The sequence below is a fragment of the Streptomyces sp. GbtcB6 genome, from assembly GCF_019091475.1.
Taxonomy (GTDB): domain Bacteria; phylum Actinomycetota; class Actinomycetes; order Streptomycetales; family Streptomycetaceae; genus Streptomyces; species Streptomyces hyaluromycini.
Genome location: NZ_JAGXJL010000009.1, coordinates 112,499 through 169,772, shown reverse-complemented (window position 1 = coordinate 169,772; position 57,274 = coordinate 112,499). Strand labels below are relative to the sequence as shown.

The 57,274-nt window shown below is 71.3% G+C and carries 52 protein-coding genes (1 of these 52 only partly in view); 28 read left to right on the top strand and 24 right to left on the bottom strand.

The window, feature by feature from the left end; translation table 11 throughout:
* On the bottom strand, positions 1–82 hold the beginning of the coding sequence (locus KVT45_RS17675) for a helix-turn-helix domain-containing protein (RefSeq protein WP_217548510.1). 1,643 nt of this gene lie to the left of the window's left edge; the window shows 82 of its 1,725 coding nt (coding positions 1–82); the start codon lies at positions 80–82; its stop codon lies beyond the left edge, outside the window.
* A gap of 273 nt (positions 83–355) precedes the next feature.
* Here KVT45_RS17675 and KVT45_RS17670 point away from each other — a divergent pair, with 273 nt between their 5' ends.
* The 4 genes from KVT45_RS17670 to KVT45_RS17655 all read left to right on the top strand — a co-directional run bounded on the left by KVT45_RS17670 (position 356) and on the right by KVT45_RS17655 (position 5,146).
* A complete protein-coding gene (locus KVT45_RS17670; protein ID WP_217548508.1) occupies positions 356–1,270 on the top strand; it encodes a YceI family protein in 915 nt (304 codons plus the stop codon).
* 139 nt (positions 1,271–1,409) lie between these two features.
* Positions 1,410–1,859, top strand: coding sequence for a DUF302 domain-containing protein (locus tag KVT45_RS17665; RefSeq protein ID WP_217548506.1), 450 nt, complete (start codon positions 1,410–1,412; stop codon positions 1,857–1,859).
* Between the two features lie 163 nt (positions 1,860–2,022).
* Entirely contained in the window at positions 2,023–2,439 is a 417-nt protein-coding gene (locus KVT45_RS17660) for a nuclear transport factor 2 family protein (RefSeq protein WP_217548505.1), read from the top strand.
* 358 nt (positions 2,440–2,797) lie between these two features.
* Complete coding sequence (locus tag KVT45_RS17655; protein WP_254646929.1) at positions 2,798–5,146, top strand: nitrate- and nitrite sensing domain-containing protein; 2,349 nt, start codon at positions 2,798–2,800, stop codon at positions 5,144–5,146.
* Between the two features lie 18 nt (positions 5,147–5,164).
* Here the strand turns inward: KVT45_RS17655 and KVT45_RS17650 are convergent, their stop codons facing one another.
* Entirely contained in the window at positions 5,165–6,343 is a 1,179-nt protein-coding gene (locus tag KVT45_RS17650) for an AI-2E family transporter (protein ID WP_308310760.1), read from the bottom strand.
* Between the two features lie 86 nt (positions 6,344–6,429).
* A complete protein-coding gene (locus tag KVT45_RS17645) occupies positions 6,430–7,164 on the bottom strand; it encodes a serine hydrolase (protein ID WP_254646967.1) in 735 nt (244 codons plus the stop codon).
* Between the two features lie 358 nt (positions 7,165–7,522).
* Here KVT45_RS17645 and KVT45_RS17640 point away from each other — a divergent pair, with 358 nt between their 5' ends.
* A complete protein-coding gene (locus KVT45_RS17640; RefSeq protein ID WP_217548501.1) occupies positions 7,523–8,974 on the top strand; it encodes a cytosine permease in 1,452 nt (483 codons plus the stop codon).
* A 34-nt stretch (positions 8,975–9,008) separates the two neighbouring features.
* Here KVT45_RS17640 and KVT45_RS17635 read toward each other — a convergent pair whose 3' ends face one another.
* Positions 9,009–9,503, bottom strand: a complete 495-nt coding sequence (locus KVT45_RS17635) for a transglycosylase SLT domain-containing protein (RefSeq protein WP_217548696.1) — start codon at positions 9,501–9,503, stop codon at positions 9,009–9,011.
* Positions 9,504–9,901: 398 nt separating this feature from the next.
* On the opposite strand from KVT45_RS17635, the gene KVT45_RS17630 reads away from it, so the two are divergent.
* Positions 9,902–10,627, top strand: coding sequence for a response regulator transcription factor (locus KVT45_RS17630; RefSeq protein WP_217548499.1), 726 nt, complete (start codon positions 9,902–9,904; stop codon positions 10,625–10,627).
* Positions 10,624–12,123: an ATP-binding protein gene (locus KVT45_RS17625; protein ID WP_217548497.1), complete on the top strand. Its 1,500-nt coding sequence runs from the start codon at positions 10,624–10,626 to the stop codon at positions 12,121–12,123. Before KVT45_RS17630 ends, KVT45_RS17625 begins: the two co-directional genes overlap by 4 nt.
* Before the next feature lie 20 nt (positions 12,124–12,143).
* On the opposite strand, the gene KVT45_RS17620 is transcribed toward KVT45_RS17625, so the two are convergent.
* From KVT45_RS17620 to KVT45_RS17605, 4 genes are read right to left on the bottom strand one after another with little or no spacing between them, the layout of a single operon-like run.
* Positions 12,144–14,528: a bifunctional salicylyl-CoA 5-hydroxylase/oxidoreductase gene (locus KVT45_RS17620; RefSeq protein WP_217548496.1), complete on the bottom strand. Its 2,385-nt coding sequence runs from the start codon at positions 14,526–14,528 to the stop codon at positions 12,144–12,146.
* An 11-nt stretch (positions 14,529–14,539) separates the two neighbouring features.
* On the bottom strand, positions 14,540–16,192 hold the full coding sequence (locus KVT45_RS17615; RefSeq protein ID WP_217548494.1) for an AMP-binding protein: 1,653 nt from the start codon (positions 16,190–16,192) through the stop codon (positions 14,540–14,542).
* A 46-nt stretch (positions 16,193–16,238) separates the two neighbouring features.
* Complete coding sequence (locus KVT45_RS17610; RefSeq protein WP_217548492.1) at positions 16,239–17,156, bottom strand: acyl-CoA thioesterase II; 918 nt, start codon at positions 17,154–17,156, stop codon at positions 16,239–16,241.
* Positions 17,153–17,635, bottom strand: a complete 483-nt coding sequence (locus KVT45_RS17605) for a cupin domain-containing protein (protein WP_089102543.1) — start codon at positions 17,633–17,635, stop codon at positions 17,153–17,155. The genes KVT45_RS17610 and KVT45_RS17605 overlap by 4 nt, the downstream gene beginning before the upstream one ends.
* A gap of 140 nt (positions 17,636–17,775) precedes the next feature.
* On the opposite strand from KVT45_RS17605, the gene KVT45_RS17600 reads away from it, so the two are divergent.
* A complete protein-coding gene (locus KVT45_RS17600) occupies positions 17,776–18,189 on the top strand; it encodes a RidA family protein (RefSeq protein WP_217548491.1) in 414 nt (137 codons plus the stop codon).
* An 84-nt stretch (positions 18,190–18,273) separates the two neighbouring features.
* Here KVT45_RS17600 and KVT45_RS17595 read toward each other — a convergent pair whose 3' ends face one another.
* Entirely contained in the window at positions 18,274–19,128 is an 855-nt protein-coding gene (locus tag KVT45_RS17595) for a PaaX family transcriptional regulator C-terminal domain-containing protein (protein WP_217548489.1), read from the bottom strand.
* 364 nt (positions 19,129–19,492) lie between these two features.
* Between KVT45_RS17595 and KVT45_RS17590 the strand changes: the two genes are divergently transcribed.
* On the top strand, positions 19,493–20,098 hold the full coding sequence (locus KVT45_RS17590; RefSeq protein ID WP_217548487.1) for a GPP34 family phosphoprotein: 606 nt from the start codon (positions 19,493–19,495) through the stop codon (positions 20,096–20,098).
* An 83-nt stretch (positions 20,099–20,181) separates the two neighbouring features.
* On the opposite strand, the gene KVT45_RS17585 is transcribed toward KVT45_RS17590, so the two are convergent.
* The 5 genes from KVT45_RS17585 to KVT45_RS17565 are packed head-to-tail and all read right to left on the bottom strand — an operon-like array spanning position 20,182 to position 25,544.
* Positions 20,182–21,051 (bottom strand): carbohydrate ABC transporter permease, encoded by an 870-nt coding sequence (locus KVT45_RS17585; RefSeq protein ID WP_217548485.1) that lies wholly within the window; start codon positions 21,049–21,051, stop codon positions 20,182–20,184.
* A complete protein-coding gene (locus KVT45_RS17580; RefSeq protein WP_217548484.1) occupies positions 21,048–22,010 on the bottom strand; it encodes a carbohydrate ABC transporter permease in 963 nt (320 codons plus the stop codon). Before KVT45_RS17580 ends, KVT45_RS17585 begins: the two co-directional genes overlap by 4 nt.
* Positions 22,004–23,305: an ABC transporter substrate-binding protein gene (locus KVT45_RS17575; RefSeq protein ID WP_308310756.1), complete on the bottom strand. Its 1,302-nt coding sequence runs from the start codon at positions 23,303–23,305 to the stop codon at positions 22,004–22,006. The genes KVT45_RS17580 and KVT45_RS17575 overlap by 7 nt, the downstream gene beginning before the upstream one ends.
* Positions 23,302–24,291, bottom strand: coding sequence for a GNAT family N-acetyltransferase (locus KVT45_RS17570; RefSeq protein WP_217548482.1), 990 nt, complete (start codon positions 24,289–24,291; stop codon positions 23,302–23,304). Before KVT45_RS17570 ends, KVT45_RS17575 begins: the two co-directional genes overlap by 4 nt.
* Before the next feature lie 56 nt (positions 24,292–24,347).
* A complete protein-coding gene (locus KVT45_RS17565) occupies positions 24,348–25,544 on the bottom strand; it encodes an exo-beta-N-acetylmuramidase NamZ domain-containing protein (protein WP_217548480.1) in 1,197 nt (398 codons plus the stop codon).
* 220 nt (positions 25,545–25,764) lie between these two features.
* Here KVT45_RS17565 and KVT45_RS56355 point away from each other — a divergent pair, with 220 nt between their 5' ends.
* On the top strand, positions 25,765–28,218 hold the full coding sequence (locus tag KVT45_RS56355) for an FG-GAP-like repeat-containing protein (protein WP_254646928.1): 2,454 nt from the start codon (positions 25,765–25,767) through the stop codon (positions 28,216–28,218).
* Between the two features lie 18 nt (positions 28,219–28,236).
* Here KVT45_RS56355 and KVT45_RS17555 read toward each other — a convergent pair whose 3' ends face one another.
* Positions 28,237–29,466, bottom strand: a complete 1,230-nt coding sequence (locus KVT45_RS17555; RefSeq protein WP_217548478.1) for a hypothetical protein — start codon at positions 29,464–29,466, stop codon at positions 28,237–28,239.
* A 170-nt stretch (positions 29,467–29,636) separates the two neighbouring features.
* Between KVT45_RS17555 and KVT45_RS17550 the strand changes: the two genes are divergently transcribed.
* From KVT45_RS17550 to KVT45_RS17535, 4 genes are all read left to right on the top strand, one after another.
* Positions 29,637–29,825, top strand: a complete 189-nt coding sequence (locus KVT45_RS17550) for a hypothetical protein (RefSeq protein WP_217548476.1) — start codon at positions 29,637–29,639, stop codon at positions 29,823–29,825.
* A gap of 292 nt (positions 29,826–30,117) precedes the next feature.
* Positions 30,118–32,985, top strand: a complete 2,868-nt coding sequence (locus KVT45_RS17545; RefSeq protein WP_217548475.1) for an AAA family ATPase — start codon at positions 30,118–30,120, stop codon at positions 32,983–32,985.
* A gap of 120 nt (positions 32,986–33,105) precedes the next feature.
* Entirely contained in the window at positions 33,106–33,927 is an 822-nt protein-coding gene (locus KVT45_RS17540) for a class I SAM-dependent methyltransferase (RefSeq protein ID WP_254646927.1), read from the top strand.
* 80 nt (positions 33,928–34,007) lie between these two features.
* A complete protein-coding gene (locus KVT45_RS17535; RefSeq protein WP_217548473.1) occupies positions 34,008–35,408 on the top strand; it encodes an NAD(P)/FAD-dependent oxidoreductase in 1,401 nt (466 codons plus the stop codon).
* Here KVT45_RS17535 and KVT45_RS17530 read toward each other — a convergent pair.
* On the bottom strand, positions 35,398–35,985 hold the full coding sequence (locus KVT45_RS17530; protein ID WP_217548471.1) for an AAA family ATPase: 588 nt from the start codon (positions 35,983–35,985) through the stop codon (positions 35,398–35,400). The two genes, KVT45_RS17535 and KVT45_RS17530, sit on opposite strands and share 11 nt — an antisense overlap.
* Before the next feature lie 268 nt (positions 35,986–36,253).
* A complete protein-coding gene (locus KVT45_RS17525; RefSeq protein WP_217548470.1) occupies positions 36,254–36,922 on the bottom strand; it encodes a class I SAM-dependent methyltransferase in 669 nt (222 codons plus the stop codon).
* Between the two features lie 443 nt (positions 36,923–37,365).
* Between KVT45_RS17525 and KVT45_RS17520 the strand changes: the two genes are divergently transcribed.
* Positions 37,366–38,142 carry a hypothetical protein gene (locus KVT45_RS17520; protein WP_217548468.1) on the top strand — a complete coding sequence of 259 codons (777 nt, stop codon included), beginning with the start codon at positions 37,366–37,368 and terminating at the stop codon, positions 38,140–38,142.
* Positions 38,143–38,509: 367 nt separating this feature from the next.
* Positions 38,510–38,851, top strand: coding sequence for a hypothetical protein (locus KVT45_RS17515; RefSeq protein WP_254646926.1), 342 nt, complete (start codon positions 38,510–38,512; stop codon positions 38,849–38,851).
* Positions 38,852–39,051: 200 nt separating this feature from the next.
* Here KVT45_RS17515 and KVT45_RS17510 read toward each other — a convergent pair whose 3' ends face one another.
* Entirely contained in the window at positions 39,052–39,681 is a 630-nt protein-coding gene (locus KVT45_RS17510) for a LysE family translocator (RefSeq protein WP_217548466.1), read from the bottom strand.
* Positions 39,682–39,790: 109 nt separating this feature from the next.
* On the opposite strand from KVT45_RS17510, the gene KVT45_RS17505 reads away from it, so the two are divergent.
* The 5 genes from KVT45_RS17505 to KVT45_RS17485 all read left to right on the top strand — a co-directional run bounded on the left by KVT45_RS17505 (position 39,791) and on the right by KVT45_RS17485 (position 46,357).
* Positions 39,791–40,726 carry a LysR family transcriptional regulator gene (locus KVT45_RS17505; protein ID WP_217548465.1) on the top strand — a complete coding sequence of 312 codons (936 nt, stop codon included), beginning with the start codon at positions 39,791–39,793 and terminating at the stop codon, positions 40,724–40,726.
* A 169-nt stretch (positions 40,727–40,895) separates the two neighbouring features.
* Positions 40,896–42,341, top strand: a complete 1,446-nt coding sequence (locus KVT45_RS17500) for a glyceraldehyde-3-phosphate dehydrogenase (RefSeq protein ID WP_217548463.1) — start codon at positions 40,896–40,898, stop codon at positions 42,339–42,341.
* Positions 42,342–42,504: 163 nt separating this feature from the next.
* Positions 42,505–44,028 carry an alpha-N-arabinofuranosidase gene (locus KVT45_RS58100; protein WP_217548461.1) on the top strand — a complete coding sequence of 508 codons (1,524 nt, stop codon included), beginning with the start codon at positions 42,505–42,507 and terminating at the stop codon, positions 44,026–44,028.
* 17 nt (positions 44,029–44,045) lie between these two features.
* Positions 44,046–45,347, top strand: coding sequence for a glycoside hydrolase family 27 protein (locus KVT45_RS17490; RefSeq protein ID WP_254646925.1), 1,302 nt, complete (start codon positions 44,046–44,048; stop codon positions 45,345–45,347).
* Positions 45,348–45,349: 2 nt separating this feature from the next.
* The gene (locus KVT45_RS17485) at positions 45,350–46,357 is read left to right on the top strand and encodes a LacI family DNA-binding transcriptional regulator (protein ID WP_217548460.1); all 1,008 of its coding nucleotides are present in this window, start codon (positions 45,350–45,352) and stop codon (positions 46,355–46,357) included.
* A 20-nt stretch (positions 46,358–46,377) separates the two neighbouring features.
* Here the strand turns inward: KVT45_RS17485 and KVT45_RS17480 are convergent, their stop codons facing one another.
* From KVT45_RS17480 to KVT45_RS17470, 3 genes are all read right to left on the bottom strand, one after another.
* Positions 46,378–47,064, bottom strand: a complete 687-nt coding sequence (locus KVT45_RS17480) for a class F sortase (RefSeq protein ID WP_217548458.1) — start codon at positions 47,062–47,064, stop codon at positions 46,378–46,380.
* A 53-nt stretch (positions 47,065–47,117) separates the two neighbouring features.
* Complete coding sequence (locus KVT45_RS17475) at positions 47,118–47,600, bottom strand: hypothetical protein (RefSeq protein ID WP_217548456.1); 483 nt, start codon at positions 47,598–47,600, stop codon at positions 47,118–47,120.
* Positions 47,601–47,835: 235 nt separating this feature from the next.
* On the bottom strand, positions 47,836–49,224 hold the full coding sequence (locus KVT45_RS17470; RefSeq protein ID WP_217548454.1) for a glycoside hydrolase family 43 protein: 1,389 nt from the start codon (positions 49,222–49,224) through the stop codon (positions 47,836–47,838).
* A gap of 408 nt (positions 49,225–49,632) precedes the next feature.
* On the opposite strand from KVT45_RS17470, the gene KVT45_RS17465 reads away from it, so the two are divergent.
* A complete protein-coding gene (locus tag KVT45_RS17465) occupies positions 49,633–50,616 on the top strand; it encodes a hypothetical protein (RefSeq protein WP_217548452.1) in 984 nt (327 codons plus the stop codon).
* A gap of 83 nt (positions 50,617–50,699) precedes the next feature.
* On the opposite strand, the gene KVT45_RS56345 is transcribed toward KVT45_RS17465, so the two are convergent.
* A complete protein-coding gene (locus tag KVT45_RS56345; protein WP_254646924.1) occupies positions 50,700–51,017 on the bottom strand; it encodes a tRNA-dependent cyclodipeptide synthase in 318 nt (105 codons plus the stop codon).
* A 203-nt stretch (positions 51,018–51,220) separates the two neighbouring features.
* On the opposite strand from KVT45_RS56345, the gene KVT45_RS17455 reads away from it, so the two are divergent.
* From KVT45_RS17455 to KVT45_RS17435, 5 genes are all read left to right on the top strand, one after another.
* A complete protein-coding gene (locus tag KVT45_RS17455) occupies positions 51,221–51,376 on the top strand; it encodes a hypothetical protein (protein ID WP_217548451.1) in 156 nt (51 codons plus the stop codon).
* Positions 51,360–52,226, top strand: a complete 867-nt coding sequence (locus tag KVT45_RS17450) for a fructosamine kinase family protein (RefSeq protein WP_217548684.1) — start codon at positions 51,360–51,362, stop codon at positions 52,224–52,226. The genes KVT45_RS17455 and KVT45_RS17450 overlap by 17 nt, the downstream gene beginning before the upstream one ends.
* 165 nt (positions 52,227–52,391) lie before the next feature.
* Positions 52,392–52,583, top strand: a complete 192-nt coding sequence (gene tgmA, locus KVT45_RS17445; RefSeq protein WP_089102565.1) for a putative ATP-grasp-modified RiPP — start codon at positions 52,392–52,394, stop codon at positions 52,581–52,583.
* 15 nt (positions 52,584–52,598) lie between these two features.
* Positions 52,599–53,582: an ATP-grasp ribosomal peptide maturase gene (gene tgmB, locus KVT45_RS17440; protein WP_217548449.1), complete on the top strand. Its 984-nt coding sequence runs from the start codon at positions 52,599–52,601 to the stop codon at positions 53,580–53,582.
* 47 nt (positions 53,583–53,629) lie between these two features.
* Complete coding sequence (locus tag KVT45_RS17435; protein ID WP_217548447.1) at positions 53,630–54,517, top strand: Gfo/Idh/MocA family protein; 888 nt, start codon at positions 53,630–53,632, stop codon at positions 54,515–54,517.
* 116 nt (positions 54,518–54,633) lie between these two features.
* Here KVT45_RS17435 and KVT45_RS17430 read toward each other — a convergent pair whose 3' ends face one another.
* Complete coding sequence (locus KVT45_RS17430) at positions 54,634–54,954, bottom strand: hypothetical protein (protein ID WP_217548445.1); 321 nt, start codon at positions 54,952–54,954, stop codon at positions 54,634–54,636.
* A 44-nt stretch (positions 54,955–54,998) separates the two neighbouring features.
* Complete coding sequence (locus KVT45_RS17425; protein ID WP_217548443.1) at positions 54,999–55,907, bottom strand: GNAT family N-acetyltransferase; 909 nt, start codon at positions 55,905–55,907, stop codon at positions 54,999–55,001.
* A gap of 243 nt (positions 55,908–56,150) precedes the next feature.
* Between KVT45_RS17425 and KVT45_RS17420 the strand changes: the two genes are divergently transcribed.
* Positions 56,151–57,248 (top strand): PP2C family protein-serine/threonine phosphatase, encoded by a 1,098-nt coding sequence (locus KVT45_RS17420; protein ID WP_217548442.1) that lies wholly within the window; start codon positions 56,151–56,153, stop codon positions 57,246–57,248.
* Positions 57,249–57,274: the final 26 nt, after the last annotated feature.

The following is a 57,274-nucleotide window of genomic DNA, read 5'->3' as shown; positions in this document are numbered from 1 at the left end:
CGCGGGCCCGGCGCAGTTGGCCGAGCGCGGGCCGGGCCGAGGACTGCCTGCCGGCCGAGGGGGGATGCTCTGCGGTGGTCATGGCGCCCCTCACCGTACCGGGAACAGTTGAAGGAGCAACGACCGGCGTGCCCCACGGAGCTCCGGTGTACACCGCGTGTCTCGGATTGAGACACCCATGGCCGTCCGCACCGATTCATGATCTTGAACGGTCGGTTTCCGTCCTTTCCCCCTCCGGAGCGTTCCCCGTGCACACCGATGTCGTGACCGGCGACTGGGCCTGGCAGCCAGGTCACCACCGGGGCGGACGACGACGGTACCGCCCCCCGCGTACGCGACACGAAAGGTGAACAGCATGGCCCTCGGGCTGCTCAGGCGCCGGTGGTCCAAGGACGCCCCGGCCCGTTCGGTGGGACTCACCCTGCCCCTCCCGCCCGGTGCGGGCGGGGTCGCCCGGACCGTCCTGGACCCCGTCGACCAGCCGCTCGGCGGCGCCGACGTCACGGTCACCGCGCTGGACACCCACCAGGTGACGGCCCGGGGCACGACCGATCCCTTCGGCTTCTTCATGGCGGCCCTGCCGCCCGGGCGCTACAGCATGCTGACCGTCGCCGAGGGCCTGGACCCGCACCGGGAGACCGTCGAGATCGTCGCCGACAGCTGCCCGGCGCCCGCGCGCATCCGGCTGCAGCCGGCCCGGCAGCTGGCGTTGCCGCCGACCGGCGGCTGGGTCTTCGATCCGCCGCACACCGCGATCCGGTTCATCGCCAAGCATGTCGGCATGGCCCATGTCCACGGCCGTTTCGAGCGTTTCGACGGTGCGATCACCGTCGCCCCGGACATGAGCCAGTCGACGGTCCGGGTCCGCATCGACGCGTCGAGCATCAACACCGGGAACACGACCCGCGACAACCATCTCCGTTCCGGGGACTTCCTGGACGTCGAGCGGTACCCGTACATCGACTTCGCCAGCGCGCGCTTCGCCTACCGGGGAGGCAGCAAGTGGACGCTCCTCGGCACCCTGACGATGCACGGCGTCAGCCGTTCGGTCTCGCTCGACACCACCTACCTGGGCACGGTCAACGGCGGGTACGGCGAGGAACTGCGCTGCGCCGCGCTCGCCACGGCCGAGCTGCACCGGGAGGACTACACCCTCAACTGGCGGTCGATGCTGGCGCGCGGCATCGCGGTGGTGGGTCCGACGGTGCAGCTGGAACTGGACGTGCAGGCGATGTACCGCTCACCGGAGACGCCCACGCCGCCGGAGTGACGATGCACGCCGCCCTCGGGTGGACGGGTGCGGCCCGCCTCACCTGTTTGGGTGAAGACACCCGAGAGGTCGAGTCGTACGGTCTGGATGGACCGATGACCGGCGCCGTCGGCCTTTCGAGGAAAGGTGCCCAGGAGCCTTGGCCATTGAATATGTCCTTCGCACCGCCCTTGAGCGGCACATCATCAATACGCGACGGCACTTCACGGATGTCATCGGGGACATCCGCGCGGAAATCGACGCCCGGGAAACGACCGGCGGGCAGGTCGACCGGCTGGTCCTGGCCCGGTGCGGAGAAGTCGATCCGGACCGGGCCACCGCGCTCGCCCCCGGGGTGAGCCGTCTGGTCCGTCTGGTTCTCGACAAGCCTTCGACGACCGCGGAACTGGCCCGGACATTGCCGGATGTCGGCCTGTACTGTCCCGTGTCGATCCTCGTGCAGCAGATCACCGACGGCGGAACACGGCTGAGCTACGATTCCGTCGCCAGCGCCATAGCCGTTCACCAGGACGAAGCCGCCACAGCGGTCGCGCAGAGCTTCGACGCCGAGATCCTGGAAATGCTGCGCCGCATCGCAGACCGGGACTGAGTCCCGCTCCGGCGCGGGAGGGTGCAGGCGCCGCATCTGCTGGACGGCGCCGTCGACTTCCGGAAGGTCATTGTGTTCCGAGGGCCTCACGATCGCTGACCTGCCCGTCCCGTCATAGCGTGGAAGTGCACCGATCGGCCAAAAGCCCAACGGAGTGATCGCCATGAATGAGAGCCGGACCGAGCGGAACAAGGCCGTCGTCGTCGAATTCCTGACGGCTGCGTTCAGTTCCAAGGACTTCGCTTCACTGGACCGGTACGTGCACCCGGACTACATCCAGCACAACCCGTTCATCCCGCCGGCGAAGGCAGGACTGCGCGGATTCATCGCCGGACTGCCCGACGACACCCGTTACGAGCCGGGGGCGATCATCGCCGAGGGAGACCTGGTCATGGTCCACGGCCGATACTCCGGCGGCGCCGACAAACCCCTCCTCGGAGTCGACATCTTCCGTTTCGAGGACGGTCTGGTGGTGGAGCACTGGGACGTCCTGCAGAGCGAAGTCGCCGCGCAGGACACCGTGGCAGGCAATCCGATGTTCACCAACCCGCAGACCGGCCCGGCCGATCGCCCGGCCTGAAGCACACGTAGCCGAGTAATGCCGGACTTCGGCACGGCCCATCAGGCACCGCACGCCGACCCGGCCGTGGTCCAGGGCGCAGAAACCGGCTGTCCATGCCATCGTCCGCCGCGATGCGTTCGCCCACCAGGACAAGCCCTGCCCGTTCGCCCGACCGAACGGACCAGGGGGTACAGGCCCCCTCCCCCGTCATCCGTGCGTTGACCACCGATGGTTTTGATTGAGCTTTGTACCATTTCGGAGAAACCGCTTCACCCAAACGCCGGTCGATCCCGATCTCCGGGTGTTAGAACTTGGCAACTGAACGTCAGGCTGCGCACAGTCCTGCGCACCATCCCTGTTGTGAAAAGGGACGATCTTGTCCAAGTCCAGACCTCTGACCGGCAACTGGCGCGTCGCAAGACGCCTCCAGGCCATTCTGCTCATCCCCGTGCTCGTCGCCCTCGCCCTTGGCGGCGTCCGGGTGAAGAACTCGATCGGCACCCTGCAGGACGCCAACGACGCGGTGCGCGTGGCGGAGTTGGTGCAGGCGGCGAACGCCTACGCCAGTGACGCCATCAACGAGCGCGACGTGTCGGTCATCCCGCTCCTGCAGGGCAAGCGGGACGCGCCCGCCGTGGTGGCGGCCCGCAAGGTCACCGACGCCGACGCGAAGGCGTTCGACACGGCGGTGGCCCGGGTGCCGAAGACCGCGGGCCTCACCCGGCGGATCGAGCTGGTGCGGGCGGGCGAGAAGCTACTGCCCGCGGTGCGGGCCGACGCGTTCACGACCAAGGTGTCCGGGGTGCAGACGGAGGAGAGCTACCACGCCGTCCAGCACCCGCTCATGGAGATCTCGAACGAACTGGGCTTCGGCAGCAACAACCAGGCGAGCTTCGGGCGCACCCTCTACGCCATCTCCCTGACCCAGGCGGCCGAGTCCCTGGTGCGCTCCATCGGCACGCACCTGCTGGTCGAGGACCGCGACGCGCTCGCCGAGGGCGAACTCCAGACCCAGCTCGGCTCGTTCAGCTCCTACGTGTACCTGGAGCAGGTCGGCCTCCAGGAGTACGCGGGCGCCGGCACCGCCGGGGACATGACGCGGCTGCGGGCGGCGCTGGCGGACGCGCAGAAGAAGGGGACGCAGCAGACGGCCAAGGCCGCCGAGGAGGCCAAGGCGGCCGGGCAGGCCTTCGTGACACCGCCGGCCCTGACGGAGATGCTCAAGGCGATCGCCGCCGGGACGCCGACCGACCAGCTGGCCGCCCAGGGCATCACGCCCGAGTCCTTCTTCGCGGCGTCCGCGCTCTCCTTCGACGCCTACCGCAGTATCGAGGTCCATCTGACCGACACGGCCCTGGCCAGTGCCCGGAGCATCGCCGCCGACGCCAGACGGGCCGCGATCACCAACGGCTCCGTCGCGCTCGGCTCCGTACTCGTGGCCGTCCTGCTCGCGGCGTGGGTGGCCCGCTCGATGAGCCGGGGCATGCGCAGGCTCAGCGCCTCGGCGATCGAGATCGCCGAGCAGCGGCTGCCGGCGGTGATCACCCAGTTGTCGCAGGCCGTGCCCGGCCAGGTGGACACCAGGGTCACGCCGATCCCGATCACCACCACCGACGAGATCGGCGAGGTCGCCCGCGCCTTCGACCACGTGCACCGGGAGGCGGTCCGGCTGGCCGCCGAACAGGCCGTGCTGCGCGGCAACGTCAACACGATCTTCACCAACCTGTCCCGCCGCAACCAGTCGCTGATCGAGCGCCAGCTCGCCCTGATCACCGACCTGGAGGAGCGCGAGGCCGACCCCGAGCAGTTGTCGAACCTGTTCAGGCTGGACCACCTGGCCACGCGGGTGCGCCGCAACGGCGAGAACCTGCTGGTGCTCGGCGGCGAGCGCCCCACCCAGCAGTGGGACCATCCGCTCCCCCTGGTCGATGTCATCCGGGCGGCGGCCTCCGAGGTGGAGCAGTACGAGCGGATCGAGCTGGAGGGCATCCCGGAGGCCGAGATCCACGGCCGCGCCGTCACCGACCTGGTGCATCTGCTCGCCGAGCTCCTGGAGAACGCCACCTCGTTCTCCTCGCCGCGCTCGGCGGTCCGGGTCACGGCGACCCGGCTGCCTGACACCCGGATCATGGTCGAGATCCATGACAAGGGCATCGGTCTGGTGCCCGAGGACTTCGCGCTGATCAACCACAAGCTGGCCAATCCGCCGACCGCCGACGCCGACGTCTACCAGTACATGGGGCTGTTCGTGGTGGGCAGGCTCGCCGACCGGCACGGCATCCGGGTCCAGCTGCGGCCGGCCGCCGGGGAGTCCGGCACGACCTCCCTCGTCATGCTCCCCGGCACCATCACCTGGCGCAGCGGCACCGAGTCCGACGCCGACACGCTGGCCCTGGCGGCCTTCAAGGCACGCCCCACGCCCGGGCTGGCTGCCCTGCTCGCGGACGGGCCCGCCGACCCGTTCGGCGGGCACGAGGCGTGGGAAGACGTCCCACCTGCACCCGGCCCTGCCACGCCGTCCGGCTTCGCCGCGCCGTCCGGTGTGCCCGCCGCGGCCGGTGGTCCCGCCCCTGCCGGTGCTCCGGCCGCCGGTGGGCCCGCCGTCTTCAGTGGTCCCGCCGCACCGGACGTTCCGGCGCAGGCCGGACCACCCGCTTCGGCCGCGCCGTCCGGGCGTCCCCGGCGCGCGTCGAAGCGCGGCCGGCGCCCCGCCAAGGACCGCTGACCCGCCGGCACCGGCGGGTCAGGGCGGCGGCACCGGGCGCAGGGCCCGCACCACCGCCCAGAGGACCGAGATGAACGGCACGGCCACGACGGCGCCGATCACCCCCGCGACGATGCTGCCGGCGATGACCGACACGGCGACGACGAGGGGGTGCAGCCGCACCGCCCAGCTCATCACCAGCGGGTGCAGCACATGCCCCTCCAGCTGGCCGATGACGACGATGAGCACGAGGACGGCGGCGGCCGTGAGCGGACCGCGCCCGGCCAGCGCCACCACCGTGGCCACGCTGAGCGCGACCGGTGAACCCACCAGCGGGACGAACGCCGCGAAGAACTCCAGCAGGGTGAGCGGCAGCGCGAGCGGCACCCGCAGCACGAGCAGGGCGATGCCGACGAGGACGGCGTTGGCGGCGGCCACGATGATGATGCCGCGGGTGTAACCGGCGAAGGTCCGCCAGGCCGCGCGCCCCGCCCGGTCCCAGGCGCTCCGGGCGCCCGCGGGCAGCAGTTCGCGGCTGGTCCAGGCCCACAGCCGCTCGCCGGAGTGGATGAAGAACACCGAGGTGAAGAGTGCGAGCGCGCCGCCGGTGATCAGTTCGACGAGTGTCCCGAAGCCGCTCAGCGCCCTGCTCGCCAGGTTGGAGCGGTGGGACTGGATGTAGTTCACGATCTGCTGCTGGAGACGCGACAGGGCGCCCGGCCCGAGCCGGAAGGGCGGGCGCTGCAGCCAGACCTCGATGCGGTGGATGCCACCGCGGAACTCCTCGGCCAGCGTCGCCGACTCCTGCGCGACCGCGTTGCCCACCAGGGCCAGCAGCCCGAAGAAGAGGCAGATGCTGCCGACCAGGCTGACCGCCACGGAGAGCGGCCTGGGGAGCCACCGGGCCAGCAGGTCGGCGAGCGGACGCAGCACCGAGGTGATGACCAGGGCCAGGAACACGGCGACGGCGATCAGCTGGAAGCGGCCGAGGACGACGAAGACGCCGTAGACGACGATGCCGACCACGATGAGCCGCCAGGCGTAGGCGGCGGCGACCCGGAGGGCGGGGACGACGATCGCGCTGACGGAGGCGGCGGCGCGCGGGTCGCGGGCGCGTTCCGGGATCCGGATCGCGCGTGCGGTCCGGCTGTCCGGTGCCGCGCCCCGTGCCCGGCGCGCCCGGCCCCGCCCGGCCGCCGGCCCGCCCGCACCCGCCACCGTGCCTCCCGTCGCCGGCGTCCGTCGCCTTCAATGCACGTTAGGGGCATTCCGGGCGCCGGGTGGGGTGCAGTGGGCCAAGGGGGTCAGTGGGCCGTCGTGTCGGAGACGGCGGTGCGGACGGCCCGTTCCACCAGGTTCACGCCGTCGGCCATGGACGTGCTGCCGTTGGAGAGGACCGCGACGAGGTAGTGGTGTCCGCCGGTCGTGATGCGTCCGATGCTGTTGATGTCCCACAGGCCGGTGGTGGTGCGCATGAGCCAGCCGTTCTTCAGCGCCCATCCGGAGTCGGCGGCGGCCGAGACGCCCCAGGACTGGTCGGCGGCGATCTCGGTCATCAGGGTGCCGATACGGCTTCGGGACGCCGCGTCGAGGGGCGTGGGGCCGGTGCCGAAGATCGCGCGCAGCAGTCGTATCTGATCGGCCGCGGTGGTCCGGGTGAGCCCCCAGCGGCCGCCGGGACCGCCCTGGGTCGAGGTCAGTCCGAGCCGCCTGTTGGCCGACTCCAGGCCGGGGGCCTCGCCGATGGCCCGCCACAGGGCGCTGGCCGCGGTGTTGTCGCTGTCGCGGATCATCACCTCCGCCTCGGCACTCTCCCGTGCGGTGAGGGCACGCCGGTGGTCCCGCGCGTGGAGCAGCATGGCGGCGAGGATGTCGACCTTGACGATGCTCGCCGTGTCGTACGGCGTGTCGTCGCCGTAGACGGCGGGTTCCCGGCCCGTGCCGTCCAGGTCGAGGACGGCGGCGGTCACCCGCGCCTCGCCCTGGGCCGCCACGGCGGTGCGGAAGTCGACGGGGCCGGAACCGGTGCCGGCGGCCATGGCCGCCGGAGCGGCTCCGACGAGCAGGGCCACCGCCGCGGCCACGAGGGACAGGGTTCGCTTGTGCATGGCGGGAGCCTTCGCAGTTCGGATCGGAGGGAGACAGAACTGCGAACGTAGACAAAATGCCCGGCCCGCGACATGACCGCCGCCACGTCGCGACCGGTTCGGGGCCGTTTGTGAGCAGTCCAACAGAGCCGTTTGTGAGCAGGGCAACAGGACCGCCTGCGAGCGGCGCGACGGGGCCGAACGCGAGGTGACCCTTCCGGTGTACGGAACACGAATTCCGCATGCCTCATCCGCATCGGTCCGGGGGAAGAATGTGGTCAGAGTGACGGACTGGCCCCTGGGAGGTGCCATGAGCACATCGGCGGAACCGCGGGTGAGCGGTCTGGAAGTCCGGTCCATCGACTACGTGCCGCTGGACGAGCGGCACGGCAAGCTGTGGCATCTGGGCCCGCTGTGGTTCATGTCCAACGCGCAGATCGCCACCCTGGCCGTGGGGCTGATCAGCATCACGGAGGGCGGCAATCTGATCTGGTCGCTGCTGGCGATCGTCGCGGGCACCCTGATCGGCACGTTCTTCATGGCGTTCCACTCGGCGCAGGGGCCGCAGCTGGGACTGCCGCAGATGATCCAGTCCCGCCCGCAGTTCGGCTATGTCGGGGCGCTGCTGGTGTGGCTCTTCGCGTATGTGCAGTACGCGGGCTTCAACGTGTTCAACACCGTGCTGGCCGGTGAGGCCCTGGACACCACGATCCACGGCGGTGTGAAGCTCTGGGTGGTCGTGGTCACCATCGTCGCGCTGGTCGTGGCGCTGGTGGGGTACGACATCATCCACAAGGCCGAGCGGTTCCTGACCTACACGTTCCTGGTCATCTTCGGGATCTTCACCGTCGGCGTGCTGGTCACCCTGCACTACCCGGCGGGCTCCTTCGACCTCGGCGCGTTCAAGGTCACCCCGTTCCTGGCGCAGTTCGGCGTGGTCGCCGGCTACCAGATCAGCTGGGCCATCTACGTCTCGGACTACTCGCGCTACCTGCCGCCGGACGTCACCGTGCGCAAGACGTTCTACTGGACCTACTTCGGCTCGGCGCTCGGCGGTATCTGGCTGATGGTGCTCGGGACGCTGCTGGCCGCCTGGGCGGGCGACAGCTTCGACACGATCCCGTCGATCAACGCCGCCGGCGACAAGGTCTTCGACGGCTTCGGCGCGATCGTCCTGCTGTTCTCCGCACTGGGCCTGATCTCCGTCACCGCGCTGAACATGTACGGCGGTTCACTGACCCTGATCAGTGCCATCGACTCGTTCAAACGGGTGCGGCCGACCCTGGGCGTGCGCCTGGTCACCCTCGGGGTGACCGCGGCGCTCTCGCTGATCGGCGCACTGGCGGCGACGACGAACTTCCTGACGAACTTCAACAACTTCCTGCTGTTGGTGCTGTATCTGTTCATCCCGTGGACGTCCGTGAACCTGATGGACTACTACGTGGTGCGCCGAGGGCACTACGCGATCGCCGAGATCTTCAAGCCGAACGGCATCTACGGCCGCTGGGGCTGGCAGGGGATCATCTCGTACCTGGTCGGGTTCGCGGTCATGATCCCGTTCTTCTCGGTCGGCACGCTCTTCGTCGGCCCCGCCGCCAAGGCTCTGGACGGGGCGGACATCTCCCTGTTCATCGGGCTGCCGGTGTCGGCGCTGCTGTACTGGCTGCTGACCCGCTCGGTCGACGTCGAGGCGGAGACCCGCGTCGCCGAGGCGGAGGCCGCGGCCCTGGAGCAGGCCGCGCACGAACACCGCGAGCCGTAGGACCTGACTGCGGTCCGAGGAGTCGCCGTCGACGTCAGTAGGCGGAGTTGACGTTGTCGATGGAGCCGTAGCGGTGGGCGGCGTAGTTGGCGGCCGCGGTGATGTTGGCCACCGGGTCGGTGACGCTGCGGGCGGTGCCGGCCACGTGGTACGCGTTGAAGGTGGGGTCGATGACCTGGAGCAGACCCTTGGAGGGGGTGCCCTTCTGCGCGTTGACGTCCCAGTTGTTCTGGGCGCTCGGGTTGCCGCCGGACTCGCGCATGATGTTGCGCTTGAGGCCCTCGTAGCTGCCGGGGATGCCCTTGGCCTTCATGATCTGCAGGGACTGCTTGATCCAGCCGTCGAGGTTGTTGGCGGAGCCGGTACCGCCGGAGGAGGCCGTGACCGCGGTGGAGGTGTGCACCTGCGTCAGTTCGGCGGCCTGTGCGTTCGCCGGCATCAGGGTGAGGGCGGCGGCCGCGGCACCGGTGGTGGCGAGGCCGGTGAGGCCGAGGGTGCGCAGGCGGGCAATGCGGGTGCGAGTGGTCATGGTCATGCGAATGCAACTCTCCGGTCTGGGACGGCGTCGGCGCCGGCCGCGGTGGGCGGCGGCGTTGGGCGGAGCCCGTACTACCGGCGGGAGTGGGCGGGCCCGGCGGGGATCCGCTCGGCCCGTCGCCCGTCTCCCGGCGACGAGAGCAATGGTTAGCGGCAGCCGGAGCGCGCCGCAATGATGTGACGTACTACCCGACTTCGGATTGAATGCCCGAAATGACACCAATGGATGCCTTGCATCCAGTTCAGGGCGTTCCGTTACTACGATGCCGGATAGGATGTGATGTGGCTCCTATGGGGGGTGTCACGCGTTCAGGGCCCTTCGCGGGGCCCGCGGGACGGGGTGGGCTCGCTCCACAGCTCTCGTACAGGCCGCCGCGAGAGCATCCGCCCATGTCTGACACCCCCACACCGGCGCCGGGCGCGATCCGGGTGCTGATCGTCGACGACGAGCCCGAGCTGACCGAACTGCTCTCGGCCGCCGTCAGCGCGGCGGGCTGGCAGCCGTTCGTGGCGCGGAACGGGTACGGCGCGCTGCGCACCGCCCGCACCTGCGGACCGCACGCCGTCGTGCTGGACGGCATGCTGCCCGACCTGGACGGGATCCAGGTGCTGCGCCGGCTGCGCCACGAGAACGCCAGGGTGCCGGTGCTGATGCTGACCGCCCGGGACGCGGTGGAGCACCGGCTCGACGGGCTCTCCACCGGCGCCGACGACTATGTGACCAAGCCCTTCTCCCTGGAGGAGGTGATGCTCCGGCTGCGCGGGCTGCTGCGCCGCGCCGGAGCCGGCGAGGGTGCCGCGGAGGAGGGGGTGCGGGTGCTCGGCGACCTGGTGCTGGGCGAGCAGACCCGGGAGGTGCGCCGGGGCGGCACACCGGTCTCGCTCACCGCGAAGGAGTTCGACCTGCTTCGGTTCCTGATGGACCACCCCCGCCAGGTGCTCAGCAAGACGCAGATCCTCGACCACGTGTGGAACAGCTCGTTCGACGGTGGCGGAAACCTGGTGGAGGTGTACGTCTACGGTCTGCGCGCGAAGATCGACAAGGACCGCCGGCCGATGATCCACACCGTGCGCGGCGCCGGGTACGTCATCAGACCGGCGGACGACGAGGCATGACGGTCGTCGGGCGGGCCCTCACCCGGCTCCGCGGGCGCTCGCTGCGGGTCCGGATGGTCCTCGTCCACTCCCTCACCCTGGCCGCCGTCTGCACGGCGATGGCCCTGGCCACCGTGCTCGTCCAGCGCTACTACCTGATCCGGGACCTGGACCAGCGGGTCACCGACGCCGCCGAGCACAGCCAGGGCGGCCGGGAGCACGGGCCGCCCGGGGCGAGCCTCGGCTTCCTCAAGGAGCGCGGCCAGCACACCGGCACCCTCGCCGCCCTCATGGACGGCGCCGAGATCACCATGGCCGAGGTGGTGACGGACGGCGGCCCGCGTTCCCTGACCGCGGCCCAGTGCGCCGCCCTCGACGGCATCCCGGCCGACGGGAGCCTGCGCACCCGGACGATCCCGGGCCTGGGTGCCTACCGGCTGACGGCCGTCAGCGAAGGGGGCACCGCCATGCTGGCCGGGCTGCCCGTGGGTGGCGTGCGTCAGATGATCGATTCCCTGGTCGTGATCGAGGCCTGCATCGCCGGGGTCGGGCTGGTGCTGGCGGGTTCGGTGTCGGCGGTGGCGGTCCGGCGTCAGCTGCGGCCGCTGCAGCGGGTCGCCGCCACCGCCGTCGAGGTCTCGCACGCACCTCTGGACCGTGGCGAGGTCAGCGGGCTCACCCGGGTGCCGGCGCCGGACACCGATCCGGGCACCGAGGTGGGCCAGGTGGGGGCAGCGCTGAACCGGCTGATCGACCACGTGGAGTGGTCCCTGTCCGAACGCCAGCGTGCCGAGGAACACATGCGGCGCTTCCTCGCCGACGCCAGCCACGAGCTGCGCACCCCGCTCGCCTCGATCGCCGGGTACGCCGAGCTGATGCTGATGGACGTGGACACCCGGAAGATCGAGCCGGAGCTGGCCTGGCGCCGGGTCTCCGACCAGTCGGCGCGGATGACGGGCCTGGTGGAGGACCTGCTGCTGCTCGCCCGGCTGGAGGAGGGCAGACCGCTGGAGGCCGCCGAGGTGAACCTGGCGACCCTGGTCGGGGACGCGGTGTGGGACGCCCGGGCGGCGGGGTCGGACCACCACTGGCAGCTGGTGCTGCGCCTGGACGCGCCCGCCACGGTGACCGGCGACCCGTCCCGGCTGCACCAGGTGGTGGCCAACCTGCTGGCCAACGCGCGGGTGCACACCCCCGCCGGGACGCGGATCACCGTCACGGTGGAGGCCGTCGACGGGCACTGCGTGATCCGCGTGCACGACGACGGTCCGGGCATCCCCGGCGATCTCCTGCCGACGGTCTTCGACCGCTTCACCCGGGGTGACGCCTCCCGCTCCCGCGCCCCCGGGACCGCGGGCGGGGCGGGTCTCGGGCTGGCCATCACGGCCGCGATCACCCAGGCGCACGGCGGCCGGGTCGAGGTGGAGAGCGCGCCCGGCGACACCCGGTTCACCGTCACGCTGCCGCTCGCCGGCACCGCCGCCCCGATGCCGGCGACCACCACGGCAAGGAACTGATCCGCCGGCGCCGCCCGATGTCACCGCACCGCCGGCAGCCCCTCCCCCGCGGGCTTCCACCGCAGATGGACGCTCTCCCCCGGCTGTCCGGCCCGCAGCAGCGACAGGCGGGGGCGGACGGCGTCGGTGCGTGCGGTGGGGGGTTTGCGGCGGCCGGCCCGGAACTGGGCGGGCCACTCGGCGGCCGTTCCCTCGTACTCCTGCTCGGCGGCCGCGTGCAGGGTCCAGTGCGGGTCGTACAGGTGGGTACGGCCCAGGGCGCAGAGGTCGGCGCGGCCGGCGAGGAGGATGGAGTTGACGTCGTCGTAGGAGGCGATGGCACCGACGGCGATGACGGCCGCCCCGGTGGTGGCGGCGACCTCGTGCCGGATGCGGTCGGCGAACGGGGTCTGGTAGGAGCGGCCGTAGGCGGGCCGCTCGTCCTTGGCGACCTGGCCGGTGGAGACGTCGACGCCGGCCGCGCCGTGGGCGACGAAGGCGCGGGCGATCTCGACCGCGTCGTGCTCGGTGTTGCCGTCCGGCAGCCAGTCGGTGGCGGAGATCCGCACGATCACGGGGCGCCCGGCGGGCCAGACCTCGCGGACCGCGTCGAAGACCTCCAGGGGGTAGCGCAGCCGGTTCTCCAGCGACCCGCCGTACGCGTCGGTGCGGTGGTTGGCGATCGGCGACAGGAACGAGGAGAGCAGGTAGCCGTGGGCGCAGTGGAGTTCGAGGAGGTCGAAGCCGGCGTCCGCGCCGCGCCGGGCCGCCGCCGTGAACTCGTCCCTGATCCGGTCCAGGTCGGCCCGGGTGAGCTCGCGGGGTACGGGTTGGCCGGGGCCGTACGGCAGTGGGGAGGGGCCGACGGTCTCCCAGTTGCCGTCCGGCAGCGGTTCGTCCATGCCCTCCCACATCAGGCGGGTCGAGCCCTTGCGGCCGGAGTGGCCGAGCTGGAAGCCGATGCGGGCGGTGCTGTTGGCGTGCACGAAGTCCACGACACGGGTCCAGGAGTCGCGTTGGGCGTCGTTCCACAGGCCGGTGCAGCCGGGGGTGATCCTGCCCTCGGGCGAGACGCAGACCATCTCCGTCATCACCAGGCCCGCCCCGCCCATGGCCCGGGAGCCGAGGTGGACGAGGTGGAAGTCCCCGGGGACCCCGTCGACGGCGGAGTACATGTCCATCGGGGAGACGATCACCCGGTTCTTCAGCTCCAGTTCGCCGATGCGGAACGGCTGGAACATCGCGGGGGCCCGGGCGCTCAGGCCCTGTGCCGCGGCGAAGGCGGTGTCGACGCGGTCGGCGAACTCGGCGTCGCGGGTGCGCAGGTTGTCGTAGGTGATGCGGCGGGAGCGGGTGAGGAGGTTGAAGCAGAACTGGGTGGGTTCCTGGCGGGCGTACATGCCGATGTTCTCGAACCACTCCAGCGAGGCCTGCGCGGCCCGCTGCGTGGACTCCACCACCGGCCGCCGCTCGCTCTCGTATGCGCTCAACGCGCTCTCCGTGTCCGGGTGTTCGTGCAGACAGGCGGCGAGGGCGAGGGCGTCCTCCATGGCCAGTTTGGTGCCGGAGCCGATGGAGAAGTGGGCGGTGTGGGCGGCGTCGCCGATCAGGACCAGGTTCTCGTGGTGCCACCGCCGGTTGCGCACGGTGGTGAAGTTCAGCCACTTGGAGTTGTTCGCGAACACCTGGTGCCCGTCGAGTTCCGCGGCGAACAGCTCACGGATCCGGGACACGGCCTGCTCGTCGGAGACGCCCGGCGCGAACACGGCGTCCTCGGTGGCGTCGAAGCCCGCCCGGCGCCAGACGTCCTCGTGCATCTCCACGATGAACGTCGAGCCGGCGTCGGAGTAGGGGTAGCCGTGGACCTGCACGACCCCCCACTCCGTCTCCTTGACGAAGAACTGGAAGGCCTCGAAGACCCGGTCCGTGCCCAGCCACATGTACTTGCTGTGCCGCCGGTCCAGCGAGGGACCGAAGACGTCTGAACAGCCGGTGCGGACACCGGAGTTGACGCCGTCCGCACCGACGACGAGGTCGTACGCGGCGCGCAGCTCGGCCACCTCGGGTGCGAGGGTGCCGAAGCGCAGGGTGACGCCGAGTTCGCGGCAGCGCTCCTGGAGGAGGCGCAGGAGTTCCTTGCGGCTCATCGCGGCGAAGCCCTGGCCGCCGACGGTGTGGCTCTCGCCCCGGTAGTGGATGTCGATGTCCGTCCAGCGGGCGAAGCGGCGGGCCATGGCCTCCGCGAAGACGGTGTCGGCGTTCTCGATGCCGCCGAGCGTCTCGTCAGAGAAGACCACGCCGAAGCCGAACGTGTCGTCGGGGGCGTTGCGTTCCCACACGGTGATCTCGTGGGCGGGGTCCAGCTGCTTCATCAATGCCGCGAGGTAGAGCCCGCCAGGGCCACCGCCGATGATCGCGATTTTCACCGGAGTTCCTCTCACTGCTCGGCGACCGGCTCGGCGGCCTGCTCTTGTTCGATGATCCTGCGGAGGGCGAACCGCTGGAGCTTGCCGCTCGTGTTGCGCGGCAGGGTGTCGCGGAAACGCACGTCCCGTGGGTACTTGTAGGGCGCCAGGACCTGCTTGACGTGGTCCTGGATCTCCTTGGCCTTCGCCGCGTCCCCGGTGACGCCCTCGCGCAGCACGACGAAGGCGCACACGACCGAGCCGCGCTCCGGGTCGGGCCGCGCCACGACCGCCGATTCGACGACGTCCGGGTGGGTGTCGACGGCGGCTTCCACTTCGGGACCGCCGATGTTGTACCCGGACGAGACGATCATGTTGTCGCTGCGCGCGTGGTAGTGGAAGTAGCCGTCCTCGTCGCGGTGGAAGATGTCTCCGGTGACGTTCCAGCCGTTGACGACGTAGTCCTGCTGCCGCTTGTCGTCGAGATAGCGGCAGCCGACCGGACCGATGACGCCGAGCCGACCCGGCTCTCCCGGACCGAGTTCCTCGCCGTCGAGGCCGAGGATCGTGGCCCGGTAGCCGGGCACCGGCCGGCCCGTGGCGCCGGGCCTGATGTCGTCGCCGGCAGCCGAGATGAAGATGTGCAGCAGCTCGGTCGCGCCGATGCCGTCGATCACCTTCAGCCCGATGCGGTCGCGCAGCTCCTCCCAGGTGCTGAGCGGTATGTGTTCGCCGGCCGACACCCCGGTCCGCAGGCCGGCCAGTTGGCGTTCCCTGCCGTCACGCACGATCGCCTTGTAGGCGGTGGGTGCGGTGGCGAGGACGGTGACGCCGTGTTTCTCCACGAGGTCGGCGAGCTGGGGCGGTGTCGCCGTCTCCGTGAGCAGGGCGCAGGCGCCGGCCCGCAGCGGGAAGACGACGAGCATGCCGAGGCCGAAGGTGAAGGCGAACGGCGCGGTGCAGGCGACCAGGTCGTCCGGGCGCAGCCGCAGGACGTGCCGTCCGAAGGTGTTGTCGATGGACAGGATGTCCCGGTGGAAGTGCATGGTGATCTTCGGGACGCCGGTGCTGCCCGAGGTCGGGCCGAGGAGCGCCACGTCGTCGGCGGCGGTGTCGACGTTCGTGAACTCGCCGGACTTCGCGGCGCATCGGGCCACCAGGTCGCCGTCGCCGGTCCCGCCGTACTCGACCACCCGCAGGCCGGGCAGCGCGGTGCGGAGCTCGTCGGTGAAGCGGTGGTCCACGAGGGCGAGCGCGGGCCGGGTGCGTTCGGCGATCGGGACGATCTCCCGGGCGCGCAGCGCGGCCATCGTGGTGACCACCACCCCGCCGGCCTTCAGGACACCGAGCCAGCAGGCCACCGTCCAGGGGGTGTTGGGCGCACGCAGCAGCACACGCTGCCCCGGCACCAGGTCCAGGTCCGCGGTGAGCACCTGGGCGACCTGGTTGGCGCGGGTGCGCAGTTCGCCGTACGTCCACACTTCCCCGGCCGGGGTGCGCAGGGCGGGGCGGTCGGGGCCATGGCGTTCGACGGCCGCGTCGATGAGTTCGCCGGCCGCGTTGAGCCGGTCCGGGTAGGCCAGTTCGGGTGTGGTGAACTCGATGGTGGGCCACAGTCCGGCGGGCGGGAGGTGGTCCCGGGCGAAGGTGTCCAGGTGCGAGGTGGGTGAGAGCGGAAGAGCCAACGCGGGGTTCCTTCCGGAAGCCCGCCGGTGGTGTACGGCGGGCGGCTCAGGCGGGACGGATCATGCCTTCCTGGACCACGGTGGCCAGGTGGCGGTGGTCGCGGGTGAAGAAGCGGCCGCTGCCCAGTCCGCGGCCCGCGTCGGCGGCCACCGCTTCCTGGGCGTAGAGCAGCCAGTCGCCGACCGGTGCGGGGCGGTGGAACCACATGGCGTGGTCGAGGCTGGCGGTGACCAGGCCGGGGTCCGCCCAGGCCAGGCCGAGGACGCGCAGCACGGGTTCGAGAATGGTGTAGTCGCAGACGTAGGCGAGGGCGGCGAGGTCGCGCTGGGCGTCGGTGAGTCCCTCGACGGGGCGGAGCGCGTCGAACGGCCGTACCCAGACGGCCTGGTGGGGCAGCCGTTCGCCGTCGACGGTGAGGTAGACGGGTCCGGGTACGTGGCGCATGTCGAAGCCGCGGCCGCCGCTCCAGTAGGCCTTGGACCCGTCGGTCATGGTGCCGCCGGTGCGCTCGGCGAGGTACTCGGCCGAGCCGGGCAGGGTCTCGGGGCCGGGTACGTCCGCGGGGAACTCGGCGTGGAAGGACGAACCCGGCTCCCCCGCCGCGAAGTTGGCGAGGCAGACGTACAACGCCTTGCCGTTCTGGTAGCCGCGCACCTGGCGGGTGCTGTAGCCGCGGCCGTCGCGCAGTACCTCCACTTCGTAGCGGACCTCGGCGCCGATGTCGGCCGGGCGCAGGAAGTAGCTGTGCATGGAGTGCAGCGTCTTGCCGTCGGTCACCGAGCGCATCGCCGCGGCGGCGGCCTGGGCGACGAGGTCGCCGCCGTAGGCCTTGGGCCAGGGGCAGGGCTGGGTGGTGGCGGTGAAGGCGAGGGCGAAGTGCTCGGGCGGGGCGGGCTTCAGGGTGAGGGCCGCCGTGACGATCGCGGAGGTCAAAGCGGCCGGGGCGGCCTGGGCGCCGCTCATCGGTTCAGCCAGTCACGCAGGTCGGTGTCGGCCACGTCGGGCAGGTTCACCACGATGTTCTCCGGGGTCCGGGTGGTCATCCACACCAGCGGTTTGGTCCGCGAGAGGTTGCACTCGACGTGCGGCATGAACGGCGGGACGAAGACCCAGTCGCCCTCCTCCATGTCGAGGTAGTCCTCGAACTTCTCGCCGAAGTAGATCCGGGCCCGGCCGGACAGGACGTAGCCGCCGGTCTCGGCCTCGCCGTGGTGGTGGGAGACCGAGCGGTAGCCGGGCTCGTTGCTGACTTTGCCGTACCACAGGCGGCGCGCCGGGGTGTGCCGGGCGCTGACGCCCGACACGCGGACGGCGCCGCCCGAGTCGGCGGTGTTGACATCCTCCTGGCCGGCCCGGGTCACGACCGGGGCGACGAGGCCGCTGGGCAGCCGGTACATCGCGTTGTCCCCCTCAAGCCGGTACTTGCCGAGGTCAGGCTCCATGGAATCGACTCCGTTTCCGTGGGCTCGCCGGGGTCCGGAACCGGACCGCGCGCTCTATCTCGTATTTTTCACGGTCGTCATTTATTGTCAACACGCCCGGCCGTGCGGCCGGAGCCGGACACATCCGAACCGGAGGCCTGATGACTCCCGTCGCCGTGAACCCGCCCGCCCTGCCCGCCCCGAGCGGCTACTCGCACGGAACCCTTGCGGGGAACACGCTCCACCTGGGCGGCCAGACCGCACTCGACGCCGATATGAAGATCGTTCCGGGTGGCATCGTCGAGCAGTTCCGCCAGGCGTTCGGCAATGTGCTGACCACGCTGCGGGCGGCCGGAGGCGAGCCGGAGGACCTGGTGAGTGTGACGATCTACCTCACCGACATCCCGGACTACCAGGCCCACGGCAAGGAGATCGGCAGGGTGTGGCGGGAGCTGGCGGGGCCGGTGTACCCGGCGATGGCGGGCATCGGCTGCACCGCGCTCTGGCAGCCGGAGGCGATGATCGAGATCCTCGGCGTGGCCGTGATCCCGGAGGAGCGGCTGATCAGGCCGTAGGCGCCGGCCGCTGGGTGCCGGGCCGGTGCTGGTGCCGAGCCGCTGCCCCTGCCCCTGCCCCTGCCCCTGCCCCTGCCGGGAGCCCTAACAGCTGTGTATGACCGCCAGGGCGTGTGCGCGGGCGGGCTCCCGGAGCGTCTTGTCGAGTTCCTCGAAGAGCGCGCCGGCGGTTTCACCCATCCAGCCCGGCGGCAGCAGGGACAGCGGCAGCCCGGGGTCGCGGTAGGGCAGCCGGCGCCACTCGGTGAGCATCGGCACATAGATCCCGAACGCCTCCCGGGCCGGGATCGCGCCCGCGGCCGCGCGCACGCTCACCGGCCGGTACCGCTCCAGGAAGTCCGCGTAGAGCGCGCTGAGCTCGTCGAGGTCCCACCACTCGCGGACCTTCGCCGACAGGTCGCCGAAGGCGAAGTGGTCGCCGGTGAAGATGTCCACGTACGGCGTCAGCCCGAGGCGCTGCAGGGTGCGGCGGGTCTCGTCGGCCAGGATGCCGGGCGCCACCCACACGCCGGGGGCCGCGGTGCCGAAGCCCAGGCGGGTCAGGGCGGTGCGCAGGGCGTGGCGTTTGTCGCGTTCGGACTCGGGCACGGAGAACACGACGACGAGCCAGCCGTCGCCGGCCGCGGCCCGGTTCCGCTCGAAGATGCGCACGTCGCCGTCCTCGAGCACCTCCAGGGTGCCCTCGGAGACGGCGTACCCGGCGGCGCCCTCGTGGCGTTCACCGTGCAGCACGCCGCGCCGCTTCAGCCGGGAGACCGCCGAGCGCACGGCCTGCCCCTCCACACCGAGGTCGGCCATGAGGCGTATCACGGAGGCGACGGAGAGCCAGTTGTGCTCACGGCGCGCGTACAACGCGAAGAGGGTGATGATCAGCGGGCCCAGCCGGCTGTCCCGGCCGCCCGCGCCGACGGCGGTCGACGGCTCGACGTGCGCTGTCATGCCCACCCACCTCCGGCCGATGTCACCCTTCTGATCGCGCAGCAGCCTATCGCGCGTGCGGGTGCCGCACCGGCGGTGCGGATCGCCGCTGCGGGGCCCGGCCCGCCCACGTCGTGCTGCGGGTCGCCCCCGGACGGCAGATGGTGGTGGTACGGCACGGGCGGCGATGTCCCGCACGACCGGCCGGGCGGCAGAGATGAGCTGGGATGACCGGTCCGGCCGAAGGGCGGGAGACTGCGAGGCGCCCGGCCCGGGCATCGTATTCATCGGCGCCACCGTTGTCTCTGGTACGTCTGATACGTCTGATAGCCCTGTGGCCCCAGATATCTCTGGTGCCTCCGTCGTCTCTGTTGGGGAGTCCGACATGACCACACCCCGGGACCTGTTCCTCGTCACCGTGTACGACGCCGCCGCCCGGCCCGTCGAACAGGGCGACCTCTCACTGGCGCTCGCGGGAGCCGAGCTGGTCGATCTCGTCGACGCCGGGGCGGCCGCGCTCGACGGCGAACTCATCGTGCCCGCGACGGCGGGCGGGACGGGTGACCGGCTGCTCGACGACGCGGTGGCGGCGCTGCGGCGGGAGACGCCGTACGAGTCGGTCGAGGACTGGCTGTGGCGGCGGGGGCGCGGCCTGGGGGCTGTCTATCTCGACGCTCTGGAGGCGGACGGCACGGTCGCCCGGCAGCGGCGGCGCTGGCTGCCGCTGCCGACCGGCCGGACGGAGCCGGCCGACTCGCCCGAGCGGGTCCGGGCGCACGAGCGCTGGGCGTCGGGCGAGCCCGTGCTCGCCGCCCTCGCGGCCGCCGTGGGGATCCAGAACGAGGCGGCCAAGGACCTGACGGGGGCGGCCCCCGAGGCGACCGTGACGGTGGTGGCCGCGGTCAACGACGCCGTGACGGAGCTCGCCGCGGTACGGCAGCGCCGGGAGATCGAGGACGCGGCCTTCGACAACGTCTGGCGCGGCCTGTGACGGTCGCCGTTCGCGACTGTCCATCCCGCCGTCCGGGCGAACGGCACCACCGGGTGACCGTTCGCCCGCTCCGTCGCCGGCCCTCACTTGAGGCCGCTGAGCATGACGCCCCTGATGTAGTACTTCTGGAGCAGCAGGAAGAGGACCAGGACCGGCAGGACGCTCAGGACCAGGCCGGCCATCACGATGGGCAGCGTGCGGGTCGGGTCGACGTAGTCCTGGAGGAACTGGATGCCGACGGGCAGCGTCATCACGTCCGGGTTGGCGGTCGAGACGAGCAGGGCCCAGATGTACTCGTTCCAGGCGTCGACGAAGGTCAGCAGGCCGAGGGTGACCAGGACCGGCTTGGTCTGCGGGACGACGATCCGCCACCACACGGTGAACTCGCCGGCGCCGTCGATGCGCGCGGCCTCCAGGACCTCGTCCGGGATCGACACCATGAACTGGCGCGTGAGGAAGATCCCGAAGCTGCTGACGAGGAACGGCATGGCGAGCGCCACGATGCTGACGGTCAGTCCCGCGCCGCCGCGCCCGAGCAGGTCGTTGCCGCCCGCCAGCGGCCAGTGCACCAGGATCAGGAAGTGCGGGATGAAGAAGAGGAACGGCGGGAACATCATCGTCGACAGCACGAGGCGGAAGACGAAGTCCCGGCCGGGGAAGCGGAGTTTGGCGAGCGCGTAGCCGGCGAGCGACGACGTGAGCAGCACCGACCCGGTGATCATGGCCGTCGCGACGACGCTGTTGCGGAAGAGCACCGGCAGATCGAGCTGGTGGATCGCCGCCCGGTAGTTGGACAGGTCGAACGCCCTGGGCAGGAACCGGTACGGCAGCGTGCCGGCCTCGTCCGGTCCCTTGAAGGACGTCATCAGCATGTCGGCGAACGGCACCACCGTGAGCACCGCACCGGTGACCACCAGCAGATACGACAGCCACGGGAACCGGCGGCGGATCACGCGTCCTCCCCTTTGCGCCGGAAGAGCCACAACTGCACCAGCGTGACCGCGAGGACCACCGCGAACAGCACGAAGGCGGCGGCGCTCGCGGTGCCCCAGTCGCCGTAGGAGAAGGCCTGCCGGTACATCTCGAGCGCGGCCACGTTCGTCGCGTCGCCCGGTCCGCCCTTGGTCATCACGATGATCAGCGCGAAGGACTGGAGGCCGGTGAGGAACTGGGTGACGCACACGAAGAGCAGGGACGGCCGCAGCAGCGGCAGCGTGATCCGCCAGAAGACGGTCACGGGACCGGCGCCGTCGAGCGCGGCGGCCTCGTAGTACGACTCGGGGACGGCCTTCAGCCCGGCGGTCAGGACGAGGATCGCCGAGCCGACGGAGGCCCAGGCCTGGACGACCACGACCGAGGGCAGCGCGGTGTCCGGGTCCTGGAGGAACGCCACCGAGCCGAGCCCGACGGCGTTGAGGACGCCGTTGACGAGGCCGCCCGGCTGGTACATGTACTTCCACACGTTGCCGACGGCGACGACGGTCGTGACGATCGGCAGGAAGTACAGGGTGCGCCACAGGCCCTGGAACCGCAGCCGGTCGATGCAGGTGGCGACGAGCACGGAGCCGGCGAGGGCGAGGGCCACCGTGCCCAGGGCGAAGAGCAGCGTGTTGGTGAGGATCGGGGCCAGGAACGTCGAGCCGTCGGCGAACAGGCCGGCGAAGTTGTCCAGGCCGACCGGGTCGATGTCGCCGAGGTCGAACCCGGCCCAGCGGGACGTCGACAGCAGCACCGCGAAGCCGAGCGGCAGGGCGAGGAAGACGGCGTAGAACAGCAGCGTCGGCGCCAGGAAGAGGTAGGCGACGACGGCCTGGCGGCGACGGCGCCGGGCGCGGACACGGACTCCGAGGCCGGCGGACCTGTCGCGCGCCGCCCGTTCGGTCGACTCCGGTGCCAGGGTGGCGTTCACCATGACCGCGACACCTCCTGGTCGACCTGGCGGCGGGTGGAGCGCAGGGCCTCGTCGACCGTCTGCTGACCGGTCCACAGGGCCTCGATGTTCTTGCGCAGCAGCGACTTGGCCTGCTGCGCGCCGGGCACGTTCGGTTCGGGTACGGCGTACGCCAGCGCGTCCAGGAACGGGTGCAGGTTCGGGTCGCCGCCCGCGCCGAGGAGCTTGCGCATGTCGTCGGCGCGGCCGGTCAGGGAGCCGACCGACGCCTGCAGGGCGCTCATCCGGGTCGCGCCGCGCACCTTCTCCGCGTTGAGCCAGCGCAGGAACTCCCAGGCCTCGCGAGGGTGTTCGCTGGCGGTGTTGACGCCGAGCATGAAGCCGGTGGAGAGCGTGGCGCGTCTGCCGTCCGCCTCGGGGAGCGGCACGGGGGCGACGCCGACCTCCCGGTAGGCGGTGCCCATCAGCGCTTTCAGGTTCGTGGTCCACCAGCCGGCGCTGATCACCATGGCGACCTGTCCGGAGGCGAACGCCTGGTAGACGTTGACGCCGGGGGCGCTAGCGCCCCTGTCGACGAGGCGGCGCTCCAGGTCGAACACGGCGCGGCCGGCCGGCGAGTCGATGCCGGTGCTCCTGCCGTCCGCCGAGACGAACCGCCCGCCGGCGGCGTTGAGCAGGGCGAGGGTCTGGCCGACGGTAGTGGAGTCGTCGAAGGTCGACAGGCCGAACCCCTGGACCAGGGTGTTGCCGTACCGGTCCTGCCGGGCGGTGCGGTACGCGGCCTCCTCCAGCTCCGGCCAGGTGCGCGGCGGGCCGTCGAGGCCGGCCGCGCGCAGCAGCCGCTTGTTGTAGTAGAGGGCGTACGTCTGCATCTCGGTGGGGTATCCGTAGATCTTGCCCCCGGCCGACGAGGAGCCGACCGCGGCGGCGCCGTAGGCGCGGCCGATCTCCTCGGCGTGCTCGGGCGGCGCCGGCCGCAGCACGCCGGCCCGGACGAGCTGGCCGTTCCACAGGCAGTACGGGTGCAGGATGTCCGTGCCCTGGCCCGCCGCCTGCCGGACCATGAAGGTGGTGAGCAGGTCGGTGAACTCGACGGCTTTCGTCCGCACCTTGACCCGGTCGTGCAGGGCGTTCCACTCGTCCACCGGACCCTGCAGAGCCTTCTTCAACTCCCCGCTCGCGTAGTGCGAGAGCAGGGTGAGGACGACCGGATCGCCGGGCCGCCCGGTGCCCTGGTGCGGTGCGGCGCAGCCGGAGGCGAGGAGCGCCGAGGGCAGCGCGAGCGCGAAGTGACGCCGGCTCAGTGACGGTGTCACCGGGCGGCCTCCCTGCGCATCACCTTGAACACCCGGGTCGTGGTGAAGCCGCTCTTGCGGTACAGGTGGCCCGCCGGGGACTGCGCGCCGGTCCACAGGAACCACGCGGAGTGCGCGCGGAGCGCCCGCATCCGCTCCAGGACCAGGTGGAGCAGGACTTCGCCCAGCCCGGTGCCGCGCATCTCCTCCAGCACGCCGATCGGGCCGAACCGCTCGTCCACCGAGTCGAACGCGCCGTGCATCGCCCAGCCGGCCATGCGGCCCCCGGGATCGCGGACCACGACGATCCGGTCGAGCGGCGTCCCCGCGGTCAGGCACGCCCGGATGGTGCAGGCCCAGTCCGGCCCGAAGTGGCCCCCGGCGAGGGCGAGAAGGTCCACCAGGTCGTCGTCGGCCGGGGTGGCGAACCGGTAGCCCCGCGCGGTCAGTTCGGCCACCCGGAGCGCGATGTCGTCCGGGAGGCGGTAGCCGACCAGGCTGCGGTCCATCGCGGCCGCCTCGTACAGGGTGCGAAAGCCGAGGGAGTCGAGGAGCCCGGCCGCCTCCGGGTAGGCCTCGGCGTCCAGGCCGGGGAAGACGTAGTTCGGGGTGTACGAGGAGAAGTCCACCCGGGTACGGCCGTGGCCGTGCAGCCAGTCGAGCGCCTCGGTCAGCAGCCGGCGGCCGAGGCCGCGCCCGCGGGCGTCCGGGTCGACGAAGAAGAACGGGATCCAGCCCTGCTCCGGCTCCAGGTCGGTGCCGGCCATCGGGGTCAGCCGGCGCACCGCGTAGGCGGCGCCGACGACCCGCTCGCCGTCGACGGCGATCCGCAGCCCCTCCGGGTCGAAGTTGGGGTCGAGCAGGACCAGGGAGCGGAAGCGGTCCGGGGTGATGGGGTCGGCCGGCGCGCTCCGCCGCCATGCGGCCACGACCCGCGGCCCGTCGCCCGCGCGGAAGCCGCGGATCCCGACCCGGGTCGTCGTCGTGAGAGTCGTGAGATCGGTCATCGACGGGGTGTCCTTCCGAGCGGAGCGGCGGGTCTCAGGGAGCGGAGCAGTGGGTCTCAGGGGTAGAGCAGCGCGTCGTCGCCGGCCCATCGGGCGGGCGGGGACGGCGGGTCGCACAGCGGCAGCGGGTCCTCGCCCGCGTCGACGGCGCGCCGCAGCCGGTCGGACCCCCACAGCAGGTCGATGAAGTGCCGGTGTCCGGTCCCCTCGGCGCCGCCGTCCGTGGTGTGCCAGGCGAAGTCGTCCGGGTACAGCCGCCGCAGCACGGCGAGCATCGCGACGGCGGTGCGCACAGGCGCGAACGCCGTGCGGTCGGTGATGTGGAGCTGGACCCCGCGCAGGGGACGTCCGGCGTGTTTGTGGAAGGCCGGTACGAACCGCAGGTCGCGGAAGTGCACCCCGGGCAGGGCCAGTTCGGCGAGCGCGGGCACGAACCGGGCGTCGAGGTAGGGGGCTCCGACGATCTCGAAGGGCTGGGTGGTGCCCCGGCCCTCCGAGAGGTTCGTGCCTTCGAAGAGGCAGGTGCCGGGGTACACGGTGGCGGTGGCGGGCGTCGGGATGTTCGGCGAGGGTGCGATCCAGGGCAGCCCGGTGGCTTGGGCGTCCATGGCGCGCCGCCAGCCGAGGGCCTCGATCACCGTCAGGTCGGCTGGGCGGCCTGCCGCCCGGGGCACGGCCGTGGCGTTCAGCCGGCGAGCGAGTTCGCCGCAGGTCAGGCCGTGCCGGAGGGGGGTGGGGGCGCGCCCGACGAAGCTGGCCCACGCCGGGTCGAGCAGCGGGCCCTCGCTGACGAGTCCGCCGAGCGGGTTGGGCCGGTCGGCGACCACGAACCGGATTCCGGTGCGGGCCGCCGAGACCATCAGGTCAAACATGGTCCACACGTAGGTGTAGCACCGGGCGCCGATGTCCTGGAGGTCGTGGACCAGGGCGTCGACGCCGCTGTCGATCAGCAGCTTGTCCAGCCGCTCGCCGTCGCTGCGGTAGGTGTCGTGGACCGGCAGGCCCGTGTCGGGGTCCGTCCGGGCGGTCTCGCTCTCGCCGGCCTGGCCGGTCCCGTGCAGCCCGTGTTCGGGACCGAACAGGGCGACCAGCGGCGCGCCGGCCGCGAGCAGCGCGGGTGCGGCCGGACGCAGGTCGGGCAGGACTCCGGTGTGGTTGGTCACCAGCCCGAAGCGGCCGGGACCGGCGAGTCCGAGTGCCGCGTGCAGTCGTGCGATCCCGGTCGTCACCGTGACGCGGTCGTCCGTGCTCATTCCCTGCTCCGTCTGCCGGTGACACCTCTTCCACGCAACGGTCAGGAATTTACTCTTATGTCCCGTAATTCCGGCAGTGAATCGCCGACGGCTCCCGTGCCCCGTGCGTCAGCCGCCCACGCGTGTCCACCATCTGATCAACTGCCTTCACTGTTCCCTCACTTGCCTCCTAAGCTGCGCACCAGGGGGCAAGCGCCCCCCACGGGGAGGGAACACACACATGGGCAGATCTGCCATGCCGTCGGGCCGCCTGCGCGCCACGGCCACCGCACTCGTCACTGTCTCGCTCGCCCTCGGGGGCACCGCGCTGCCGGCCGCCGCCACGGACCTGAGCACGGTGCCGCCGTGGAACACCGCAGTCCCGCTGTCCGCCGCCTACAGCGTGCCGCAGGACGTCGTCGTCCGTCCCGACGGCGGCGCCGTGGCCGCCTGGACCGACGGCAGCCAGACGCTGTACGCCGCCACGCGCGCCGCCGGCACCGACACCTGGAGCGCGCCGGTCCGGTTCAGCGGCACGGCCATCTCCGAGGCACGGCTGGTGACGCGGACCGACGGAACGGTCGCCGTGCTGTGGGTCGACAACGGTTACCGGCTGCTCGGCTCGGTGCTGACCGCCGGCATCTGGTCGTCGCCCCATGAAGTGTTCGACGGCGACAACAAGCTGACGTTGTCCCAGATCGATGTCGCGCAGGGCCCGAACGGCCAGGTCGCCGCCGTCTGGACCGCCACCCCGTACACCTACTCGGACTCCTCCGAGGTGTACGCCGCCACCCTCGGCACCGACGGCACCTGGGCCGCCGCGGATCAAGTCAGCGACGCGGCCAGGCACGCCGGTGCCTACGGCGACGTCGACGCCACGAACCCCCAGATCGCGGTCGACACGCACGGCGGACTCGTCGTGTCGTACGCGATGGAGGACGAGTCGTACAAGACGGCCTACGTGATGACCACCGCCCGGCCGTACGGCGGCACCTGGCAGACCCCGGCCCAGCTGAGCAACACTCCGCTCGCCGCCTCCGCCCATCCGGCCCTGGCCACCGACGCGTCCGGCTCGATCGACCTGCTGTGGCGGTTCGGCACGGCCACGGCCCAGACCTTCGAGCTGGTCCGCCGCCAGGACGCGAACTCCGCGTGGGGGGCCACGACCGCCCTCGTGAGCGGTGTCGGTGCCGAGGGGGATCCGGAGCCGCTGGTCACGCCGAACGGAAACGCGACCGTCGTCTGGGCCGACCCGGCGGCGGGCACGGTACGCACCGTGACCCGCTACGCCGACTCGACGTGGACGGCCTCCTCCACCCTCTCCACCGGCCCCGTCTCCGACACCTACGAGGTCCGGACCGCCATGGCGGCGGACGGGTCGGTCCACGCACTGTGGCGCGAGAACGGCGCGAGCGCTTCCGCCAAGCGGCTGATGGAGGCCACACTCGACGGCGAGAGGGACATCTGGACGGCCGCCCGCACGGTCCAGGGCCCGCTCACCGCCATCAACCGCGCCCGCATCGCGGCCGGTTCGCTCACCGACGCCACCGCGGTGTGGACCGGGTCGGCCGGCCTCTCGGGATCCCGCACCACGTTCCCGAGACTCGCGGTCGGCTCGTCGTCCGTGCCCGCGACGGTGAACTTCCGGAACACCTCGTCCTGGGCACCGAAGTGGGAGCTCAACGGCCCGGTCACCACGTGGCAGGTCACCCTCACCGACCCGGCCGGCCGCACCGTGCGCACCCTCACCGGCACCCCCGGCAGCAGCACGGTCGCCGCCTCCTGGAACGGCCGCACCACATCCGGTGCCCGGGCCGTCAACGGCGACCTGACCTGGACCCTCACCGCCACCCAGCCGGGTTACTCGGGCACGACCACCGTGGCGAGCGGCGTCCTGAAGGTGACCGGCTCGGTCCCCGCCTTCCACGACTACGGCGACGGATCCGGCGGCCTCCCCGACGGCACCGGCGACCTGCTCACCCTCGACGGCAACGGACGGATCTGGCTCCACTACGGCACGTTGAACAACGTGTGGCAGATGGGCAGCGGCTGGCCCACCACCGCCAGGCCGGTGGCCCTCGGCGACCTGAGCGGCGACGGCTGCAACGACGTCCTCGTCAGGCTGAGCAGCGGCGCGGCGCGCCTCTACAAGCCGGCCTGCGGCGGCACGCTGAAGCCGACGACGTCGTACACCACCCTGGCCACCGGCGGCTGGAACCAGTACGACGTCCTCACCTCCCCGGGCGACCTCACGAAGGACGGCCGCCCGGACCTGATCACCCGCAACGCGGCCACCGGCGCCGTCTACCTCTACAAGGGCACCAGCGCAGGCAAACTGTCGGCGCGCGTGAAGCTGTTCGCCAACTGGAAGACCTACAAGAAGATCGTCGGCGCCGGGGACCTCAACGGCGACGGCATCGGCGACCTGCTGGCCCAGGACAAGTCGAACAACCTGTACCGCTACTACGGCAAGGGCAACGGCACCTTCTCCGCGCGCGTGAAGATCGCCGCCAACTGGGGCGCCTCGTACAACGTGGTCCTCGGGGTCGGCGACGTCACCGGGGACGGCAAGGCCGACCTGGTCGCCCGGGACACGGCGTACCGCCTCTACCGGCAGAACGGCACCGGGAAGGGCACGTTCGGCGCCCGGGTGCTGGTCAACGACGGCGGTTTCGGCTACAAGGCGCTGTTCTGAGCCGCCTTCCGCCCCCCCCTAGCGGAACAGCAGCGGGACCAGTGCCGGGATCGCTGGGGCGAGCAGGTAGAGGAAGATGCCGGTCGTGGCCTTTCGGGTCGTGACCGGCAGCACCGGCTTCGACCAGACCTGCGCTATCGCCGCGTTGCGCGTGTCGCCCGGGGGTTCGTGGTCGTACAGGTACCGCACATGGTCCTTCTTCACGGTCAGTGCGGAGTGGTAGCCGATCGAGGACGGGTACACGATCACGAGCATGTCGACCAGCATCACGACCAGCAAGATGAAGACCATCCACGGTCGCGCCGGCAGCCAGATCATGAAGAGGACCAGCAGGCCGATCATGTGGGCGAGGGCGGAGCCGTAGGTCCACAGGATGAACTGGCGCAGCGGGCGCAGTCCCTGGAAGCCGTCGCTGTCGTACCTCATGTTCGGGGTCACCCCGAAACCGAGCAGGTCGGACCGGTACAGGTAGACGGTGAAGACGACGCCCATGACGAGCTGTTTCGACAGGACGTAGAAGGCGTGGGTGCCGGCCACGCACAGGGCGACCGCCAGCTCCGGGTGCCGGTGCCAGTTGCCCCACCAGCCGTCGTACACCGCGGTCCGCCAGGCCGTGTCGGAGACGTCCGTGGGGTTCCAGGTCTCCATCAGGCCGTAGGAGTCGACGTAGCGGTACAGCAGGAGCGTTCCGGACGCCATGGCCAGCAGAAGGGCCAGGGACACCCACCAGCGGCCCAGCCACCGGAACCAGCGGTTGGTCTGCCGGACCAGGTCGTTGAGGCGCCGGACCTCCTCGTCGAGCAGCTTCTCGGTTCCTCCGTTGCGCTCGTTCATCTGCACGAAGGCGGCGATGGCCTGGACCTGCTGGCAGCAGAAGACTGGGGTGACGAAGACGACCGCCAGGATGACGAGACCGGCCGGGTCCTGGAACAACGCCAGGCTGGCGCCGCCCAGTTCGGTGTCGCCGGTGAAGAGGTAGTCCAGGGCCCACCGCCGGCCGTCCCCGGACGACGGCCCGAGCGCTCCGGCGGCCTCGGCCAGGCCCAGCAGGACGCCGCAGGAGCCCAGACTGATCAGCAGGATCTTGGTCTTCGCGGTGAGGGACCAGGTCCGCTCGTCGGCCGGCGCCCGGGCGGTCCGGCGCCGGACCGCGCGCAGTCTGCCCGAAAGGCGCAGGGCCAGGCGGATCCCGGCGGGCGCGGACTCCCGGAAGACGCCCCCGATCCGCTGCGGTTCCAAGGGTTCCAACCGCGCCATCCCCCGCCCCCCAAGGTGAAACGCGCAACAGCACCTTTATAACCATCGCCCCGGCCGCTGCCCAGTGCGCGGTAGCACCCGTTCGGGGAAGTGATTGCCCCGATGGGGTGACGACACCGGCCATGCCGACTCCCGTGCGCGTCAAAGACGTTGGAACAGGCATGGGCCTCAGCGACACTCCCTCCTTCGCCCAACTGTCCGACGCCTACTGGCTGGACAGTCCCCACCTGGGCGGACACGTCCCCGACCCGGCACCCCCGGGGCCGGTGCCGGGCTCCGCGTGGCGGACGGCGATGGTCGGGCTGTCGGCGCTCACCGTGGCGGTCGCCCTGGTGATGGCCTTCGTGTGAGCCCCCCGGGCCCGTCGCACTCGGCCACCCCGCCCACCCTGCGCCGGTTCGCCGCCTCGGCAGGAGCCGCGACCTGCGAAGTTGCCGCCGCGTCGCCGGTGTCACCGGACGGCTCGGTCGGTTTGACCTCAGGAGTGCGCCGCGATTACGGTTCCGGTCAATTGCCTTGATGCGCCCGGCGCGGATCGACGTCCGGCATCCGAGTTGCGATGCGGGAAACCCTACCGGCATCGAACTTTTCGTCGCGGCTCCCGTCTTGGACGCCGTCCGGCCCGATCACGATGAAGGCTTCATGTCATCCCCTAAATCACCAGACAGCGGGGGCGGCGAACGCCTCGCCGAGGCAGCCGACGCGCAGCTGGCCGATCGTCTCGTCGGCCGGACGGCGGAGTTGGCGCTTGTCGACGAACTCTTCGGTCCGGCCGCTGCCGAGGGCGTCGCGCTGATGCTGACCGGAGAGGCAGGTGTGGGCAAGAGCGCGCTGCTGGACGCTGCCGCGCGGCGAGCGGCCGAGGCGGGCTTTCGTGTCCTGAGGGTGGTGGGCTCTCAGTTCGACGAGGGCGTCAGCTTCTCCGCCCTCAACCAGATGCTGCAGCCGTTGGCGGACGGCATCCCCGGCCTGCCGCCACGGCAGGCGGACACGCTCCGAGCGGTCCAGGGGCTCTCCGAGGAACCGCCGACCGAACTGCTCTCCGTCGCGAACGCCGTGCTCGCTCTGTTGTCCCGTACCGCTGCCGAGGACAGGCCCGTCGCGTTGGTCATCGACGACATGACCTGGCTCGACCGGCCCAGCACCCTGGTTCTGGGAACGCTCGCACGCTACGTCCGCAGCAGTCGCCTGGCCCTGCTCGCGGCGTCCCGGATCCACGAGGGCTTCCTGCCGAGCGGTGTCGGGATACACACACACGAGGTTCAGCCCCTGGACGACGAATCCGCGAACGAGTTGGTGACACAACGATTCCCCGCCATGACGGCCAGGGTCCGCCGGCGGCTCGTCGAAGAGGCCGCCGGCAACCCGCTGGCTCTGCTGGAGCTTCCCGCCACCCTCAACGAGGCCCAGCAGACGGAACGCGGACCACTGCCGACCGTGCTGCCACTGTCCGAACGGCTCAAGAAGGTCTTCGCCGTGCGGGTCGACGCTCTGCCGGACCCGACTCGGGATCTGCTCCTGCTCGCCGTTCTGGACGGCTCGGGCGATCTGCACATCCTCCAGCGGGCGATGAGCGGCCTCGACACCCTGGCCGAACTGGGTCCCGCCGAGAAGGCCGGACTGGTGCACGTCGATTCCCAGACGGGCCGCCTGGTCTTCCGGCACCCGCTCACCCGCTCCGCGGTCATGGAACTGTCGACGATCGCGGACCGCCGACGCGCGCATCTCGCGCTGGCAGATGAATGCCCGGAAGGATCCGAACGCCGGGCCCGCCACCTGGCCAACGCGACCGTCGGACCGGACGATGCGGTCGCCTCGCTGCTCCACGGGGTGGCCTACAGCACGCTGTGCCGCGGCGATGCCGTCGGCGCCATCACCACGCTGCTACGCGCCGCCGATCTGAGCAGCGACCGGACCGCCAAGGGACGCATGCTGGCCGAGGCCGCCTGCCTGGGCGCCAACATCGCCGGCGACCTGCGCAACGTACGCGCCCTGCTGGACGACGCCAGGCTCGCCGACCCCGTGAGCGCCGGCTCCCTCGCGGTCGCGGCGACAGCGGCGAGTCAGCTCATCAACGGCGAAGGCGACGTGGACACCGCGCACAAGCTTCTCGTGAGCGCGATGGACAGCTACGCCCGCCCGAGCCCTGCCGAAGACCACATGCTCAACGAGGCACTGCACGTGCTGATCCTGGTGGGCTTCGCAGGCGGCCGACCGGAGTTCTGGCAGTCCTTCGACCGGATCGCCACGCGCGTTCAGCGCCGGACCTCTGATCACCTGCTGTCGGTCGTCCACTGCGCGGTCGGCGATCCGGCCCACAAGGCGCTGTCCGTCCTGGACGACCTCGACGGCCTCGTCTTCGCCCTCCACGGGGAGACGGACCACCGACGTATCCTCCGCACCTCCATCTCGGCCACGTACACCGACCGCCTGCCCGGCTGCCGCAGCGCCCTGCGGCGCGTCGTCGACGACGGCCGGACCCGAGGAGCCGTCACTTCGGCGATCGAGGCCCTCTTCATCCTGGGGTACGACGCCTACGCCAGCGGGCAGTGGGACGACCTCCGGAACCTCACCGCCGAAGGTCTGCGCTGGTGCGACTCCCGCGCCTACGGTCTGCCGGCCTGGTCGGGCCGGTTCCTGCAGGGCCTGCTCGCCGCCGCGCAGGGCGACAACCGGGCCGCGGGAGAGATCGCGGACCGCCTCGTGTCGTGGGCGAACCCGCGGGGACTGCGGCTGCTGCGTGTCTACGCCTCGCACATCCGGGCCCTGTCCGCGCTCGGCGACGCGGACTTCGAGGAGGGATACCGACATCTGCGGTCAGTGATCACCCCTGGTGAGCTGCCACCGTACATGCCCCATGCCCTGTGGCTCTTCATGGACTTCGCCGAAGCCGCGGCCCGCACCGGCCGCCACGCGGAGGCGGCCCAGCACATCGCGGCGGTCAGGAGAGCCGGCATCCCGGCCATCTCGCCGCGGATGGCCATGATGGCCGATGGCGCCGAGGCCATGGCCACCACGGACTTCATCGATCACGACCTTTTCGAGAGGGCCGTCGGCAACCCCGATGCGGAACGGTGGCCGTTCGACCGGGCACGAATCTGTCTCGCTTACGGCGAGAGACTGCGCAGGGCCAAAGCCGGCTCGGCCCTCGTGCATCTGGAGGCCGCGCTCAGCACGTTCCAGCGGCTGGGAGCCGAGCCCTGGCGCTCACGGGCAGCGAACGAACTGCGGGCGAGCGGCAACCCTGTCAGGACGGCGGTGTCGGGGACGGATCCGGTTTCGACGCTGACGCCACAGCAACTGCAGGTGGCGCAGCTGGCCGCCACCGGGCTGACCAACAAGCAGATAGCCGGCCGGCTCTTCCTGTCCCCCCGCACCGTGGCCGCGCATCTTCGCAGTGTCTTTCCGAAGCTGAACGTCACGTCCCGGGCCGGACTCCGAGACGCACTCACCGGCCTGCCCCAGCAACCGCCCCTCGAAGTTAGGCCAACCAGCCGAAGGCAGCGCTGACAACGCGTTCGTAGTGTGAGGCGACCGGAGGCTCACCGGGCGCCGGGGCGCCTGATCCCGAGTGTGCCTTCACATCGTCGGACTTCCGAGTCAGCACTTCTGGATGATGAGGGGACAAGCATGCCCGAAGCGGTCTTGAAGGCCTATGTGATGGGGCAGAGCACTGAGGAATCGAACAGGCTGGGCGTTCAGGATTCGCTTTACGCCGAGCACACCGAGTACCTCCTCAGGACGGCAGGCGTGCGGGAGGGGATGCGTGTCCTCGACGTCGGCTGCGGTACCGGGGCGGTGTCTCTCGCCCTTGCGCGAATAGTCGGCCCGGACGGCCACGTCACGGGCGTGGACATGGATCCGGCGGTACTTGCGATCGCCCGTCGGAACGCTGCGGCGCTCTCGACGCGCAACGTCGCCTTCGAGCAGGCCGTGCTGCCCGATGTGGAACTGTCCGAGCCTGTCGATGCCGTGGTGGGACGACTGATCCTGATCCATGTCGATGATCCGGTGGGGGTCGTGAAAGGGCTGACGCGGTCTCTTCGCCGGGGTGGTCTGGTGACGTTCCAGGATTTCAACGTGTCACGGTTGCGGGCCTTCCCCGAGGTTCCTCTGGTGACGCAGTGCCAGAAGTGGATCAGCGCGGCGTTGACGGCAGGCGGCCGCAACCCGGACATGGGTGAACAGCTGGCCCGGGTGCTGCGGGCCGCGGGACTCTCCGAGCCCGGCGTCGCCTGCGCCGTGCCGACCGGTGGCGCGGATTCGGCGGCGGTGACGCTCGTAGCCGAATCCGTGAACAGCCTCATGCCGGTAATCGAGCGCAACGACATCGCCGACCCCCGGGAAGTCGACATCGACACCCTCCACACCCGATTGGCGAAGGCGTGCCTGGAGAGGCAGGCGACGATCTATCTCCCGGATCTGGTGGCCGCCTGGGCACGAGCGGACTAGCGAACGCCGGCCCGGCATGACGGGGGCGTCCGGCTGGTACGTCTCCGCAGTCGTCGGTCCCCCCTGGAAAGAGAAGTCTCGTGACGAATGTCGTCGTAATCGGCGCCGCACTCGGCGGCCTCCAGACAGCCCTGCTCCTGGCCCGGGACGGCCATGACGTGACCGTTCTCGAACGGGATCCGGAGCCGCCGCCCGCCGACCCGGAGTGGTCGTGGTCGCGTTGGGAGCGCCCCGGAATCCCCCAGATGCGCCTCCTCCACCTTCCGCTCGCCCGCTGGCGCCAGCTGGCCGAGGCCGAACTGCCGGACCTGGTGAAACGCATGACGGCGGCCGGTGCGGTACGCACGAACGTGCTGGCGCCCGAACCCGGACTGGGCGGCGAACTGCGCGCGGACGACGCCCGTTTCGAGACGCTGGTGGCCCGGCGTCCGCTCTTCGAGTCCGCCGCCCGCGACACGGCCGAGGCGGCGGGCGTCAGGATCCGCTGGGGCGTGGCCTGCCTCGGACTGCGCGCTTCCTCCGGGGGCCGGGTGCCGCACGTGACCGGGGTGGCGACGAGTGCGGGTGAGATGGCGGCCGAGCTGGTCGTCGACTGCACCGGACGCCGTTCCCGGCTCCCCGCCTGGCTGCGGGAGATCGGGGTGGAAGGGCCGCTGGAGGAGACCGGCGAGCGCGGCTTCACCTACCACAGCCGTTACTACCGCTCCCCCGACGGCGCTCTGCCCGCCGACACCTTCCCCCTGCTCGTCGAGCACGGCTCCCTGGGCCTGCTGCGCGTCCCCGCCGACCACGGCACGTACTCGATCTGCCTCATCAGCCGCACCCACGACCGCGAGCTGCGCGACCTGCTGCGCCAGGAGGCTGCGTGGTCGGCGGCCGTGAGCCTCTTCCCCGGCGGCAGCGCATGGCTGGAGGGGCGGCCCATCGCCGAGGGGATCCAGACCATGGGCCGCCTCACCCAGCGCAGAAGGACGCTGTACGACACCGAACAGCCCCTCGTGACCGGGCTGGTGGCCGTCGGGGACGCCTGGGCGCTCACCGTCCCGACCCTCGGACGAGGCCTGGCGACGAGCCTGAACCACAGTCTGATCCTGCGCGACCTGCTGCGCCGGGCGGACACGGACGATCCGCCGGGCTTCGCGGCGGCGTACGCGAAGGCGACCGTCGACGGTCTGGACTGGTCGTACCGGCAGTCCCTCACCTACACGCGGCACCGGCTGGCGGAGATGGACGCCCACGCGGCCGGGATCCCTTATGCGGATCCCGACTGGCACCGGAACCGGGCACTGCGGCTGCTGGCCCAGCGTGACCCGGACGCCCTGCGGGCGGAGCGGGCCGCCGCGCATCTGCTTCCGGAAGCCCGGGAGGAACTGCGCGCTCCCGCGCTCACCGAGGCCGTCGCCCGCCTGGCCGCCGAGACGAAAGGCTCCATGCCGGCCGGTCCCTCGCGCGCGGAACTCCTCGACGCCCTCACCGCATGACCGAGGAGGAGGGTGCCCTGGGCGTGTGATTCCGTTCGGCGACGCGGGCCGTGGCGAGGTCGGCGAGGATGTGATCCACGGTTTGGTGGGGTGTCTGGTCCGAGGTGTCCAGCCAGAGCCCGCGGCGTGGGGTGTCCCGGCGCAGTGCGTCGTCCAGGATGTCGACCGTCCAGCGGCCGCCGTAGCCGTTCTTGTCGCGGCCGGCCTCCCGCGCTGCGACTGCTTCGGGGCGCGGGGCAAGGACGACCAGGTACAGGGGCCTCGCCGTCACGGCGTCAAGGCAGGCGTCCAGGTGTTCGCCGAGAACGACGTCCTGGACGACGACGGTCCATCCCGCCCTCGCGTACAGATCTGCCACCGCGGCGGATGCCTGGTGGCGCAGCCGCAGCTGTGCCGTTGCCTCGGCGGTCGGCCGGGGCGTGAACTCCTCGCGACCGGACACGATCATCCGGCGGAAGCCGTCACCGCGCAGGTGCACGGAGCGTGGGAGCCGCTCGGCCAGCAGCTGGGCGACGGTGGACTTCCCCGACGCCATGACTCCGGTGACGAGCACGACCGCGGAACCGAGCTCCTGCACTATGGGCCCCCGTCGTGGTGCGCCTGGGTCGGAACTGCCGTGAAACCCCCGGTAGGACGAGTCTCACCACAAGATCATGTCCGTAACCGCCAAAGGCCATGCTGGTGTTGCGCCGCTTCCGGGAGCGCGGCCGCGTGCACTGCCTGGCACGAGACGCCGCGCGAGAACGGCGACGACCTGTGGTTCGGCCAGAAGCAGAAGGCGTTCCGACCCTGTCGGACAAGGCCCTCGTCAGAAGAGCCTGTGTTGCTTTGATTCCTGATGATCGTCAGCCGGGGCGCTTGGCCATGACGACCAGACCCGGCCCGCTGCGCTCCTCCGGAGGGAGTCGCAGTTCGGCGACCGGGTTCAGGCCGGCTTGCTCGATCAGGTTGACGAGTTGTTCCGGCCGCCACTTGTGTGTCGTCCAACGGACGGGTACGCCTCCGTAGGCCTCGGTGCGCACCACGTCCTCGTCACCGACGTGTGTTCCGGTGATGAAGTGTCCGCCTGGCTTCAACGCGCGCGCGAACATGGCGAGGACCTGGGGAAGGACGTCCCGGGGGAGGTTGAACAGTGACCACCACCCGAGCACGCCGCCCAAAGACGCTTCACCGAGGTCGAGTTCGGTGGCGGAAGCGACAGCGAAGCGGCACTCCGGATGAAGTCGGCGCGCGTTCTCGATCATGCGAGGAGAGAGATCCACCCCGGATACATCGAGTCCGCGTTCGGCGAGGTAGGCGGTCACCGTTCCGGGCCCGCAGCCGACGTCGAGGACGGGCCCGAGCCCGCGCACGGTGTCGGCGAAGGCGTCGATCGACGCCTTGAGCCATGGATGCCTACGGATGTCGCCGACCCCCGTCGTCACGACCATGTGGGCGTAGTTGTCGGCCACCCGGTCGTAAGACTCACGTACGACGTCGAGATCGGCCGGGCGGTCAACAGGGTGTGCGCGCATCAGCCAACGATAGGGCTGCACGGGGGACTTGGGGCTCGTGAAGCGGTTGGCACATGGCCGTCCTTCACGGTCCGGCCGACCTCGTGAGGGCGTTGACGCGGTTCTCGTACTCGCGGCGGGCCTTGCGCTGTGCCTATTTCGCGGGCCAGGTCGGCGGCCACCCCTGCTGCCCTTGGCCTCGGCGGCCCGCAGCCCGTCGTAGGTCAGCTCGCGCTGGAGTTCGCCGACGGCGGCGGACGAACCCGGTCAGCCTCCATGTCCATCTGCATGAGATCGGCGTCCCGCCACAGCGCGGCAGGGCCTCCGCGATCCGCCGGCTCGTCCTGCAGACCCCGGCCCCCGTCATCGCGCAGGCACTCGGCCATCACGACAGGACCGCCACCCGGCTGGTCACCGAGGCCGGCGGAACCAGGAGCCGATACGGCCCGGGGCGATCACCGGAGGTGAGCCCCAACCGCGAACTCATGCGGCCCCGGCTGTCCTGGCAGCCCACCCGCTACCTTCACCACATGGAACGGGCCACCATCCTGAGCAGCCTCGCGGCGAGCCGAACTGACACCGCCCCGCAGCGACTCACCGAACTTGCCGCCGAACTCGACATACCGGCCGCCGACCTTCTCGTCGTCGCAGGCCGCCCGGTACCGGCGGAACTCCTTCCCCCGGAGCGCGACGCCAGGGTCATGAGGCAGTTCGCATACCGCGTCAGTTACTGCGACCACTCGCAGCTCGCCGCGCTGGAGGCTTTCGTCCGCTCGCTGCCCCGCGTCGCCGCCCCGGGACCGTTCGTACGGCCGACCTGGCCGTACCCCCGCCCCGCCGAGACCAGGTTCGCCGCCGTACTCGGCGGATTGATCCGCAATCGCGGCTTCGGCATCCGCGAACTGCCGTTCATGGGACTGTCCCTCAGCACGTTGTACGGGATGGTGTGGCGCTGGGAGCCGAGTCCCCACCGGCGCCAGCAGCTATGTGCCGTAGCCGGTCCGCTGGGCTGGACTCTGCCCGATCTCTTCGCGGTCGCCGATGAGCCGTACGCGGAGGAACTCCACCCGGTGCTGCACTGCCGCCACCTCGGGCGGGTCTTCGCAGCGGCCGTCCCCTTGACCACCGCTCAGCTGATCGAGACCGGGGAGGAAGCGGATCGGCTGAGCGTGCGTGCGGACCACGGCGTGTGGCAGCCCGTATCGCAGGGTTTTGCCGAGGACTGCCCGGACTTCCCCTGACAGCAAGGGATGCTGTGGCTCCTTCCGGCATGGTCGGGCACATTCACACGACATCCGCGCCAGGCAGCGGTAGCCCCCGGCGATCGACGTCCGCCGAGCTCGCGCTGATCACTCAACGCGAGCCGCATGTGGACTCGGCCGCGAACGGGCGACACCTGAACATGCGAGCTCGCCGGTCCCGAGGGCCGACAAGGGCTGCATCCGGGCGGGCATCGGCACCCCGTCGGCCGGACCCGGCGTCACGACACGCCGACGGACATCGCCCGGACGTGGGACGTTTCCGTGTCGCCGGGGCATTCGGGGGCGGGGGCGGTGACGGTGTGTGATGGCCTCGGGCCTCGGAGTTTCCGCGGCTCTGTTGTCACCGTTGTCGAACTTCACGAAGGACTTCACGATGCGCCTGCTCCGCCCGCTCGCCGTCGCTCTCGGCGGGCTTGCCCTCACTGTCATCACCATGGGTCCGGCGGCCGCCGCCGAGGGGACGTTCGTCTGGGTGGGGCCGAAGGGCAAGGCGTACGCCATCCAGAACCCGCCGGACCGCAAGTGTCTCGAGATGGCGCAGGAGGCGCGCGGGCCGCAGAACGCCACGAAGAAGGCGCTCGTCGTCTACAGCAAGCCGAAGTGCAAGGGCGCCGCGCACCGGGTCACCCCCGGGCACTCGGCGTCCGGCAGCGTCCACTTCGCCAGCGTGGTCTTCAACCCCCGTTAAGTAGCTCGGCAACGCCGCGCAGGGGCGCGGGGAACCAACACGACCAGCCACGAGGGCGCATCGCGGCGATTCCGGCGGAGCGCCCGGGCCGCGGCCCGTTCAGCCCTCGGGTGGCGCCGATCACGAGGTGGTGATCGGCGCCACCGGTCGTTGCGCACACGTCAGGCGGCGCCCTCCGGAACGGCACGCACCGGTTCCGGTCAGACTCCCCCGGCCACCGCCACGCCGAGCCCGCACAGCACCACGCCGGTGACGATGTTCAGCGCGCGCCGCACCTCCGGCCGGGACACCAGGGCCCGGCCCCGGCCGACGGCCCAGGTGAAGAGCAGGTACCAGCAGACGTTGACGACGGCCCAGAGGACGCCGAGCGCGATGCTGCTCAGCAGGACGGGGCCGTCGGCCGTGACGAACTGGGGCAGCACCGACACCGCGAACACCCCGGCCTTCGGATTGCCCAGCGTCGTACCCAGCCCGGCACCGTACGCGCCCCGGAGACCGCCGGGGCCGTCCGTTCCGCCGCCCGGGTCGATCTCGGCCAGGCCCTGCTTCGCCGCCGCCCTGAGGGTGTTGAGCCCCAGCACGAACAGCACCGCTCCGCCCGCGAGGCGTACCACCAGATAGGCGTGCGGGCTGGCCAGGAGCACCGCGGAGAGGCCGGCCGCGGCGGCGGTCGACCAGACGAGCAGCCCGGTGGCGTTGCCCGCGACGGTGGCCAGGGCGGGTCGGGGGCCGAACGCCAGGATCTGCCGGATCATCAGCGCCTGCCCGGCGCCCGGGAGCATGGCCAGCAGCCAGGTGGTGATCACGAACAGGGGCAGATGGATGGGCACGTGTCGCCGACCTTCTCACTGGTGCGGGGTGGATGATCCGCCACCAGGCTGGCGCGAGCGGTGCGTGAAGAGAAGCCAGAACCGTTTCGGTCAGCATTAAGATTATTTAGTGACCTCGGATCCGGGCCAGCTGCGCCTGCTCGCCATGATCGACCGACACGGTTCGCTCGCCGGTGCCGCCCACGCCCTCGGCGTGACCCCGGCCGCGGTGACCCAGCAGGTGGCCCGGGCCGAGCGGGACTGGAACGCGCCGCTGGTGGTGCGCGGGCCGCGTGGCGCGTCGCTCACGGCGGCCGGCGCGCTGCTCGCGGAACACGGGCGGGTCGTCGACGAGCAGACGGAACAGGCCGGGGAGCGGCTCGCCGCACTCCTCGGCCGTCTGTCGCTGCGGCTGCGGGTGGGCGCCTTCCTGGCCGCCGCCCTGCATCTGCTCCCGCCCGCCCTGACCGCGCTGCGCCACCGGTATCCGAACGCCGACGTGTCGGTGGAGGACCTGTTGTCCGACCGCGGCGTCGAGCGGGTCGCGGCGGGCGAACTCGACGTCGCGGTGATCGCCTCCTGGGCGCTCCCGCCGGAGCCGCCCCCGCACCTCACCGTGCACACGCTGCTGAGGGACCCCATGGTCATCGTCCTGCCCGACGACCACCCCCTGGTCACCGGGTCCCCCGACGGCACACCACTGCGCCTGGAGCAGCTCCGGGACGAGTCCTGGGTGACCATCCTCGCCGGACACGCCGCCCGGGAGCAGCTGGACCGGGCGGCGACCGGCGCCGGATTCACCCCCAGGATCCGGTTCCAGACGGCGTCGTACGACCTGGCCCAGGCCCTCGTCGGCACCGGCTACGGCGTCGCGCTCGTCTCCCGGCTGGCCCTCACCCGGGTCCCCGGCACCACGCACCGCCCGCTGGCCGACCCACCGCTCCACCGCGACCTGCACGCCGTGACCCGGTCCGACACCGCGCTGACCCCGCTGGCGGACGTCTTCCGGACCCTGCTGCTCGACGTGGCCACCGATCTGAGGGGCACCTGGACGTCACAGGGGTGAGCGGGCGGCGGCCCTGACAGGGGCCCCATGCGGCACGGAGGTTTCGCACGGTCTTCCGTGCGGGTTCAGGATTTCGCGACCCGCATCACACCCGGACCCCCTTGATCGATCATTCACCGGGCGGTTTACCATATGAGCGCCACCCAGCTCGATCGAGAGATTCAGGTCTGTGACTGTCAACGACGACTCGTTCACCAACTGGAAGAACCGCGAGGAGATCGCGGAGTCGATGATCCCGCTCATCGGGAAGCTGCACCGGGAGCAGGACGTGACGGTCCTCCTCCACAGCCGCTCCCTGGTGAACAAGTCGGTGGTCAGCATCCTCAAGACCCATCGCTTCGCCCGCCAGATCGACGGGGCCGAGCTCTCGGTCACCGAGACGATGCCGTTCCTGCAGGCGCTCACCACGCTCGACCTCGGCCCCTCCCAGATCGACATCGGCATGCTCGCCGCGACCTACAAGGCCGACGACCGGGGCCTGAGCGTCGAGGCGTTCACCGCGGAGGAGGTCGCGGGGGCCACCGGCGCCAACAAGATCGACCGCCGGGAGCCGCGGGACGTCGTCCTGTACGGCTTCGGCCGCATCGGCCGTCTGGTCGCCCGGCTGCTCATCGAGAAGGCCGGCTCGGGCAACGGCCTGCGCCTGCGGGCCATCGTGGTGCGCGGCGCAGGCGGCGAGGACATCGTCAAGCGCGCCTCGCTGCTGCGCCGCGACTCCATCCACGGCCAGTTCCAGGGCACGATCACCGTGGACGAGGAGAACAGCACGATCCTCGCCAACGGCAACGAGATCAAGGTGATCTACGCCGACGACCCGTCCCAGGTCGACTACACGGAGTACGGCATCCGGAACGCGATCCTCATCGACAACACGGGCAAGTGGCGGGACCGCGAGGGCCTGTCCAAGCACCTGCGCCCCGGTATCGAGAAGGTCGTCCTCACCGCGCCGGGCAAGGGCGACGTCCCGAACATCGTGCACGGCGTCAACCACGACACCGTCAAGCCGGACGAGCAGATCCTGTCCTGCGCGTCCTGCACCACCAACGCGATCGTGCCGCCGCTGAAGGCCATGGCCGACGAGTACGGGGTGCTGCGCGGGCACGTGGAGACCGTGCACTCGTTCACCAACGACCAGAACCTGCTGGACAACTACCACAAGTCGGAGCGCCGCGGCCGGTCCGCGCCGCTCAACATGGTCATCACCGAGACCGGTGCCGCCTCCGCCGTGGCGAAGGCGCTGCCGGACCTGAAGGCGCGGATCACCGGCAGCTCGATCCGGGTCCCGGTGCCGGACGTGTCGATCGCGATCCTCAACCTCCAGCTGGCCCGCGAGGCGTCCCGCGAGGAGGTCCTGGACTACCTCCGCGAGGTGTCGCTGACCTCGCCGCTGAAGCGCCAGATCGACTTCATCACCGCCCCGGACGCGGTCTCCAGCGACTTCATCGGCTCGCGCCACGCGTCGATCGTCGACGCCGGCGCGCTGAAGGTGGAGGGCGACAACGCGATCCTCTACCTCTGGTACGACAACGAGTTCGGCTACTCCTGCCAGGTGGTCCGGGTCGTCCAGTACGTCTCCGGCGTCGAGTACCCGACGTTCCCGGCGACGGCGGTCTGACCGCCTCGCCTCCGACAGCCCGGCCCCTCTGTGCACGCAGAGGGGCCGGGCTGTCCGCACTCTTGACGCGATCACGGCCCGATGGCAGATTTTTATCGATACAACCGAGTCTGCGAACTCCGTTCCATATATCGAACATCGCCATCCGGTCAGGAGTACCCGCGTGCCCACCGCCACCGCGATCATCAACCTCGACATCGAGGGCCCGACGATCAGCCGCCACCTCTACGGCCACTTCGCCGAACACCTCGGCCGCTGCGTCTACGGCGGCTTCTGGGTCGGCGAGGACTCCCCGGTCCCCAACGAGGGCGGCATCCGCCTGGACGTCGTCGAGGCGCTGCGTGCCCTGGACATCCCCAACCTGCGCTGGCCCGGCGGCTGTTTCGCCGACGAGTACCACTGGCAGGACGGCATCGGCCCGCGTGAGTCGCGCCCCCGGATGGTCAACACGCACTGGGGCAACGTCGAGGAGAACAACCACTTCGGCACCCACGAGTTCATGGCCCTGTGCGAACTCCTCGGCGCCGAGCCCTACATCAGCGGCAACGTCGGCTCGGGCACCGTCCGCGAGATGAGCGAGTGGGTGGAGTACCTCACCCGGGACGGCGACAGCCCGATGGTGCGGCTGCGCAAGGAGAACGGCCGCGAGGAGCCCTGGCGGGTGAAGTACTGGGGCATCGGCAACGAGACCTGGGGCTGCGGCGGCAACATGCGCGCCGAGTACTCCGCCGACCTGGCCCGCCAGTACGCCACGTACTGCCGCGACCACGGCGACAACAAGCTCTACCGGATCGCCTCGGGCGCCTCCGACGCCGACTACAAGTGGACCGAGACGCTGATGCAGCAGATCAGCTGCTTCGGCTGCGAGGCCACCCCGAAGAACTTCTTCCAGGGCCTCTCCGTCCACTACTACACGCTCTCCGGCCCCTGGGAGGCCAAGGGCAGCGCCACCGGGTTCACGGCCGACGACCACTACCGCACGATGCTGTCCGCCCGCCGCATGGACCGCATCCTCACCGGCCACTCCACGGTCATGGACGTCTACGACCCGGGCCGCACGGTCGGTCTCGTCCTGGACGAGTGGGGCACCTGGTGGGACGTGGAGCCCGGCACCAACCCCGGCTTCCTCTTCCAGCAGAACACCCTGCGCGACGCGCTGGTGGCGAGCACCCACTTCGACATCTTCCACAAGCACGCCGCCCGTCTGCACATGGCCAACATCGCCCAGACCGTCAACGTCCTCCAGGCCATGCTCCTCACCGACGGCGACGCCCTGGTGCTGACCCCGACCTACCACGTCTTCGAGATGAACAAGGGCCACCAGGACGCCACGTCGCTCCCGGTGCACGTACGCGGCGAGGGCACCCGGCGCCAGTTCGGGGACGCCGAACTCGACACCCTGTCGGCCTCCGCCAGCGTCAAGGACGGCACGGTCCTGATCTCGCTGAGCAACCTGGACGCCGAGGAACCCACCGAGGTCACCCTCGACCTGCGCGGCGGCACCCTCGGCGAGCCGGCCGCCCGTATTCTCACCGCCGACAAGCTCCAGGCCCACAACACCCCCGAGGCCTCGGCGGCCGTCACCCCCCGGGCGTTCGACGGCGTGTCCGTGACCGGCGGCGGAGTGCGGCTCAGCCTCCCGCCCCACTCGTTCGTGACCGTCCAGGCTCCCCTGAACCAGCGCTGACCCGCAGGAGTGCGCACATGACCCGATCCGCACGTCCGCTGCCCGCCCGCCATCTGCGGCCGCCCATGGGCTGGAACAGCTGGGACTGCTACGGCACCACCGTCACCGAGGAAGAGGTCCTCGCCAACGCGGAGTTCATGCGCGAGCACCTGCTCCCGCACGGCTGGGACACCGTCGTCGTCGACATCCAGTGGTACGAGCCCACCGCCCGCGCCCACGGCTACAACCCGCACGCCCCGCTCGTCCTCGACGGCCACGGCCGCCAGCTCCCGGCCCCCAACAGGTTCCCCTCGGCCGCGGGCGGGGCGGGGTTCGGGCCGCTGGCAGCGCGGGTGCACGCCATGGGCCTGCGGTTCGGGCTGCACATCATGCGGGGCATCCCACGGCGCGCAGTGGAGGCCGAACTGCCCGTGCTCGGGACGGAGTTCACCGCCGCGGAGATGGCCGACACGGACTCCGTGTGCCCCTGGAACTCCGACAACTACGGCCTGGACCACGACCACCCCGGCGCCCAGGCCTACTACGACTCCCAGGTCGCCCAGTTCGCCGCCTGGGGCGTCGACTTCGTCAAGGCCGACGACATGCTCTTCCCGTACCACGAGCGGGAGATCGCCGCCTACGCGCGGGCGATCGAGCGCAGCGGGCGGGCCATCGAACTGAGCCTCTCCCCCGGTACCGACATGTCCCTCGCCCGCCTGGACCACCTGCGGGAGCACGCCACCATGTGGCGGGTCTGCGACGACCTGTGGGACCGCTGGGAGGACGTCGAGGCGCAGTTCGCACGCATGGCCCGCTGGGCCCCCTGGCAGGGCCGGCAGGGCTGGGCGGACGCCGACATGCTGCCGCTCGGCCACATCGGGATCCGCGCCGAGCGCGGCGCGGACCGCCAGTCGGCCCTCACCCACCCCGAGCAGGTCAGCCTGCTCACCCTCTGGCTGATCTCCCGCTCCCCGCTGATGATGGGCGGCGACCTGCCCACCTCCCCGCCCGGAACCATCGCGCTGCTCACCAACGACGAGGCCCTCGACGTCCTGTGGCACAGCACCGGCAACCAGGAGGTGCTGCGGGAGCGGGACCTGGTGCTGTGGACGGCCCGGGACACCGACGGGCACACCCGGTACGCGGCGGTGTTCTCGCTGGCCGACGAGGAGCGGCGCTTCGAGGTGCCACTGGGGGCGGTCGGAGCCACCCCTCGCGATCGCGTCCGGGAGCTGTGGACCCGCACCGGCACCGCCCACGACGGCCGGCAACTGGTGGCCGTGCTGCCCGCCCACGGTGCCGCCCTCTATCGTCTTGCCGAGGACGACCGGCGGGAGTGAGTGTGGCGACGATCCAGGACGTGGCGAAGGCCGCCGGGGTGTCGGCGATGACCGTCTCCAACGTGATCAACGGGCACCCCAACGTCCGCCCGGCCACCCGGGAACGCGTCCTGGAGGCGGTGGACCGGCTCGGCTACCGGGTCAACGTGGCCGCCCGCAACCTGCGCAGGGGCCGTACCGGGACCATCTGCCTGGCCGTCCCCGAGATCAACCGCCCGTACTACGGCCGGCTGGCCGCCTCGATCATCGCGGCGGCCGCCCGGCACGGCCTGCGGGTGAGCATCGAGCAGACCGGCGCCCGCCGGGAGAACGAGCTGGCGGCCCTCTCCCTGTCCCGCAACCGGCTCTACGACGGCCTCATCCTCAGCACGGTCGGGATGGGACCGGCCGATGTCGGGGCGCTCGACGTCGACCATCCGGTGGTGATCCTCGGCGAGCGGATCTTCGGCGGGCCCGTCGACCATGTCGCCATGCCGAACGAGGCCGCCTCCGAGGCCGCGACCCGCCATCTCGTCGAGCGGGGCTGCCGGCGGATCGCCATCGTGTGCGGGCGGCCGGGCGGTGAGGTCGACGTGTCGAGCCTGCGGCACGCCGGGTACCTGCGGGCGCTGGCGGCCGCGGGGCTGCCGGCGGACCCGGAACTGGTCGTGACCGCCGGGTCGTTCACCATGCAGGAGGCCGCCCGCCGCGTCCGGGAGCGGATGGCGGACGGCCTCGGCTTCGACGGCGTGTTCTGTGTGACGGACACGGTGGCCATGGGCGTGCTGCGCGCCCTCGCCGACGCCGGGGTCCGGGTGCCGGAGCAGGTCAGGGTGATCGGCTTCGACAACGTCGACGAGAGCGCGTACCTCGTGCCCTCCCTGTCCACCGTCGACCCGGACCACGACCTGATGGCCGAACGCGCGGTCGCCCTGCTGGCGGCCCGCATCGACCGGAGCGGCCCGGGACCGGAACGGGAGGAGTTCACCGGTCCGTTCCGTCTGGTGGTGCGGGAGTCCACCGGCGGCTGACCCGCGTCCCTGATGTGATGTCAGACCAGGTGGCCGAAGACCACCAGGTTCTCCGTGTAGTCCTTGACGTCGTGGTCGTAGTTGCCGGCGCAGGTGATCAGGCGCACCTCGGGACGGCGGGTGTCCGCGTATACGCGGTCGCTGGGGAAGTCGTCCTTCGCGAAGGTGTCGGCGTCGTCGACCACGAAGTTCGCGTCCGTGCCGTCGGCCCGGCTCACCGTGAAGCGGTCGCCGCGTTCCAGTTCGTCCAGCCTGACGAAGACGGCCGCCGAGGTCTTGGTGTCGACGTGGCCCGCGATGATCGCGGTGCCCGCCTCGCCGGGCGCCGCGCCCCTGGAGTACCAGCCGACGAGGTTGGTGTTGTCGGCCGGCGGGGGCTGGAGCTGACCCGTGGAGCCGATGGTGAGCACGGTGAAGGGGGCGTCGACGGAGATCTTCGGGATGAGCAGGCGGGTCGGTGTGGACCGGGGCAGCGCCTGGCCGGCCCGGCGCGGATCCTCCGAGGGGACGGCGTCGGTGCTCTCGGCCCGGCTGCCGCTGGTGGTGCCGGAGCCGCTGGTGTGTCCGCCGATCAGCGCCACGGCCAGGAGCAGGACGGCGATGCCCCACACGGGCAGCCGGCCGCCGCGCGGGGTGCCGCCGGGGCCGTCCTGGTCGTCCGGGCCGTCGGGATCGTCGGGGTTCGGGGTGGCGAGGCCAGCTGCCATCGGAGGTCACCTTTCTGGGGCACGGCACCGCGACCCCCGTATGCGTTGGCGCATCAGGACACGGGCCCGGGGACTCTCCTGCGCCGCAGCGCGTAGGCACCGGTGGCCGCTACGCCGAGGACGGCCAGCCCGCCGGCGGTGACGCCGGGCGAGGCGAGGCCGCCGCCGCCGGTGTGCATGCCGCCGTGCGGCCGGCTGCTCTCCTCGTCGTCACCCCACGACGAGCCGCTCTCGTCCTTCCCCTTGCCCCCCTGGTCGTCCTTGCCCCCCTGGTCGTCCTTGCCTCCCTGGTCCTGCTTGCCTCCCTGGTCCTGCTTGCCTCCCTGGTCCTGTTTGCCTCCCTGGTCCCCCTTCTGCTCGTCGTCGTTGCCCTTGTAGCTCTCGGGGTCGAACTTGCTGTCGTCGCTGCTGTAGGAAGAGTCGTCACGGCCTCCGTCGTCCCAGTCCCCCGCGATCGCGGCCTGGGCTGCGGGGGCGGAAAACGCGAGGGCTGCGGTGGCGGCCGTCGTCGCGAGGATCATGCGGGCAGAACGCATCTCAATGTCCTTCCGCCGTGGCCGGGCGCCGATACTCCATCAGCTGTAACGACCCGGCCCCGACATGAACCACCGTCAGCCAGCCCCCCGGCTCGCACCATCCAGGCCGCCCATCCGTGGTGACGACACGCCCAACACCGCCCGGCTGGGTCAATCCCGCGCGGGGGCGGAGGGCCATTCGGGCGGTCGTGGGCCCGTCGTCGGCGTGTCGCCGCACGACGGGCCCGCCGAGGTGTCAGTAGCCGACGCGGAAGGTGGCGTCGGCCTGGTCCGTGCTCGTGGAGATGGGGTCGATGCGCAGCACGTAGTCGGAGTGGCGAATGTAGCGCGTCGGGTAGTTGTACGAGCGGAACGAGGACCAGGAGGAGTCGGCGAGGCCGGCCGTCCGGTAGAACGTGGCGTCCTGGGCGAACGACGTGGTGCTGTCGTTCTCGTCGAGCTGCAGCTGGTAGTTGTAGTGGCGCAGATAGCGGGTCGGGTAGTTCACCGACTGGAAGGACACACCGCTGCTGTCGGCGAGACCGGGGACGAGCTTCCACAAGCCGTCGGTGTACGGGTCGAAGGCGTACTCGTCGATCCGGCCGATGAAGTTGCTGTGCCGGACGTATCTGGCCGGGTAGTTGTAGGACTTCAGCCGGTTCCAGGTGGGGGTGCCCCACTGGGCGACGAGGTTGTTGTACTCGGTCGTGGTGATGGGCTGGATGCCGCAGTGCTTGGAGTTGAGCGGCTGGGTGTAGATCTTCTGGTCGAGGGCGGTCCAGGTGCCGGCGGACAGGGCGCTGGTCTGCCAGGCGTAGAAGACGCCGTTGGGGTCCCAGGTGTCTCCCCAGAGGTACCAGGTCGAGCTGGACGTCAGGGACTTGACCAGGGTCGGGGCCTCGGTGCCGTTGTGCGAGACGGCCGTGGAGAACTCGGTGAAGCTGCCGGGGTCCAGTGACGTGGAGCGGGCTCCGACGAGCGTCGAGTTCTTCTTGAAGTACAGGTAGTTGACGCCGCTGACGCCGACCGCGAGGTCGCCGTCGATGACGTCGTAGCCGGGGTCGAAGAAGACCTGGGGGGCGCCGGCGGTGATGAAGTCACCGGTGTAGTTGATCATGATGACGTTGTGGCCGCTGTCGTTGACGGCGGAGTAGATGACGCCGTACGTGCCGCGCCCCGCGTCCCAGAAGGCCTCGGGCGCCCAGGCGTGGGTGTCCATGTCGTGCAGCTTCATCCGCCGGTACCCGGTGAAGGTGCGCAGGTCGGTGGAGTCCCAGACGTGGATGTACTGGCTGACGTAGGTCCAGTCGGTGCCGTACAGGTCGGTGGCGAGGACGACGAAGGTGCCGTCCTGCTTGCGCAGGATGAACGGGTCGCGCAGGCCGAGGGAGCCCGCGGTGGGGGTGGCGACGGGGGCGTTCTGGTTGAGCGGGGTCCACTGGAGGCCGTCGGTGCTGACGGCCAGGTGCAGGCCGTAGTTGGCGGCCAGCATGTCCGGGGACTCGGTGAAGTAGCACATCACGTAGGCCGAGTTGGTCGCGGCCTGGGCGGCTCCGGCGCCAAGGGCGAGGGCGCCGGTGGCAGCGAGGGGGACGGTCGCGGCCATGCCGAGAAAATGACGGCGCGACAGGGGGGTGCCGTTCATGTGCGCTCCAGACGAGGGGGAATGTCCGGGATTTCGGACACGGTTCGGGAAACCGATCAGAAACTAGAGGGACACGTGGGGCGCGTCAATGCTTGCGTAACAAGGGAGTTACTGGGAATTCGCTGTGCACGCCGGGAGCGCGGGGCTCGCGGGCGGCAGACCGGGAGCCGTGACGGTGAGCACGAGACGGCCCGGCCCGCGGGGCACGGTGAAGGCGGCCATGGCCCGTTCGGGTGCGGCCAGCGAGTCGGGCGGGCGCAGCCGCTCCGGTCCCCGCCGAAACCGCCTCGCCCGGCGCCTCCGGCCCCGTCGAAACCGGCCCGCCTCCCCCTTCCGCCTCCGTCAGGTCGTCCCGTGGTGCGGTCCTGCCTAGGCTCGGTCTGACAGTCCGTCGGAAAAGGACCACACATGACCGGTTGCCTCCCACACCGCCCGCTCGCACTTCTGGTCGGTGTCATGACCGGTGTGGTCGCCGTAGCGGCCCCGGCCCGTGCCGCGGGCGGTGCGGTGACGGAGTATCCGATCACCACCATCGCCGACAGCCTCCCCGCCGGCATCACCACCGGGCCGGACGGCGCCCTGTGGTTCGCCCAGTCCGGCGCCGCCCGGATCGGGCGGGTCACGGCCGACGGCACGGTGACCGGGTATCCCACTCCGACGCCGGACAGCACACCCTTCGGCATCACCCGGGGACCGGACCGCGCCCTCTGGTTCACCGAGCAGTCGGCGGGCCGCATCGGACGGATCACGGCCTCCGGTGCCGTCACCGAGTTCGCCCTCCCCAGGGCCGCGAGCGCGCCCGCCGGCATCACGTCCGGACCCGACGGCGCGCTGTGGTTCACCGAGCTGGGGAGCAACCGTATCGGCCGCATCACGACCGCGGGCCGGGTCACCGAGTACCCGGTGCCCACGGCCGCCGCCCTTCCGTACGGCATCGCCGCCGGCGCCGGTGGTGCCCTCTGGTTCACCGAGCTGGCCGGCGGCAGGGTGGGGCGGATCGAACCCACCGGCCGGATCACCGAGTTCCCGCTGCCGAGCCGCGCGGACTTCCCCGAGGACATCGTCGACGGGCCGGGCGGAATGTGGTTCACCGCGTCCGGGTCGGACTCCGTCGACCGGATCGACGCCACCGGCCGTGTCACCCGGTTCCCGCTGCCCGGCACCGACGGCGACCCCGGCGGGATCGCGGCGGAACCGGACGGCCCGGTGTGGTTCACCGACCGGTCGGGCCGGATCGGACGGGTGGCGGCGGACGGCAGGGTCACCGTCGTACCGCTGGCGTCCGGCCCCGACAAGGCACCCTTCCGGCTCGCCGCCGGCCCGGACGGCACGCTGTGGTTCACCGAGCTGCTGGGCAACGCGATCGGACGGCTTCGGGCGTCCCGGCGCTGAAGGGTGCCGCCTGAAGGGTGCCGCCTGAAGGGTGCCGTCTGAGGGATGCCGTCGGTTCTCGCGCGGCCGCTCCGGACCGCGGTTCACGCGGCCGGTGCGTCACACTCCCTCGCGGCTGCGGGGGTGACGGTCGCGTGTCCCTGGTTGCGGGAGGCACGCAGGCCGGCGCCGCGGCCGTACAGCAACTCGGCCATCGGCAGCCGCTGGTGGTAGCAGACAGGGAGGACGGGACGCGGAGGATGGCGGGGGTGTCGAGGAAGAGCGGGAGCTCCGCGCACACGTCCGTCGCCGACCGACACGCCGATCACCGCGTGCGCCCCCTCGTCGTGGATGACGCGCCAGTGGGAGGTGTAGGGCTGGATCTCGAAGGCGTCGGCCATCAGCACGGATGCCGTGGTCAAGGGGGCCCTCCGCCGTGCGCGTCCTGACCGGGCCTTGTGCCCTGGTGGCGGCGATGCGGCGAGGCTCAGGTCGGCCGCACCGGGTCGACGGGGGTGGTGGCCACCGCTCCATGGAAATTGAGCTGCTTCCGGGCGAGGAGGATGGGATTCTTCGCTACGGCCCGATGAGTACCGCAGGGGGAGGTATCACCGCAGTGAACCGTATGCGCACAACTTCCGGGATCCCGGCCGTCGCCGGCGTCGTCACCGCCGCCCGGCCCGCTCTCGCCGTCGACCGCCAGAGCCGCTTCTCCGTGAACGCGAACGGCCGGGCGGCCGAAGGCGGCCCGTACGCCGGTGACCGTGGTCGACTGCGGTGAGGGCCCGGGCGCGGCGGCCGCCGGGCTCACCGGCCGGCCGGTCTCTGCCGAGCGGGCACGGTCGGACGGCCTGGCGGAGGTGACGTTCGCGGGCGGTCCCGCGGTCATGGTCAAGCGCGGCGACGGCCCCGGGGCGGTACGGGCCGAGGCGGCCGGGCTGCGCTGGCTGGCCGCCGCCCGGGCGGTGCCGGTACCGGAGGTGCTCGGGCACGACGAGCGGTGGTTGGTGACCGAGCTGGTCCCCACCGGGCGGCCGGGCGCCGAGGCGGCGACGCGTTTCGGCCGCGCCCTGGCCGCCCTGCACGCCTCGGGCGCCCCGGCCTTCGGGGCGGCCCCGCCGGACGGCCCGCGCGACGCCTGGATCGGCCGCGCCCCGATGCGCAACGAGCCCGGCACCGAGTGGCCGCGATGGTACGCCGAGCACCGGCTGCTGCCGTATCTGCGGGCGGCGGTCGACCGGGGGATCCTGCGGCCGGGCGAGGCCGCCGTGATCGAGCGGGTCTGCGAGCGGCTGCCGGAGCTTGCCGGGCCGCCCGAGCCGCCCGCCCGGCTGCACGGCGACCTGTGGAGCGGCAATGTCCTGTGGGGCGCCGACGGCAGGGTGCGGCTGATCGACCCGGCCGCGCACGGCGGGCACCGCGAGACCGACCTCGCGATGCTCCGGCTCTTCGGCTGCCCGTATCTGGACCGGATTGTGGAGAGCTATCGGGAGGCCGCTCCGCCGGCCGACGGCTGGGCGGAGCGGATCGGCTTGCACCAGCTGTTCCCGCTGCTGGTGCATGCCGTTCTGTTCGGACGGAGCTATGCCGAACAGGCTTTGACGACATCCCGGAATTACGCGGACATGTGACACCGTCATGTGCCGGACAGGAATGTGAAATCGGCCACGTGCAGGAGCGATTCGCCGCTTCTCCCTTAACAAGCTCTTAATTCGGGCTGAGATTACGCAGAGTAAGGAAACCAACCACGCGTTCGAATCGTATAAGTGCATGGAAGAACGAAACAGGGAGAGACCATGCAACCGTTCGCGCTCAACTACGCACGCCCCGCAGTGCAGTTGGACGTCACCACTCCGTACGCGTATGACTCCGGACTGCAGTTGAACGTTCTCCACGATGGCCGGATCGCAGCCACCGATCACGCAACGCTCAGAGCCCTGGGGACCACGACCTCCACCGCGGGTTCCAAGACGCACTTCGACGACTGATCGCGGATCCACACGATGACCGTGCTCATCCTGACCAGTGACGAGGACGTGACGGCGGACATGGTGGTCCTCCGGCTGCACGAGGCCGGAGTGCCCGTCGTCCGCCTCGATCCTGCGGATCTGACCAGCGGTGTGGCCCTGTCGGGCGAGTATGTGCAGGGCGTCAGCCGCGGACACCTGTCCGTGAACGGGCGCCTGGTGAGCATGAACGGCCTGCGTTCCATATGGCTGCGCAGGCCGGGGGTCGCGGCCTCCCGGGCGGTGCAACCGTCCAGCTGGCTCACCGAGGAGTCCGAGCAGGCGCTGTACGGCATGCTGCGCGGGACCGAGGCGCGCTGGATGAACCATCCGGACGCGGCCCGCCGGGCCCGCCACAAGCCGTGGCAGCTGCGGCTGGCGCAGCGCAGCGGGCTCGCCGTGCCCGCGACGCTGATCACCACGTTTCCGCAGGCGGCCCGGGAGTTCGCGGAGCGGTTCCCGGACCTCGTGGTCAAGCCGGTGTCGGGCGCGCATCCGCAGGAGCCGCCGCGGGCGGTGCCGACCAGCCGGGTGGCGCCGGACACCGACTTCGCGGCGGTGGCGTTCGGCCCGACGCTGTTGCAGCGGCGGGTCGCCAAGCGGGCCGACATCCGGCTGACGGTGGTCGGCGAGCGGCTGCTGGCCGCCCGCAAGCCGGTGAGCCCGGACGCCCACCCCGACGACGTGGACGTCCGGTTCGCACCGTCCGACTCTCCCTGGCGGGAGGCGGAGGTACCGCCGCGAGTCGCCGAGGCCGTCCGCACGTATATGAAGGACGCCGAGCTGGCCTATGGTGCCTTCGACTTCGCGGAGGACGCCGACGGCATCTGGTGGTTCCTGGAGTGCAACCAGTCGGGCCAGTTCGGGTTCGTCGAGATGGACACCGGTCAGCCGATCGCCGAGACCATCGCCGGCTGGCTGGCGCACGGCACCGACCGGAGCCGGTCGTACGCCAACGGCGGGCGGAGCACGACGCCTTGACGGGCTGGGCGACGATGTGGAACCGGGTACGGAGAAAGGAACGCGAGATGCGCATCGGACTGCTGGGGACGGGGCCCTGGGCACGGGCGGCGTACGCCCCCGCGCTGGCGGGGCATGGTTCGCTGGACTTCGTCGGGGTGTGGGGCCGTCGCCCCGAGGCTGCCGCGGAGCTGGCGGAGGAGCACGACGTCCGGGCGTACGACGACGTGGACGCGCTGCTCGGCGACGTGGACGCGGTGGCGGTGGCGCTGCCGCCGGTCGTCCAGGCGGAACTGGCGGTGCGGGCCGCGGCGGCGGGCCGGCATCTGCTGCTGGACAAGCCGCTCGCCCTCGGCGTCGCCGAGGGACGAGCGGTGGTGGAGGCGGCCGAGCGGGCCCGGGTCGCCTCCGTGGTGTTCTTCACCACCCGGTTCCAGCCGGAGCCGGAGGCGTGGATCGGTGAACAGGCCGCCACCGCGGGGTGGTTCACAGCCCGGGCGCACTGGCTGGGCTCGCTGTTCGCCGGTGAGAGCCCGTTCGCCGACTCGCCGTGGCGGCGGGAGAAGGGCGCGCTGTGGGACGTGGGCCCGCACGCCCTGTCCGTGCTGCTGCCGGTCCTGGGCGACGTACGGCGGGTGGCGGCCGCCGTCCACGGCCCCGCGGACACCGTCCATCTCGTCCTCGACCACGCCGGCGGGGCGTCGAGCACGGTGACCCTGAGCCTCACCGCGCCCCCGGCGGCGGCCGGGGCCGATGTGGAGCTGCGGGGCGAGGCGGGGGTCACGCTCCTTCCGAGGAGTGCGGAAGGAGCGGTCCCCGCCCTCACCCGGGCCGCCGACGCCCTGGTCACCGCCGCGCGCACGGGCCGGGCGCACCCGTGCGACGCGGCCTTCGCCCTGCGGGTCACCGAGATCCTCGCGGAGGCGGAGACCGTGCTGGGCAAGGACATCGGCTAGGCGCACCGCTGGAGTTGCCGCGATGCGCCGTCGTTCGTCCGCGGCGCCGTCGTGGCTGGTCGCGCCCACGCGGCGGTAGCCGCACGTTCAATGCGGCCCCGCGCCCCTTCGGGGCGCTACTCCTTGTCGAACGGCTCGTCGCTCCATCTGAACCAGGCCCGGTCCCCCTCGATGTGCAGCAGGAACTCGGGGACCGGGCCGTCCGGCGAGATCAGGGAGACCTGACGGCGGATCTCGCCCTGGACCTCCTCCCAGGCCTCCCAGTCCTCGTCGTCGGCCAGCACCAGCTCCCGGGCGAAGAGGTCCCGGACGCCGGCGAAGCCGGGACCGGGCGTGAAGGTGCCGTGCAGCCAGGGGAAGTCGGCCTCGTCGATGAGGATCTCGCCGACCGGCTCCCGCCCGCCGCGCACCTGCCAGACGTCACCCTCGAACCCCATGCCGGCCTCTCCCGTCAGCTGTCGATCACCCTGCTGTCAGCATGTCACCCGGCACTGACAGCGGCCGCCGCCCAGAAGTTCACCCGCTCCCGGACGACGGGGTATCCGGCCCGGGCGAAGTGCGCGGCCATGGGGACGTTGCCCTGGTCGGTGGCGGCGGCGATGAACTCGGCGCCGTGCTCGACGAGGAAGTGCGTGCACTCCACGAGCAGGTCGTAGGCGTACCCGTGCCCGCGCCGCTCGGGCAGGACGCCGATGAAGCCGACACACGGCCCTGCCGGGTTGCGCCCGGGGATGTGGATGCCGACCGGCTCGCCGTCGGGGGTGCGGGCGATCTGCCACCACTCGCGGGGCGAGGGCATCCAGTGGAAGAAGTCCATCTCCTCCTGGGCCGCCTGGTCCACTCCCCCCTGCTCGATGGCACGGCGGGCGTGGGCGTCCAGGGTGACGGAGTGGATGCGGCGCAGGGCGTCGAAGAACACCCGGTCGTCGGGTTCCGGGGTGAAGACGAGGCGGCCCGGCCGTCCGGGCAGACCGCACTCGGGCGTCCAGCGGTAGTTGTACCGCTCCACCAGAAGCTCGAAGCCCGCCTTGCGGGCGGCGGTGAAGCGGGTCTCGGCGGCGGTGCGCAGGGCGGGGACGTCGTGCCAGCCCGTGGGCAGGTCGAGTTCCAGTTCCTCGACCTGCCAGGGCGCGCCGCGCAGCAGCTCCGCGCCGGCCTCCTCCTCGCCCTCGGCCACGTCGAACCAGTTGATCAGGAGCGGCTCGGTGGCCTCGGGGGCGCCCCACCAGGCGGCCCGGGCGACCACGCGCCCGTCGCGCAGGGCGACGCGCTGCCAGTCGGGCCGGAACCGGGTGCGCTGGTGCTTCTCCCGCATACGCAGCGGGTCGGGCAGGGTGTCGAAGAGGTGAGCGGTGCTGTCGTCGAGCGTGCGGATGACCGGATCGGTCACGGATTCCTCCGGGATGCGTACTACGGGGAGCGCTCCCGGGTCAGCTCTGACCTGTCACGCCCGGGAAACGGGGAGGGAGCGCGGGATGGGTGTGATGTACATCGCACTCGCCTCCTTCCGTCCGGTCTCGGGCGTGCGCTCATACGTTAGGGGCCCGGCGCTGACGCGTCCACGGGTTTTCCATGGGCGGCTTTTCAAGATCGAGGCGGGTCCGGTGACCGGGCACGGGCGTAGCTTAGGGATGTGACTTCGGTGCGCGGCTGGTCGTCGCGTGGCTACCGGGACGGTCGTGGCTGGTTGCAGGGTGCGCCGCCGCCACGCTGGGTCCGGGTGCTGCCCGTCGTCCTGCTCGGAGTGGTGACGGCGGCGACGCTGATCAGCCCCGACGGACAGGACTTCGCCTTCCTCCTCGGGGCCATCCCGCCGCTGGCCGTGCTCTCCTACGGACCGCTGGCGACGGCCGTGCTCAGCTGCCTGGTGGTGCTCCTGCTCAACGTGCCCGCCACCCATCTGAACCATCCCGGCGACACCGACCTCCTCACGGTCACCTTCGTGGCGCTACTGAGTGTGTTCGTGTCCTATGTGCGCAGTCACCGCGACGCCCAACTGCTCACCGAGCGGGCGGTCGGCGAGGCGGTACAGCGGGCCGTGCTGCCGCCGCTGCCGGAGCGGGTCGGGGCGGTGAGGTGCGTGGGGCTGTACCGGGCCGCGCAGCACGGCACGCTGGTCGGCGGGGACTTCTTCGACGTGCGCGACGGCCCGTACGGGGTCCGGGCGGTGATGGGGGACGTACGGGGGCACGGGCTGGCCGCCGTCGCCACGGTGGTGTCGCTGCTCGGCGCGTTCCGGGAGGCGGTGCTCGATCTGCCGGACCTGGAGTCGGTGGCGACGCGGATGGGCCGCAGGCTGACGGTGGACTCGGCCGGCGTCCCGCACGCTGAGCTGTTCGCCACCGCCCTGCTGCTGGAGTTCTCCGCCGATCTGCGGTCGGTGCGGATCGTGGCCTGCGGTCATCCGCCGCCCGTGCTGCTGCGGGACGGGCAGGCCCAGGAAGTGGCCGTCGCGCCGGGGGCTCCGCTGGGCCTGGGGCTGGTGGGAGTGGACCCGGCGAAGGAGGTCACGGTCGAGCTGGGGGCGGGCGACCGGCTGTTCATCGCCTCGGACGGGGTCTGGGAGGCGCGCGACGGGGCCGGGTCCTTCTATCCGCTCCCGGAGCGGCTCGCCGGGTTCGCGGGCGTGGACGCGGTCGCACTCACCGAACTGGTGTGGGGGGACCTGTCCGGGCGCTACGAGGTGCGTGACGACACCACCATGCTCGTGCTGACCCCGGCCATCGGCTGAGCTCCCGGCACCGCCGTCGGCCGGAC

Bases quoted from the DNA above. Each gene is read 5' to 3' on its own strand.
- KVT45_RS17625 (WP_217548497.1), top strand. From the start codon at position 10,624: ATGACGGTCGTCGGGCGGGCCCTCACCCGGCTCCGCGGGCGCTCGCTG.
- KVT45_RS17480 (WP_217548458.1), bottom strand. From the start codon at position 47,064: ATGGCAGCTGGCCTCGCCACCCCGAACCCCGACGATCCCGACGGCCCG.
- KVT45_RS17635 (WP_217548696.1), bottom strand. From the start codon at position 9,503: ATGACCACTCGCACCCGCATTGCCCGCCTGCGCACCCTCGGCCTCACC.
- KVT45_RS17470 (WP_217548454.1), bottom strand. From the start codon at position 49,224: ATGAACGGCACCCCCCTGTCGCGCCGTCATTTTCTCGGCATGGCCGCG.
- KVT45_RS17545 (WP_217548475.1), top strand. From the start codon at position 30,118: ATGTCATCCCCTAAATCACCAGACAGCGGGGGCGGCGAACGCCTCGCC.
- KVT45_RS17430 (WP_217548445.1), bottom strand. From the start codon at position 54,954: ATGGGGTTCGAGGGTGACGTCTGGCAGGTGCGCGGCGGGCGGGAGCCG.
- KVT45_RS17565 (WP_217548480.1), bottom strand. From the start codon at position 25,544: ATGAGCACGGACGACCGCGTCACGGTGACGACCGGGATCGCACGACTG.
- KVT45_RS17640 (WP_217548501.1), top strand. From the start codon at position 7,523: ATGAGCACATCGGCGGAACCGCGGGTGAGCGGTCTGGAAGTCCGGTCC.
- KVT45_RS17660 (WP_217548505.1), top strand. From the start codon at position 2,023: ATGAATGAGAGCCGGACCGAGCGGAACAAGGCCGTCGTCGTCGAATTC.
- KVT45_RS17605 (WP_089102543.1), bottom strand. From the start codon at position 17,635: ATGGAGCCTGACCTCGGCAAGTACCGGCTTGAGGGGGACAACGCGATG.
- KVT45_RS17600 (WP_217548491.1), top strand. From the start codon at position 17,776: ATGACTCCCGTCGCCGTGAACCCGCCCGCCCTGCCCGCCCCGAGCGGC.
- KVT45_RS17645 (WP_254646967.1), bottom strand. From the start codon at position 7,164: ATGGCCGCCGGCACCGGTTCCGGCCCCGTCGACTTCCGCACCGCCGTG.
- KVT45_RS17595 (WP_217548489.1), bottom strand. From the start codon at position 19,128: ATGACAGCGCACGTCGAGCCGTCGACCGCCGTCGGCGCGGGCGGCCGG.
- KVT45_RS17475 (WP_217548456.1), bottom strand. From the start codon at position 47,600: ATGCGTTCTGCCCGCATGATCCTCGCGACGACGGCCGCCACCGCAGCC.
- KVT45_RS17590 (WP_217548487.1), top strand. From the start codon at position 19,493: ATGACCACACCCCGGGACCTGTTCCTCGTCACCGTGTACGACGCCGCC.
- KVT45_RS56355 (WP_254646928.1), top strand. From the start codon at position 25,765: ATGGGCAGATCTGCCATGCCGTCGGGCCGCCTGCGCGCCACGGCCACC.
- KVT45_RS17525 (WP_217548470.1), bottom strand. From the start codon at position 36,922: ATGCGCGCACACCCTGTTGACCGCCCGGCCGATCTCGACGTCGTACGT.
- KVT45_RS17490 (WP_254646925.1), top strand. From the start codon at position 44,046: ATGACCCGATCCGCACGTCCGCTGCCCGCCCGCCATCTGCGGCCGCCC.
- KVT45_RS17630 (WP_217548499.1), top strand. From the start codon at position 9,902: ATGTCTGACACCCCCACACCGGCGCCGGGCGCGATCCGGGTGCTGATC.
- tgmA (WP_089102565.1), top strand. From the start codon at position 52,392: ATGCAACCGTTCGCGCTCAACTACGCACGCCCCGCAGTGCAGTTGGAC.
- KVT45_RS17550 (WP_217548476.1), top strand. From the start codon at position 29,637: ATGGGCCTCAGCGACACTCCCTCCTTCGCCCAACTGTCCGACGCCTAC.
- KVT45_RS17610 (WP_217548492.1), bottom strand. From the start codon at position 17,156: ATGAGCGGCGCCCAGGCCGCCCCGGCCGCTTTGACCTCCGCGATCGTC.
- KVT45_RS17570 (WP_217548482.1), bottom strand. From the start codon at position 24,291: ATGACCGATCTCACGACTCTCACGACGACGACCCGGGTCGGGATCCGC.
- tgmB (WP_217548449.1), top strand. From the start codon at position 52,599: ATGACCGTGCTCATCCTGACCAGTGACGAGGACGTGACGGCGGACATG.
- KVT45_RS17455 (WP_217548451.1), top strand. From the start codon at position 51,221: ATGCGCACAACTTCCGGGATCCCGGCCGTCGCCGGCGTCGTCACCGCC.
- KVT45_RS17670 (WP_217548508.1), top strand. From the start codon at position 356: ATGGCCCTCGGGCTGCTCAGGCGCCGGTGGTCCAAGGACGCCCCGGCC.
- KVT45_RS17465 (WP_217548452.1), top strand. From the start codon at position 49,633: ATGACCGGTTGCCTCCCACACCGCCCGCTCGCACTTCTGGTCGGTGTC.
- KVT45_RS17540 (WP_254646927.1), top strand. From the start codon at position 33,106: ATGCCCGAAGCGGTCTTGAAGGCCTATGTGATGGGGCAGAGCACTGAG.
- KVT45_RS17580 (WP_217548484.1), bottom strand. From the start codon at position 22,010: ATGGTGAACGCCACCCTGGCACCGGAGTCGACCGAACGGGCGGCGCGC.
- KVT45_RS17435 (WP_217548447.1), top strand. From the start codon at position 53,630: ATGCGCATCGGACTGCTGGGGACGGGGCCCTGGGCACGGGCGGCGTAC.